Raw genomic sequence first — 54813 nt, forward strand, 5'->3', positions numbered from 1 at the left:
AGGATGGCCGCCATATGTTCGGCGGTCCCGCCCCCCGGGAAGTGATGTCGGCAGCGTCGAACATGGCTGTTTGAAGCGAATGAGGCCGTGCTTGAAAGGTCGGACGATTGAACAAGGCGAGCAATCCCCGGTCCCGCGTGATCGCCCTTATTCCATCCTGAACTTGGCGTGGCAGGTCGTGCAGGTCTGGAGCATCAGGTGGAACGCGTGTTCCGCCGGCATTGCCGACAGCTCCTGCTCGTTGCGGACGTGGGTGCCGAGCGGCCCCCCGCCCATCATCTCTCCAGGCTTCATGCGCATGCTGGCGGGCATCTGTCCGGGGTTTTTCTCCGCGGCGGCATCCAACGCGACCGCGTAGTCGCGCAGATCGTTCGCAAGGCGGTCGAACCGGTCGCGTTCTTCGAGGATGCTCGGCCTCGCCTTCGACTGCCGACTGTCGGCCTCGGAGGCGAAATGTGCGGAGAGAACGCCCCCGGACCTGTCGCGGATGGTGTCGGCCGCCCATTTGAACTCGCTGGCCTTGTAGGTTGTAGGATCTTTGAACATGCCGGAAATCGTCTTCGCCGCTACGGCCATGGCTTTCATGTCCGCCTGTCGACGGGAGACGAGGTCCTCCGCGGCTGGCGACGGAACCCCCACCATCAGGACTGCTCCCACGATGGAGAGCGGTCCAACCTTCTTCATGTAAGCGGTCTGTTTCATAAACACTGCGTTCCAAACCGGGACATGCCAGTTGCTCCGGATATCCGTTCTCATCTGGGCAGGAAGAGGGCGGACGCAGACCGCCCTACCCGATCACGCCGCCATCTTGCGGCAGCTATCGGCGCAACGGCGGCAGGCGTCGACGCAGCTCTGCATACCGCCCACCCGCTCACAGTCTTCAGCGCACTGGCCGCAGATTTCGGCGCATTCCCGGCAGACATGCTTGTGGTGCTCCGAGCCGATCAGCATAAAGTGCGCAGAGGTCCGGCAGATCTCCGCGCAGGCCATCATCAGCTTGAAGTGCGGAGGCTTGGTATGTTCGCCGCCCAGTTCCAGGCAATGACCCATGGCCATTGACAGGCATTCGCTGTAGCAGGCGAGGCAGTTGTCGATGCAGGCTTTCATTTCAGTCGACATGTGATGCATGGCTCAATCTCCTACTTGGCTTCCTTATCCACCCACTTGGACATCTCTTCGATCTCCTTTTTCTGGGCTTCAATGATCTTTTGGGCCATCTGCTTGGCCTCTGCATTGTCGCCATACTTCAGTTCGACCTCCGACATGCTGATCGCGCCCATGTGGTGGGCGATCATGCCGCAAACGAAGGAGACGTCGGCGTCCTTCTGCATCATCCCCTGCATCATGTTCATGTGCATACCCTTCATGCCGTCCATCGACGCCTTCTGGTAGTCGGTCATCTCGCCCATCGGCATGCCGCCCGAAGGCATGTCCGCCTTCGACATGTCCATGCCTTGGGACTTGCATTTCTCCGGATAGGCCATCGTCGACTGGGCGGAAGTCACCGACGGCAGGATTGCGTAGGAAGCGGCGACTGCCGTGCACAAGGCAAGCTTGGTAAATGTCTTCATGTTTCGATCTCCGAAAACTGGTTGATTGCTTCCGTCTCAGCCCGCCTGAAATCGGGGCGGCGGATCGATCGCACGGATCAGCAGGAGCGGCCTGTCGACGGACTGCGTCCGTTCATGCCTCCCCGGTTCGAAGCGCGGAGCCGCGACCTTGGCAGGTTCCGGAAGGATCGGACAGCAGTGCATCGCCGAACAGCACCCGGCCTGCGTGCCGTAGGCATGCCCCACATGGTGATCACGCTCCCCCACGACGGCACAGTGCTGGCTTTGAAGGGTGCTCGGCGCCGCGGCCATGCCGAAAGGATTCGCCGCCATCAGGAGAGCGACGACCAAAAGCTGAGCGTACCGGAAGATGCTTCCAAGTCTCATTCGGCTGGGTTCCCTTCCGGAGCCGAACTGCCCGGCAGCCGCAATGTTCCACATTACCAGTGATCTGTGGCAGCCTTGCTTTTTGGCAACGGCCGATGAGGAAGCATTAACCGTCGCCGGCTAGTCTGCGCCTCTCGCTCGGAAAAATTCGATGAAACCTGGCTATTCGCTAGCCCAGATAGGACTTCACTGGCTGGTCGCCCTCCTGGTGCCGGTCCAGTATCTGACGGGCGGCAGCATCGAGAGAACCCACCACGCCGTCCACATGGGCATGACGCCGGCGTACTGGGACGTCGTCCAGCACCATCTCCACAACTACGCGGGAATGGCGACCGGCCTGCTGATGGGCCTGCGGCTGGTTCTTCGTCTTCTTCAGCCCTCCGAAACCAGCGCACCCAGCACATGGAGTGGGCGAGCAGCCGCGGCGCTTCACCACGCCTTCTACGCCGCGATCATTGGCCAGGCCTGCATGGGCCTCGTCGCGAGCTACTTCTGGTTCGGGATTGCGCCGTACCACGTCGTCGGATCGAGGATCATCCTGGCGATGGTGGCGCTGCATCTCGCGGCGGCGATTTGGCACACGGTCGTCGCCCGTGATGAGACGGTCGACCGGATGGTGTTCCCGCGCCGGAAGCGGTCAGCCGACGATCTGTAAGGTAACCAGCGTCAGCACGACGTAGCGGCCGGTCTTAGCTGAGAATACCAGGATCTGAACGGGACGAGCGGTTCCGTGCCACATAAAGGACGCGAACATCGACGACAGATGAGTCGCAATTGAAATCGAACTGCATTGCCTGTAGTTCGTGGAGCATGGGCAAGATGTACCGAATCGCAATGAGCAGGCTGCTCGTGATGATGCGGCTGGTGATGATCGTATCACTGGCGGGGTACTCGCTGTCTAACGCCAGCGCCGCCATGCATGGCTCCTCCTTCCCCGAGGCGGCAGCGGTACTGTCCGAGTCCGAGGCAATGCAGCACCACGATAGCCATGACATGACGAAGATGGCTGTCCATGACCACTCCCAAGGCGACGTCAGTGATGACGCAGATGGCCTATCGAAGCCTGTCAAGCAAGAATGCTGCAAGGATTTCTGTGGCGGGCTCGGCATCATTTGTGAAGGCCAGGATGACGGCGGACCCGTCGTAACCTCGATCCGGCAGTTCATCGACGACCGAACAACCCTTGGCGAGCTGCCGCCCCTACACCGTCCCCCGAATATCTGAATAGAGACCTACCCGTTTGATCGGGTCTAGTCGGACGCTTGCCTGCTTCGGGGCGAGCGCCCCGTAGGCTATCTCCCATTCGGAAATTTCATAATGAAACCCTCGCTTTTCGTGGTGGGGCTGCCGCTTATCGTCGGCGGCTGCGCATCCACACTTCCTCCCGACGTGGTGGCGTTTCCCGCCGCGGTCGACCAGCCGTCCGTACCTCCGGCGGCATACCGGTCGCCGATCGCAGGCTACGTCGCCCGCCAGCCGGTCGATCCCAAACCCTGGCGCAGACAGAACGATCTGCAGTCTCCCATGAATGGAGATGGCTCATGATCGGCACCAGAAAACTGATCTTGGCGCTGGCATTCCCGCTCGCCTTGAGCGGCTGCGTGACAGGCGCCGAGTATTCCCGCAAGGAGGCCGGCTTCATCTCCGTTGCCAACAAGACCGCCACCGTCACGGCGAAAGAGACCGTCTGGATCCAGAATCGGAACCAGGCCCGATCGGCCGCCGCACAGGTCACAAGCCTCCTCGCTCGAACAAAGACCATCGACGCCGAGACGGCCGTCCAGATCGCGCTGCTCAACAACAAGGGCCTTCAAGCCGCCTATGCCGATCTTGGCGACAGCGCCGCCGACGCTTGGCAGTCGACGATGTTCCTCAACCCGACTGTAGCCGTTGGCTTGACAGGCATCGGGACGCCCGGGTTAGAGGCCTTCAAGACAGTCGAAGGGGCAGTCGTCACCAACATCCTGGCGCTTGCCACGAAGAAGCGTGACATCGAAATCGCTGACACGCGGTTCCGGCAAGCGCAGTTGAACGCTGCTGTGCGTACGCTTCAGCTTGCCGCCGACACCCGTCGCGCCTGGATCAACGCCGTTGCTGCCTGGGAGAACGTGGGCCAGTTACAACGCGCCCAGGCGACTGCCGATGCAGCCTCCGAGCTAGCACAGAAGCTGGGCGAGACCGGAGCGATGACCAAAGGCGCTCAAGCTCGCGAGCATGTGTTTGTAGCCGAGCTTGCGGGCGAAACCGCAAAGGCACGTCTGGCGGCCCGGCTGACAAAGGAAGAGCTTACGCGCCTTATGGGGCTTTGGGGCTCAGACCTCGACTATCAAGTCCCGAACAGCCTGCCGTCCCTGCCAAGGGCTGTCGTCAAGCGCGATACCATCGAGGCGGAGGCACTTCGCAACCGTATCGATCTGCAAGTTGCCAAACTTGAGTTGGAGGCAACCGCTCGCTCCTATGGGCTGACAGATGCAACTCGGTATGTGACCGATCTGGAAATCCTGACGGGGCTTGAAACGGAACGCGAAATCGAGGACGGCGACAAGAAGGTCGACACGACGGGATTTGCCGAGCTGGAATTCGCGATCCCAATCTTCGACACCGGCAAGGCCCGGATGCGCAAAGCCGAGCTTGGCTACATGCGTGCCGCCAATGAGTTGGCCGAGAAAGCCGTCAACGTCCGTTCGGAAGCACGCTCCGCCTACGAGGCCTACCGCTCGAACTACGACATCGCGCGGCACTACCGCAACAGCGTCGTGCCGCTGCGAACGAAGGTCGAGGAGCAATCCCTGCTGACCTACAACGGCATGATCTCGAACACCTTCGAGCTGCTGACAGACACCCGCGACAAGATCAACTCCATCCTGCTCTCCGTCAACGCGAAGCGAGATTTCTGGCTGGCCGAAGCCGATCTGGCTCCCGCGATCTACGGCGGCGGCGCGACGCAGGCGTCGGCAGCGACCGAGGTCGCCGCTGCTTCCGAAAGCAGCGCTGGCGGCGGTCATTGAGAAAGGACACACCATGTTCAACAGACGACAACTTTTTGGAGCCAGCGCCGCTCTGCTCACCACAGCCGCCTGGACGAAGACGGCGGCGATGGGCCTGCCCGACGCACCGACTATGGAATCGGCGGACATGCAGCCGCCCATCCACCCTGCCTCGGGTCCGGACTATCAGCCCGTGGTCACCCTCAACGGCTGGACCCTGCCGCATAGGATGAACAATGGCGTCAAGGAGTTCCACCTGGTCGCCGAACCGGTCGAACGCGAGATGGCAGACGGTATGACCGCCTATCTGTGGGGCTACAACGGACAGTCACCGGGACCGACGATCGAGGCGGTCGAAGGAGATCGCGTCCGCATCTTCGTCACCAACAAGCTGCCGGAGCACACGACGATCCACTGGCACGGCATGCTCGTACCATCGGGCATGGACGGCGTCGGCGGCCTGACGCAACCGCATATTCCAGTCGGCAAGACCTATGTGTACGAGTTCGACCTCGTGAAATCCGGCACCTTCATGTACCACCCGCATTCCGACGAGATGGTGCAAATGGCCATGGGCATGATGGGCTTCTTCGTGATCCATCCGAAAGATCCCAAGTTCATGCGCGTCGACCGAGACTTCGTCTTCCTGCTCAACGCCTACGACATCGACCCCGGCTCCTACGTGCCGCGGATTATGGAGATGACCGACTTCAACATGTGGTGCTGGAACAGCCGCGTGTTCCCGGACATCAGCCCTCTCGTCGTGTCGAAGAACGACAGGGTGCGCGTCCGCGTCGGCAACCTGACGATGACCAACCATCCGGTCCACATGCATGGCTACGATTTCGAGGTGACCTGCACCGACGGCGGCTGGGTGCGGCCGGAAGCGCGGTGGCCGGAGGTGAGCATCGACATCCCTGTCGGCGCGATGCGTGCCTACGAGTTCGACGCCAAGTATCTCGGCGACTGGGCGATCCACTGCCACAAGTCGCACCACACGATGAACGCCATGGGTCACGATATCCCGACCTTCATCGGTGCGGACAAATCGAAGGTTGCCGAGAAGATCAGGAAGCTGCAGCCGGAATACATGCCCATGGGCACCAAGGGCATGGCCGACATGGGCGAAATGGAAATGCCAATCCCCGAGAACACCGTTCCGATGATGACCGGTTGGGGGCCGCATGGCCCGATCGAAATGGGCGGCATGTTCTCGGTCGTGAAAGTCCGCGAGGGGATCTCGGCAGACGATTACTCCGATCCGGGTTGGTACGAAAACCCACCCGGGACCCAGGCTTGGGAATGGACTGGCGAATTGCCGGACGCGACCAAGGCCAAAGACGCGAAAACGCAAATCACGCCGAAACCGAAAAACGGCTGAGGCTCAACCTCCCACATCCAAAAAAGGATTTACGCATGAAGAATTATGTATTGGCACTGGCGCTGGTCGCCCTCGCATCGCCTGCCCTCGCCTCCGGCAATCACGCTGGCGGTCACGGTGAAAAAATGGCCATTGGCGAACCTGGCGATAAAGCCAAAGCAACGCAGACGATCCGCGTCACGATGAAGGAAACCGACGACGGGAAAATGCTGTTCACCCCCGCTGTGTTCAACGTCCGCAAGGGGCAGACTGTCAAGATCGCGATCAAGAATGCCGGAACCGTCGACCACGAATTTGTGCTCGATCAGGAAGACAAGATTCTGGAGCACAAGAAGGTCATGGAGAAGTTCCCTGAGATGGAACATGCCGACGCCAATTCCATCCGCCTTCCGGCTGGTCAATCCGGCGAGATCGTCTGGAAGTTCACCACCGACGGCGAATTCAAGTTCGCTTGCCTGATCCCCGGCCATTACGAAGCCGGCATGCACGGCGACGTCACCGTCGCTGGGAAATAATCCGCAAAAAGGAGCTACGAACATGAAAACTGCCATGATCAAAATCAGCGTGGCCGCCCTACTCTGCGCCAGTGTGGCCTTCGGTGCGTTCGCCCAGGAATTCACCAAGGGTGTCGTCAACAAGATCGACGCCAAAGCGAACAAGGTGACCATCAAGCATGAGGATCTGAAGAACCTCGACATGCCTGCGATGACGATGGTTTTCCGGGTCGAAGACCCGGCTCTGCTCGAAAGACTGAAGGAAGGCTCGAACATCGAGTTCGTCGCCAAACGCGTGAATGGCAAGCTGACTGTCACTGAAGTAAAATAGTGGGCTCCTGCCGCCCGGCCCCGATCCGGGCGGCAGGACATCAAGGAGTGGAGACGATGCACCGGAGAAGCTTTATTACAATGGCGGCATCCGCCCTGGCGTTCCTTGGCGGAGGGACACGCGCCGCCGCGCCGGCGAAGATGACGGTCTACAAGGACCCCAACTGCGGCTGCTGTCATGAATGGTCGCAGGCGATGGCGGCAGCAGGATTTTCCCTCGACGCTCGCAACACCGACGACCTTGCAACGGTCAAGGCGCGGTTGGGCGTGCCGGCCGACGTGCAGGGATGCCACACCGCCGTCGTCGAGGAATACTACATCGAGGGACACGTGCCGCTCGAGGCCGTCCAGCGCCTGTTGCAGGAGCGGCTGCCGGTCCGAGGGCTGGCCGTGCCGGGCATGCCGTCCGGCTCGTTGGGGATGGGCGACGACCCGCAGGCGTCCTATGACGTGTATGCGATCCCCTCGGGAACCGGCGCGCCATATGTATTCCTGGAAGTCCGTCCCCGGAGGGGCTGACGTTGCGATCGATCAGGAAACCGGAGCAGGCCCCCTCCGCCGGAATGAGACTGATCGACCGGGATGGCGTCGTGCGCTGGTGTTTCACGGAAGTCGAGGAGGTCCCGCCTTGCGGAACAAAACTCTCATGTCGATGTTGTCATTGTGATGGCATGGCCATGGGAGGTACTCATGCGGAAATCTCTTCAGTTCATACTGGTCGGCTTGGCGGCCATGACCGGGTTGACGATCTCGCCGACGATCGCGGCCGCCCAGGATATGGAGTTGCGGATCGGCCCCGGTGGAGTCGGCGTTTACGAACGTGATCGATATGAAAGATATGATCGGCGCGGACCACGCGGCTGCGATCCGGACGATGCTCTCGACATCGCACGCAGCGAAGGACTTCGCAGGGCACAGATCGTCCGCATGTCCCCGCGCAGCATCGTCGTCCATGGGATGACGCGCCGCGGACCGGAACGAATGGTCTTTGCGAACCGGCGCGGCTGCCCGGAAATCTGACCGCGGTGTGAGCTGGCGGACGCCCGGGCATCGAGATCGCGAACGAATGCGGCCGTGGGCTTATTTCGACCCGGTGCGGAACCTTTTGGCACTCTGGGAATTGCTGGCAGGTAGCCCGGTGCCCGGCCGTGGGCTTGCATGCATCCGACGGCATAATTCCTTGGATAAGAGTTAATTCAAGGAAGAAATTACACAGAAAATTCAAATCATTACAGCGTCTTTTTTACGTCTTGAAAGACACGCGGCGCTGTAAACACACCATGGGAGGATTTATGATGATGAGCGGTCCAATGAAGGCGCTTCTCGCCGTTCTTGCCGTTGCCGGTTACCAGAATAGAGACAAGATCGGGGAACTGTTGCGCGGCATCCAGAACCCCCAGCAGGCCGGCGCGGGAAACCAGCAGCCAGGCGGGCTTGGGGGCCTTCTCGGTGGATTGGCCGGTTCGGGCGGTCTTGGCGGCCTTCTCGGTGGCCTGACGTCCGGCGGCATCGTCAGCGGCGGTCTCGGCGATCTGCTGAAGACGTTTCAGCAGAATGGTCACGGTGACAAGGCGGAGTCGTGGGTACAGCCCGGTCCGAATGCCGACATCGATGACGGCCAGCTCGCGGAAGCACTCGGTCCGGACGTTCTTGACGAGATCGCTGCCAATACCGGCCTTTCGCATCAAGAGATTCTGGGGCGACTGAAGCGCGATCTTCCCAAAGCGGTCGACGACCTGACACCGAACGGAAAACTGCCCACCGCCGAAGAGGATTTCTTGTCTTCCGCGAGCCAATTCACCACCTCCGCGCGGCCCGGCACCATCTAATCTCGGGCCGTCTTTGAGGCGCGCCGGCGTCACTCCGGAAGGCCAGCCTTGCGGTAGCCGTCGACGAAATGCTCAAGCGTCCGAGCGTCGCGGAATGGCTCGGTCGTCGCCCAGTGGCGGGTTGAAAAATGCGGGTTGGCGACGAGGAACAGTTCGGCCTCGGCGCGCGCCTCGTCGAGCCGGCCGAGCTGGGCAAGGCTTGCCGCCAGGAAACGGCGTGAGCTTGTCCGATAGGTCTCGTCTCTCCGCAGCGTCTTGACGGCGGCTTCGTATTGGCCGGCGGCATATTGCGCCTGGCCGAGCGTCAGATAGTACCAGCTTGCCGGAAATGGGTTCAGCCGGAAGGCCTTGGCAATATGCTCAAGGCCCTCCTCGACCCGCCCGGCGAGGACCACGATGTCGGATAGCGCCGCAAAGGTGTCGGCCTCGTTCGGGTCGAGTTCGATCGCCTTCGCGAATTCCGCATCCGCCTCGGCAAAGCTGCGCTCATAGGCAAGCAAGTAAGCCAGGATCCAACGACAACCGGCGTCATTGGGATCGATCACTACCGCTTTGCGCGCCAGCTCCAAAGCAAGGCTACGGGTGGGTTGCGTTGGTCCGCCGGAATGCACCTCTCCCATCCAGTGGTTCATGGCAAGCCAGCGATAGGCCTCGGCATAATCAGGGTCGAGGGAAATCGCGCGCGTCAGCATCAGATGCGCTTCCCGCGCAGTCTGCGGCGTATCATCCATCAGCCTGCGCGCCCGCACGCAGAGATCGTAAGCTTCGAGATTTTTGGGCCGATTGCGCGGAGGTAATGTGCGTAGCCGGCCGAGCAGCGCTTCGACGATCTTGCCAGTCACCTCGTCCTGAACGGCAAAGATATCTTCGAGGCTGCGATCGAAGCGTTCGGCCCATAGATGATCGCCACTTGCCGCATCGACCAGTTGGGCGTTGATGCGCACCTGTCCCGCTACGCGTCTTGCGCTGCCCTGTAGCAGGTAGCGCACGCCGAGCTCCTCGGCGATCTCGCGCACATCCCTCGACTTGCCCTTGTAGGCGAAGGCCGAGTTGCGGGCGATGACGAACAGGCCCGGCATCCTGGAGAGGTCGGTGATCAGGTCTTCTGTCAGCCCGTCTGCGAAGGATTCCTGCTCGAGATCATTGCTGATATTCACGAATGGAAGCACTGCTATCGATGGTTTGTCAGGCAGCGGCAGAGGTTTTCGCCTCACGCCGCCAAGCTGATTGATGGCCCCTGTGAAGCGGTAGCCGACCCGCGGCACCGTGGAGATCCATTCACCGCCGTCGGCCGCCGGACCGAGCAGCTTGCGCAGCTGGGCGATCTGAACGGTCAGGTTGCCCTCCTCGACTGATATGCCCGGCCACGCCGCGTCCATCAACTCGGCTTTGCCGAGAATTTCGCCGGGTCGTTCGACGAGTGCTGCAAGCAGCTTGACCCCGCGGTGGCCAATGGCAACGGGATCATCGTTCCGAAGGAGCGTTCCAGCCCCCGGATCAAGCACGAACGGACCAAAGGCAAAACGCGATCCCTGCATGGGGCGCATCTATAATCGGTTTGGACGTTTTTGAGAACTTTTTGGGAAAGCTTAAGTACGACGCTCACCCTGTCCTGCAGAATTCGTCCTCTTTCAGGTGAAAGGCCTCCGGCCCTTCAAACCCTATGGAGGTTGATTGTGAACGATATTTCCTGCGTGGAGCCGGCGGACGTGTCGGATCGACACTTGCACGGCACGACATCGCCGCGAGCGGATCGGATCTCATGGGCCGCGATGGCGGGCATCATCGCGACCGTCACGGTATTTGCCGTGGCGCAGGGGCTGACCTATCCGCTGCTCAGCTTCATCCTGGAGCGGCAAGGGACGACATCAGGCCTGATCGGCTTGTCGGCGGCGATGACGCCGCTCGGTTTCATTCTATCGGCGGCCTTCATTCCGGCTCTTTCGCGGCGCGTGGGTGGGGCGCGGTTGGCGATCCTATGTTCGATCCTGGCCGCGCTCACCCTAATGACGATTGCCTGGGCGCAGGACGTCTGGGCCTGGATGCCGCTGCGCTTCCTGCTCGGCGTCTTCGCCAATCCGCTTTACGTGATCAGCGAAACCTGGCTGATCTCGATCACGCCGGCGCCACGCCGGGGCCGGATCATGGGACTCTATTCGTCGATCGTTTCGGGCGGCTTCGCCATCGGCCCGCTGTCGCTCTCGCTCACCGGCACTGATGGTTGGCCGCCCTTCGCGATCGGCATTGCGGCCTTCCTCCTCTGCGGCCTGATCGTGCTTGCGGTCGTCCCACGCCTGCCCGACATGCCTGGTGAAGGCGAGGCAACAACAGTGGGCCGCTTCTTCGCGCTGGCACCGCTGCTGTTATTTGCAGTTTTCACCGCTGCCGCCTTCGAGCAGACTCTGCTTTCCCTCTTCGCGGTCTATGGCGCAGCACTCGGCAGCGCCGAAGAGCGCATTGCGTCGCTCATCACCTGTTTCATCGCCGGCAATGCCGTGCTGCAGATTTTGCTCGGGCGCTTGGCCGAACGGTTCGGCTCGACGCGGATGATGCTCTTCTGCGTCCTGGCTTGCGTCGCCAGCTGTCTGCTGCTGCCGTCGGCCTTCAATTCGTGGCTTATCTGGCCGCTCGTTTTCGTCTGGGGCGGGGTCTCGTTCGGGATCTACACCCTGTCGCTGATCCAGCTCGGCGAGCGTTTCACCGGTCAGGCCCTGATCGCCGGAAATGCGACCTTCGCCTTGGTATGGGGCATCGGCGGCATCGTCGGCTCGCCCGCGACAGGACTGGCGATGCAACTGATCGGACATCAGGGTCTGCCATCGTCCCTTGGCCTGCTCAGCTGTGTGCTGGCGGTGTTGCTGATGGTCAGGGGATGGCGGGGCTGATCGAGGCACCTGCTCGTGCCGCTCTGCCCCGGCTTCACCTGCCGGCCCTTTGCGCAGAAGAATTGCCATTTAATGCATAACATGTTATATAACTTCCCATACAAATGGAGATCGGCATGGTCGAGGATGTGGTCCGAACGCTCGGGTTTCTCTGCATGGGCAGCCGGCTGCGGCGCATCGGAGAAAGGCTGCAGGCCGATACGCAGCAGGTCATCGACGAGGCCGGTCTCAGCATTCAGGCGGGCCAATATCCATTCCTTGCAGCGATCGATCGGTCTGGGCCGCTGACGATCGGCGAGCTCGCCCAGGCGGTGGGCATTACCCAGCCCGGCGCAACCCGCACCATCGGCCAGCTTCTCGAACTCGGTTACGTCGACATGCAGCCGGCCCCGGACGATCAGCGCCGCAGACTGGTCTCGCTGACCGACAAGGGACAGGACCTCGTCGGTCAGTCGAAAAAGGTGATCTGGCCGCGCATCGCCGCCGCCGTTGCGGATCTCTGCGGCGATCTCGACGGGCCGATCCTCGAACAGCTGGCAGCCATCGAGGACGGGCTTGCAGCGGTGCCGCTTGCGCGCCGCAACGCCGCCAAGGAGGAACGATAATGCCCCATATCCTCGACCGACCGATCTGGAGCGCGCTGGAGACCGCCCATGCCGATCTTGCCGAAGGCGGCAAGTCCGCGCGGCGATACCCACCCTCTATCGTTCCTTTCGCGGCGTCCGCCGACGATGCGCCGGAGAGCCTCGACGCACTGGAGGACCTGCCTTCGCGGGAGGAGAGCATGATTCTCGTCGAATCCGGGCCGATCGCCATTCCACCGGGTCTTGCCGTCGCAACGGAGGCATCGGTGGTCCAGATGATTGCCGAGCGGCCCCACGAGCGGATTTCCGATCCTCGCATCCAGCCGCTGACGGAGTCCGATGCCGCCGACATGCTTGATTTGGCGACACTGACCAAACCCGGGCCGTTCACGTTGCGAGCCCAGAGCCTCGGCAGCTTCTGGGGGGTCAGGAGCGAAGGTCGCCTGGTGGCGATGGCCGGGCAACGGATGCGGCAGACAGGCTTCATCGAGCTCAGTGGGCTTTGCACCCATCCCGATTTCCAGGGACGCGGCCTCGGCACCCTGCTCTTCCGCTTCGTTGCCGGCGAAATCGCATCGAGCGGCGACACCGCCTACCTGCACGCCTATGCGGCGAACACATCGGCCATTTCGCTCTACAAGACACATGGCTTTTCGCTTCGCGCGGAGATGAACATGCGCGTGGTCAAACGCCGTTCCTGAACAGTGCCCACGACCTATCGCACAGCCGGCGGCAGCGCTTCAAATTTCCAGAATTTTTCCGGGCTGAAATAGGTCGCGGCAAACGTGCGGATATCTGCGGCGGCGACCTTGTCGTAGCCGCTGAGATTGTCGCGTATCCGGTCTAAGCCACGCGAATCCGTCTGAGCGCCGCGCAGATATTCAATCCAATATTCGTTACCCTGCTGCTGCTGCTTCAGTGTCTCGATAATGGGTTTCCGGGCGCGCGTGAGTTCATCCGGGGAGACATCATGCGACCGCAGATCCTTAGCAATGTCGTCGACGAGTGCGTAGAAGCGTGCGACCTTTGCCGGTTCTGTCTCAACGTAGAAATATGCATAGCCGTAGCCAGGGACTTCACTTGACAGGTCAGCATCGCCCTCCAGCACATAGCTTGCTCCTTCTGCGATGCGAAACTGATCGACCAGCCTGTTCTGGAAAATCTGGGTGGCGAGATTGGCGGTGAAAGATCGCGGCAGGTCGGAAAGCAAATCGCCAATTGGAGCCCCTACCGCGGCGGCGACGTTATCCGCCCTGCCCTTATGGGTCTCCACAACGGGCTTCTCGTTCGCCACCGGAAAACGCACGTCGTTGCGATCGTCGCTCGACATCGTCTCCGGCCGCGGCGGCAAGGCGCCAAAGGTTTCGGCTGTCAGCTGGATCGCGTCGTCCACCGTCACGTCGCCGACGATGGTGATATCGATCGGGCCGTTGGAGACCATAGGCCGGAACAGCGCCTCGAAATCGTCTGGATGAGCGGCCGACAACTGCGCGCGATCGGGGAAGGTCCAGCGCGGGTCGTCCGAATGCACGAGGCCTGGGAAATCGCGGCTGACAATGCCGCCGGGCGTCGCCTCATACTGATCGAGACCGCTCAAATAGGCCTGCTGCACACGTTTGAACGCCTCGGGGCGGTAGGCGGGATCGGAGGTGTACGCGGCCATGAGCTGTAATTGCGTCGCAAGATCTTCAGTCCTTGTACGACCGTCGAACCTGAAGGAGCTGTCGCTGACCGAGAAATCGATGCTGACGATGTTGGCCGTCAGCGCTTTCTGGATATCCTGGTAATCCATGGCCTTCACGCCGGACAGCACGACGGCTGGAGATGCCCAGATCGGGGCGGAACGGTCGTGCGGCAGGTCCAGCCGACCGCCGCCGATATCTTCGCGCACCAGCACTTCGTTGGCACGCAGCTTGGTTGGCTTGACGGTAAGCCGCACGCCGTTGGAAAAGCGCACCATCGTCAAGCCGAGATCGTCGACGGCGCGGCGTTCGACCACAGCGCCCGGCGCGCCGAAATGGGCGTAGGGCCAGGCGACGTCGGCTGCACTGGATAGTGCCGAGACGGCAACGGTATTTGACGCATCGTAGACTTGCCGAACCGCGTCGGCTCCGCCCTCAGGTGATTGGGCCGTCTGTAGCACGACCTGCGGACCGTTGCCGGAGAAGGCACGCTGCAGGGGCCGATTGACCTCGGCCGCCGTGACGCCGTTCGTCATCGTCTCGAACAGCGAGAGGTCTTCGCTAGGCGAGGTGAAGACTTGATCGTCATCGACGCTGCTCGCCAGCATGGAAACGACGTCGGTGGTCGTGCGCGTCGCAGCTCCGGCCGCAGCAGCCTGCAGGGCTAAGCGATAGTCGAGGATTTCGCGATCGATCTCCGCCTGCGTAGCGCCGAACTCCTGGATACGACGCTGTTCCTGGTCAATGGCCGTGAGCGCCGCCTGCCATTTGTCCGGCTCGGAGTTCGCCGCAATCAGCACGACATGAGCGGAATCGACGATATCCTGAGAGCCGACGCCCGCACTGATGAATGGGGCATCCGCCTTGCCGGCGATGGTGCTCAGCCGGCGATTGAGAACCATGAGACCGAGATTTTCAATTAGCTCAGCGCGGCGCTTGGCGAAGGTGTCAGGCGCCGCGTCATAGAGACGCGTCCAGGCGACCTGTACGCTCGTCATGCCACCGGCAACAACGATGAGGTCGGCGCTTTCGCCTTTCGTCACCAGCGTGCCGAGATCCGGTTTCGTCGGCGCCGGATCGACGGCCTTCCAGTCGCCGAAGCGCTGCCGGATTTCCGTTTCCATGGCGGCGGCGTCGATATCGCCCACCACCATCAGCGTTGCCCGATCAGGTCGGTAGTTGGCCCGGTAATAATCACGGACGAGGGCAACGGGCGCATTGCTGATGATGTCGGCTTTACCGATCGGCACCCGCATGGTCGCGCGCTTGCCGGCGAGCAACGAATTCATGATTTCGAGCGCCGCGCGATACTGCGGCGTGTCGCGCAGCCGCTCTTCCGACAGGATGACGCCGCGTTCGCGATCGAAGGCGCCGGCGTCGAGGGTCAGCTCGCTCGCCGTTTCTCGCATCAGCATCAGGCCCGTCGAAACCGTGTCTGCATCGACCTCGGGCAGATCGAGTGCATAGACAGTCTCGTCATAAGAGGTATGGGCGTTGGTGTCCGGCCCGAAGGCCAAACCCTTGCGCTGCAAGATACGGATCATCTCCCCTTCGGCGACATGTTTCGAACCCTTGAAGGCCATGTGCTCGAGAACATGCGCCAGACCCTGCTGGTTGTCGTTTTCGTCGAGCGAACCGGAGCCAATGCGAAAGCGGATCGCTGCCTGTCCAGGCGGCGTGATATTGCGCATGATCGCAAATCGCATGCCGTTGGCGAGCATGCCGAAACGCACATGGGGGTCGGCTTGGATGTCGCTTTGCGTTTGTGGCCAGGGCACGGACGGGCTGTCCGCACAGGCTGGAGACGTGAAGATTGCGACGAGGGAGACCGTCGCGAGAAACCACCACATCGTGGAGCATTCCATTTCTTTGTGAGACATTCTTGTCCAGGTGATGAGAATGAAGAGGGTAGATGGCGCCAACCTGACTATTCCACAGGTTGCATTTCCCATCAACTTCCATGTGAGTAATGAATAAGAAGTAGATAACTCTGCCGAGACCAGGATGATTTTAGGCCGGGTCGGGCTACAATCTGAATCCTATTCTAAATTAAAGAGTTAGAGCATGAATGTCGTCCGAAACCCGCTCACACTTTTCGGCATCATGCTCGAGTGTCAGACCAATGTCATCGAACCCGCCTAAGGGATTGCGCCTTGATGCAGTCACCAGGAGGCGTTTTCGATGGCGACATTGGAGCAGGTCGCGTTCCGGGCAGGATGCTCGCTGGCGACCGCAAGCAGGGTTCTCAACCGCAACGGACCGGCCAGCGACCTGATGGTGCGCAAGGTGCGCCGTGCGGCGGCCGAACTCGGCTATCGCCCGGCCGGCCTGTCTGCCGGGCGGCTCGGACGCAGGCCTGTGGTCGGCGTGCTGATCCCGAGCATCACCAATCCGGTCTTTGCCTCATCGCTGTCGAGCATCCAGAACCGAATGCTGGTGGCCGGCCATGGCGTCTTGATCGCCCAGTCGAACTACGATCCGGCGCGCGAGGCAGATGCCGTCGCCGCACTCTTGAACGACCGGCCGACCGGGCTGATCCTCACCGTCTGTGACCCTTCGACCAGCAAGGCGCTGCTTGCGAAGCTCCCGCCGACCGTGCTGCTCAACAACCTACCGACGGCGCAGTTTCCGGCGGCCGTCACCGCCGACAATCGCGGCGCCGGCCGCGAGATCGCGACATTCCTGATCGGCATGGGCCATCGCCGCATTCTGTTTCTCTCCGGCAATTTTGCTGCCTCCGACCGCGCCCACCTTCGCTACCGCGGTTATCTAGACGCCATGGCCGAGAACGGGCTGACACCACTCGATGCCGTGCAGATCCCGTTCGTCAGCGGCTATGACCAGCTCGATCTTGGTGTCGCGATGACTTCACTTGCTCCGACGGCGATCATCGCCTCCAACGATCTCCTGGCGCTCGGCGTTATCGGCGCGCTGAAGCGCGAGGGGCTTTCCGTGCCTGGGGATGTTTCGGTCGCCGGCTTCGATGGCATTGCCATCGGCCGGCTGATCGATCCACCGCTGACGACCATCGAAATGCCGGATGCCAGCATGGGGGCGACGGCCGCCTCGCTGCTTCTCGACATGGCGGAGAATGCCGCCCCTGCCCGCCATCTCGATGTCGCCTATACGCTTCGCCGCGGCGGCACCGTGCGCGCCATCACCCCTGCCCTGGAATAGAAAGGCCACCACGTCTCCGCGGCGGCCCAATTCCTGACGAAGACGACGATCAGCTGCGCGGCAGCATGCCCTCGACATCGGCGGCTGCGTCATCGAGCGCTTCCTTCGGCTCGGCCGACTGGTCGACGATGCGCGAGAGATTGTCGACAATCGTCTGCGTGACCTTGACGCCGTTCGAGCCTGGGAAGGCATACCAGGGGATCATGACCGGCATCTGGCTGAGGCCTGCCTGGAACAGCGGGTTCTGCTTGTAGAAATCGCCGAGATAATCGGCCGACTTCGCGGCGAGCTCGTTGTTCGGGACATAACCGGTGCCGGGCACGACGACGGAAGCGCCATAAGGGCCGGCGGCGAATTTGGCGAACTTCCAGGCGGCATCCTGCTTGACGGCGTCATGCGTCAGGATGACGACGGCGTTGCCGCCGGTCGGCAGGCGGCCGTTCACCGAATCGATCAGGGGGATCTTGGCGGTGCGCAGATCGAACTTGTTGCCGACATTCTTGATCGTGTTGCGCAGCGCGCCTGTGGTCTGGAACTCGAAACCGACCTTGCCGGCTGCGAAAGCCTGTTCGCCGGCGGCCTTGGTGAACACAGGCATGCCGCCTTCGGTGACCAGGCGATGCAGGACCTCGACGGCCTTCTGACCTTCCGGGCCGTTGAAGGCAACCTTGCTTTCGTCATCGCTCAGCATCTTGCCGCCGGCGCCGAAGAGCAGTGCCGAAAACATCCAGTCGTCGCCCTGCCAGCGGTAGTCGATGCCGTCGACGCCATTGCCGAGCGCCTTGATCTTGCCGCCGAGTGCAATGACCTCATCCCAGGTCTTCGGCGGATTTTCAGGATCGCCGCCGGCCGCCTTCACGAGATCGGCGTTGTAATACATGATCGGGTTGGAGGTCGCGAAAGCCAGGCCCACCTGCTTGCCCTTGACCTGGGCGAGCTTGAGGATCGTGTCGGAGAAGCCCTGCTCGGCCATGTTGCCGTCCTTCTGGACGAGCGGGCCGAGGTCAACGGCGACGTCGCGTTCGTCGAGCATGCGCAAGCGGTTGAGGCCGATGAAAGTGATATCGGGCATTTCGCTGGTGCCGACCTGGCGAAGGATCGTCTGGATGCCTTCTTCATAGGTCGCCGACGGGCTGGCGAACTGGATCTTGATATCGGGGTTTTCTTCCGTGAACTTCTTCGAGATCGTGTCCATCACGTCCTTGAAGAAGCCCGGCATCGGGTAGTGAACCGTCAGCGTCGTCTCAGCATGCGCGGGAAGCGCGATTACCATCGATACGGCCGCTGCGGCGAGAAGCTGGGTGATATGTTTCATCGCTCGTTCTCCTGGGTTGAAACCGGTCAGCCTTTGAGACCGGTCATGGTGATGCCCTCGACGAAGCGCTTCTGCGCAAGCAGGAAGGCGATGACGAGGGGAAGGGTAATGGTGAGGGTCGCCGCCATCAGCGCGCCGTAGTCGTCGCCGGCCTCGGCAGCACGGAAATACATCAGGCCAAGCGGCGGCGTGGCATAGTCCTGCTTGCTGATGACGATCAGCGGCCAGTAGAGATCGTTCCAATGGGCGACGACCGAGAAGATGGCGAAGGCGGTGACGGCCGGCCAGGCATTCGGCACGATGACACGGGCGACGATACCGAGTTCCGACATGCCGTCGAGACGCGCTGCATGGATGAGGTCATCAGGCATGGCGCGGAAGAACTGCAGGAACATGAAGATCGCGAAGACCGAAATGGTGAAGGGCGCGACTAGGGCGGCATAGCTGTTGAGCAGCGAGGCGCGGTCGAAAGCGACATAGAGCGGCAGCGCGGTCGCATGGATCGGCACCAGCAGGCCGAGCATGACAAGCACCATCATGGCGCGGGCGGCGCCGAAGCGCAGCTTTGCCATGGCGTAGGCGCAGGGGATTGCCACCAGCACCTGGAAGAAGAAGATTAGCCCGCAGACGACGACGCCGTTCCACAATAGCTGCGCCATCGGTACCCGGCTCAAGGCTTTGGCGAAATTCTCGGCATAGGTGAAGTGCGCCGGGATCAGCGACAGCGACGAGGTGAAGATGTCGCTTTGGGCCTTGCCTGCCGTCGAGATCATGAAGGCGTAGGGCGACAGGAAGATGATCGCGCCGAGCGAAAGCAGCGTCAGGCGGATGATCCTGCCGAGGGAAAAAGCATTCGTCATCATGTGTAATGCACCCGGCGATCGAGAACGCGGTACTGCAGGAACATCAGCACCACCAGGATCAGCAGAAAGACCACCGTCATTGCCGAGGCATAACCGACGCGCAGGTAGACGAAGCCCTCCTGGTAGATCGTGAAGAGCAGCACCTCCGACGCCTTGTTCGGGCCGCCCTCGGTCAGCGTCTTCACTGTCTCGAAGACCTTGACTGAATTGGTGATGCTGATGGTGATGACGAAGAGCGTTGTCGGACCGAGCATCGGCCAGGTGACGAGCAGGAAACGGTCGAGGGAGGATTTGGCGCCGTCCACCTCGGCGGCCGCATAAAGCTCGCGCGGGATTGCCGTCAGCCCGGCGAGGAACAGCACCATGTTGAATCCGGCCGATTGCCAGACGCCGATGATCGAGAGGCTGTAAAGCACCGTGCCGGAGCTGCCGAGCCAGTTCGGGCCGGGAAGCCCGACGAGGGCGAGCAGCGCGTTGAGCGGGCCGATTGTGGGGTGGAACATATACTGCCAGACGGTCGCCATGGCGACGATCAGCGAGGCGACCGGCAGGAAATAGGCAGTGCGGAAGAAGCTGCGCGCCTTCGTCTCGCTCTCGATCAGCATGGCGATGCCGAGGCCGAGAAGGATCGAGATGGGTGCGACGATCGCGGTATAGACCGTCGTATTCCACAGCGACTTGCGAAACGTGCGGTCGGTGACCAGATGTGCGTAATTCTCGAAGCCGACGAAACGGAACTTGCCGTAGCCAAGTTCGAAATCGGTGAAGCCGAGCACGACGACTGATGCAACCGGCAAAAGCACGAAGAGGAACAGCAGGATCATCGCCGGCATCACCAGCATCCAGGCGATGCGGGCCTCGCTGCGCCGATGCGCAATGGCGGCATCCTGCGGCACGGCCATGGAAACGATGCTAGCCATGCGCCCTCTCCCGCTGGGCATCGCTATTGGCGAGCCCGGCATCGCTTGTAGCGGGTCCGGCATCGGCAGCGCCGAGCCCGGCATCAGCCGTTGCAACGCCGCCGGCCAGCCGGCTGCCGTCCTCGGCAAAGATCAGCGTGCGGCCGGGCGAAAGCCGCAGCCCGACCGGATCGCCGGCCACAAGGCCGGAGGCTTCGGCCGGTTGAACCTTGGCGACGATAGTCTCGCCGATCGCCTCGAGCCGGCAATGGAGGATGACTTCGGAGCCCAGGAACTCGACGCGTTCGATACTAGCGGCAAGGCCGTCATGCCGGCTCTTGGAGACAAAGACGAATTCCGGGCGAATGGCGAGCGTGACCGGCATCTTGCCGCCGGGCGCATTTTCAAGCGCCAGGCGCAGGCCGCCGCAGAGAATGACGCCGCCTTCGGCAAAGGCCGGCAGCAGATTGATGCGCGGCTGGCCGATGAAGCGGGCGACCTCGATATGGGCGGGATCGTCGTAGATGACCTCGGGGCTGGCGATCTGCAGCAACTTTCCGCCCATCATCACGGCGACACGGTCGGCCATGGAAAGCGCTTCCGCCTGGTCGTGGGTGACATAGAGCGTCGGCACGCCGGCGCGGCGATGCAGGTCGACGATCTCGCCTCGGGCGTGAACGCGCAGATTGGCATCGAGATTGGAGAGCGGTTCGTCCATCAGGAAGATGCTCGGCTGGCGCACCATAGCGCGGGCCAGCGCCACGCGCTGACGCTGGCCGCCCGACATCTGGCCGGGCTTGCGGTCGAGCAGGTGGTCGATCTTCAGCGACGTCGCCATATCCCTGACGTCGCGGGCGATCGCCCTACGGGTGGCGCGCTGGCCCGGCATCAACGACCCGATGAAGGGCAGTCGCTGCATCCTCGACAGCCGGCGCATCGCCAAAGGCACGGCGATATTCTCAGAGGCCGTCAGGTGCGGATAAAGCGCGTAGGACTGAAAGACCATGGCAATGTTGCGGTCGGCGGCCGCAACGCCGGACATGTCCTGCCCGTCGATCAGGATCTCGCCTTGGTCGGCATGGTCGAGGCCGGCAAGGACGCGCAGCAGCGTGCTCTTGCCGCAGCCGGAAGGGCCGACCAGCGCGATGAATTCACCGGCGGCGACATCCAGGCTGACGCCATCGAGAATCTGGTTGCCGCCGAACGCCTTGGTGATGCCGCGAAGCGAGAGCGCGCTCATTCGACGGGTTCCCGCTGCTTGACCGCCTGGGGGTAGACTTCGTGCACGACATGGTCGAGCACATGCGCGGTCATGCCGGGAACGGCGACGATCGTGCTTTCGACAGCAGTATCGAATTCGTGGACGACGGCGCCGATCAGGCGTTCGCCCGGCATCTCGCGCTCCATCTTGTCGATGATGAAGGCGGCCGACGGACCCCATGTCAGTTGGGTATTGTCGAAGCGACCCTGCCAGGCCCAGTGAAGGTGGCCGCTCGCAAACAGCGCCACGTCATGGGCCGCGATCAGATCATAGAGCCGCCGGCGCTGAGCCGGGCGAACGCTCCAATATCCGGTATCGCCTTCCTCGGGTGCATCGACGAATAGCGGCTTGTGCGCGAACAGCGCCACCCGCCGCCCTGCCCTGTCGGACAGTACCTGGTCGAGCCATTCGAACTGAGCTTCTTCCTCGTCATCCTCATGACCGAAAAGCAGCGCGTTCAATCCGATGAAGCGCCAGCCGGCTGCATCCTCCAACCAGCGGTCGTCGCCGGCAAGGCTGCGCCAGCGGGACAGCCGCTCGGCATTGACGGGCTGGTCCGATCCCTTGAGGTGACCGACATCGTGATTGCCGGGGACGATCAGCATCGGGATCGACACCTGACGCATCAGGTCCATGGAAAAGGTGATGTCGTCGTCCTTGTCGGCGCCGTCGACGGTGAGATCGCCGGTATGGACGATCAGGTCGGCGCCGCTCGCTTCGATCCAGCTCAGAAGCGGCGCCCAGTTGCCGTTGAAATGCGGCTTGTCGGGGCTGAAATGGGTGTCGGTGATCTGAATGATTTTCATGGGGCGCGTCTCCGAGACGTCGGCAGCGCGTCACGGGCGCTCCCTTCTCGTGCCCTCTCTAGAAGGCTCCCATGTCAATCACACAGCTGAGGTTTTCAGCTGTTTCTCAGTTTTGACATCAATCTGTCATGCAGGCCAAGGCCGCCCGCCGGAACCGGGGCAGCCTTAGCCTGTATTTGGAATTAAGAACACGCGGGCGTTTGCAACATTGCGTTGCAATCAGTGCCGTGGTGCGTTGGCGGGAATGGATGATACCGTTGCCGAGACAGGGTCGCTTGCAGGAAAGCTGTCTTCGAGGCCTTCATCGAGTTCCTCTTCCAGCGTTTGCCTGTCGCCGGCCGAACGCGCACTCGGCTGGCCGATCAAGCCCTTGCTGCCTTCGTCGAAATTGCCGTTGCTCAAGGCATCGTAGCGGTTGATGCTGCCGTCTGCTTCGCTGCCGGCAAAGGCGGTCAGCTGAACCATCATGACCTTGGCGTGGTCGACCGCCGTCGTCTCGTCGAGTTCGCCATGGGAGTTGTCGATTTTGACGGAAATCGATTCCCCTCCCTCGCCCAGGAATTCGACGGTGAAGATGTCGCCGGCCTGTGTTACCCGAGTGTCGATCAGTTGCATGGAAACCTCCTGTGTTCATGCACCTCAACGGCCATCGAGGTCCGGAGTTCCACGGCAACGCCACTGAAGGCTGCAGGTCATCGAGCAATGAGCAGCTCGGAACAAAAAACGCCTATGCGAGTTCACACGCAGTTCAACAGGTCGCATCCATGCCGAAATTGCCGCTGTCGCCTTTCGAGAAACGTTCGTTCTCCACTATTCCCGCAGACCAGAAACTCGCTTTGATATCGAGCTATTCGGAGGCGCTGCGTAAGCTCGCCAGATCGACCGAGGCGGTCGGACGGGCCGATATGCTGCCGAAGCTGATCCAGGTGGCCGACGGACTGGACAGTATGGCAACCGCGATTGCCGAGACGGAGGCGGGTACCGAGGTGATGGCGCGCACGGCGCGGCTGATCCAGGCGACCGAGCGGATGCTGGCGTCGATGTCCTCGTCACCACTCACCCACTAAGTGTCACCCTTGCGAGACTGACGGCATCGAGGTGCGGCGACGCTCCTTGCTCTTAAACCCTATGGTTAATTTATTAATAATTCGGGGTTTATAAACGGAACCAGACGACCTTTCCAAGTGTTGATGCTGCGCCGTGGAGGAACCCTTGATGATCCTGAAAATCCTTGCACCCAAGATCGACGCCGATTGCCATGACACCGGCACCTGGCCCGATGGGATTTTCGCCGAAAACCGCATCGATCTTTCCGCTCGCCGCGACGGCCGCCGTCGCTCGCCGCATGAACGCGACTACGGCAATGACAGGAAAGTGGAAAATCTGCCACTCGGCTTTGCCTGACCGTTCCGCATGCGTCACAGCTTACGAAAGACCAGAACGCCTGATGCCGGCAACACGGCATTCAGCGCTCCCGCCGTTGCTCTGATTCTTCCCTCGCCATTACCGACGTTCCAGCCGCCATATTTGTGAGCATCGCTATTAAAGATCTCCTCCCGGAGATCATCCCCCAGACGTTCGCTGTGCAGCCGATAGCTGTGTTCGAAAGGAGTGTCGTTCAGCGACCCCACGGCAAAGAAACCCTCGCCGCCATCCCATCGATGAAACGCGATCACCCGATTTTCGTCGTGAACCAGAGGAATGGCGATATTGCGCGACCGAATGGCATTCTGACGGATGCTGAGTGCGATCAGATCGCGATAACAGCTGACCATCCCCGCGGCGCAACCTTCCGCTTCGCCGACCAGACCGAAAAGCGGATGCCGTCGGCACTGTTGCGCCTCTCAACCCGGTTCGTCCATAGGTCTGGAATGCCCGGCCGATCCAGTTCGATTCCCCAGCGAAAATGCGTGCCGTTTTCGCCATCGTGAATGGGCACGCGGGCGACAAAAACATCATAGCCATCCTCGTCACGAGAGCGCTGCATCGGATGAGACGTCCATCCGTTCGAGGGACGGCCTTGCTCGTCCCAACTGCCGCGGAGACGGACATTGTCGAAGGCCATTAATGGCAAACCGCAGCGAAACCGAAATTGAACGTTGACGGTCATCGGATCCTCCAAGCCGTGTCGGATTTCGCGGGACCCCGCTCATGCGGCCGTCTCACTCGGCATGATCGGCCGGCTGAATGCAAAAATGCAAGCATAGATTTGGCATTCAATGCGATCCGGAACGGGCCACATTCAGGACAATATATCATGGTTAACCGGCAACACTGCGTAGCCCTCCTCCTGTATTAAATCGAATCGGCATCAGAAATGGGGGTAATTCCCATCGCCAATCCCCTCATGAACTGGGAGAGAAAATTTTGACTCAAGCCGTTAGAATAAACGATATTATTCGTTCCTTTGGAATTGATACGCATATCGACTACACCGACGGAAAATATTCCAATGTCGGAGAAGTTGTTAAGGCTCTTGACTATCTTGGCCTTGATACGGTTCGCGATCACGCCCCCAACTCCGCTTCCGACCCTAACGGCCAAACGCATCTCGGCGATGCCGCTGAAGCCGGCGTGCAATTCGTCTTCAGCGGCCAGCGGGAAGTCGACCCCGCGACTGTCGCCCAGCGGCTGCATGACTTCGTGCAGGCCCATCCCGGATCGGTCGTCGGCATCGAAGGTCCGAACGAAGTCAACAACTGGCCGGTCAGCTATCATGGCCTGAGCGGCCAGGCCGCAGCGGTCGCCTATCAGAAGGACCTGTCTGCCGCCGTCAACGCCGATCCCTTGCTGAAGAATATCCCCGTTCTCGGCTTTACCGGATATACGGTCGCGTCCGCCTCCGACTATACGACGATCCACACCTATGCGAAGGATGGCGACCAGCCATTCACGTGGCTTTCCCGAGAATCCGCCGTTCAGCGCGCTGCCGATCCGGGCAAGCCACTGGCGATCACCGAAACCGGTTACCACACCTCGCTCACCGCCGACACCAATGGCGGCTGGGAAGGTGTCAGCGAAGCGACGCAAGCAAAGCTCCTGCTCAACACGCTGATGGACGGCGCGGCCCTCGGCTCGAAAAACACATTCATTTACGAACTACTGGACGCCTATTCCGATCCGCAGGGCACCAATCAGGAAAAGCATTTCGGCCTTTTTCATCTCGATTATTCGGCCAAGCCGGCCGCGACGGCGATCCACAACCTCACCGAAATCCTTGCGGACGATGGCGCCACAAAATCGAGTTTCAGCGCGGGGAACCTCAATTATTCGATCGACGGCCTGCCGTCCTCGGCCCGCAGCTTGCTCACCGAAAAATCGGACGGAAGCTACCAGATCATCCTCTGGAACGAGCCCGATATCTGGAACCAGTCCTCGGACACGGCCATCCAGGCCGCGGCAACACCCGTCAAGGTCAATCTCGGCGCCTCATTCGGCTCTGTGAAGGTCTTCGACCCGGTGACCGGGACGACGGCGATCAAAAGCCTCAGCAACGTCTCGTCGCTGACACTCGATGTCGTCGATCATCCCTTGATCATCGAGGTAGCAGGCAGCGGCGCCAGCACGCCGCCGCCGGCCACCAACCATCTCTATGGCGGCACCGGCAACGACACCTTCACCGTGACCAATGCGAACCAGATCGTCGACGAAAGCCGGGGTGGCGGTACGGACACCGTCAAGGCTTCGATCAGCTTCAGCCTGGCCGATCAGAAGCATACGGTTGGAATGATCGAAAACCTTACCTTGACCGGGACGGCCAATCTCAGCGCGACAGGCAACAATACGGCCAACATTCTCACGGGCAACGACGGAAACAATTCCCTCAACGGCGGGAAAGGGAACGACCGATTGATCGGCGGGCTCGGCAATGACAAGCTGATCGGCAAGACCGGTTCTGACGTTCTCACCGGCGGAGGCGGAGCCGATTCCTTTGTCTTCGATGTGAAGTCCAGCAATACCAGCGTTGACAAGATCGTGGATTTCTCTTCAGCCGCAGGCGATAAGCTGGTGTTCGACGACTTCACCGGGCTCAAGCCATCGAGCTTTTCGGCCGAGAATTTCGTTCTGGGAACAAAAGCGCTCGAGGCTGATGACAAGCTGATCTACGATCAGGCTAGCGGCATTTTATCCTATGATGCGGATGGAAGCGCAGCGGGCGGGGCAATCCATGTCGCCGATCTCGACAATTCCGCCGCACTTCACTTCAAAGATCTCCTGCTTGTCTGAGCCGGTCGGCCCGCCTCCTTTCGGAGCGGGCCCACAGCATCACGGGCACTCCTGCCTCCTCCTCTTGCCGGAGCCGGAATCCCGGCCACATTCTCCGTTGACGCCACTCATGCCGCAACGGAGAAGCCTTTGCCCTGGATCGCCTATATCGTCCATTTCATCGCCGCGGCATTTCTGACCAATGGCATACCGCATTTCGTCGCCGGGGTCAGCGGCCGGCGCTTCCGCATCCCCTTCGCGCAAGGGGCAAAGCTCGGCTCGCCGACAGCCAATGTCGTCTGGGGCTGGGCGAATTTCCTCATCGCCTTCCTGCTGTTTGCCAATATCGGGCCGCTCTATATCGGCACGCCGGGTGACACGATCTTCGTGGCAGCGGGCATGCTCTTTGCCGGCATCCTGCTCGCCCGGATTTTCGAGGGCGACGCTTGATATAACTAACTTGCATGATGATAGTCACTGCTGTAGTGACATCAGCCATGCAGCGAACGAGTTTCAGCGATTTCAAATGCCCGGCGGCGCGCGCGCTCGACAGCGTCGGCGACTGGTGGAGCATGCTGATCCTGCGCGATGCCTTTCAGGGGCTTTCGCGCTTCGACGAATTCCAGAAAAGCCTCGGCGTGGCGCCGAACATCCTGACGCGGCGGTTGAAACATCTGACGGAAAAGGGGCTGTTCGAACGGCGGCTCTACCATCAGCGCCCAGCCCGCTACGAATATCGGCTGACGGGCAAGGGCCGTGACTTCTTTCCTGTTCTGATGACTCTGTTTTCCTGGGGAGGCCGGCACATCCCGGAAGAGGACCTCGCCTTTCTCTTGGGCGATGCCGCTTCCGGCAGAGAGCGCGAGACGATGCTGGTCGATGCGCGGACCGGCGAAGAAGTGACACCCGAGAACACCAGCCTGCTTGCAGGCCCCGCCGCCGACGACGAGGTGCATGAGCGGATCGCCCGCATGCGCGCCTGGTATCTCGGCATCGACGCATAGAAAGGACAAAAGAATGGATCGCATCGTTGTCACCGGCATAGGACTTGTCTCGCCACTCGGCACCGGCGTCGAACCTGCCTGGAAGCGCCTTCTCGATGGCGGTTCGGGGCTGAGGGTGCTGGCGGAGGATATCGTCGGCGAACTCTCGGCCAAGGTCGGCGGCATCGTTCCCGGTATCGCGGAAGATGCTGAGGCCGGTTTCGATCCCGACCGTTACATCCCGCCGAAGGACCAGAAGAAGATGGACCGTTTCATCCATTTTGCCATGGCGGCAACGGAGGAAGCGGTGAGGCAGGCCGGCTGGATGCCGACCGACGAAGGCGAGCGCGAGCGCACGGCAACGATCATCGCATCGGGCGTCGGCGGCTTCCCGGCGATCGCCGAAGCGGTGCGGATCGGCGAAACGCGCGGCGTGCGGCGGCTGTCGCCTTTCACCGTGCCCTCCTTCCTCGTCAACCTCGCCGCCGGCCAGGTCAGCATCCGCTACGGCTTCAAGGGGCCGCTGGGTGCTCCGGTGACGGCGTGTGCGGCCAGCGTCCAGGCAATCGGCGACGCGGCGCGGCTGATCCGCTCCGGCGAAGCGGATGTGGCGATCTGCGGCGGTGCCGAGGCCTGCATCGACAAGGTGAGCCTCGGTGGCTTTGCCGCTGCACGTGCCCTTTCCACCGGTTTCAACGAGACGCCGGAGCTGGCGTCACGGCCCTTCGACACGGCCCGCGACGGTTTCGTCATGGGCGAAGGCGCAGGCATCCTGGTGATCGAGACGCTGGAGCACGCGCTTGCCCGCGGTGCGACGCCGCTCGCCGAACTCGTCGGCTATGGCACGGCTGCGGACGCCTACCACATGACCTCGGGCCCCGAAGACGGCGATGGCGCGCGCCGGGCGATGGAGGCAGCACTCAGGCAGGCGAAGATCCCGGCTTCGGAGGTCAGGCATCTCAACGCGCATGCGACCTCGACACCGGTCGGTGACAGAGGCGAGATCGCGGCGATCGGCACGGTTTTCGGCCGCAATGGCGGCATAACCGTCAGCGCGACGAAATCGGCGACCGGCCACCTGCTTGGCGCCGCCGGCGGCCTGGAGGCGATCTTCACCATCCTTGCGCTGCGCGACCAGATTGCACCGCCGACCCGCAACCTCGATGAGGTCGATCCAGCCGCCGACGGCATCGATATCGTCGGCAAGACGGCGCGGACGCTGGCGATGGACTACGCCATTACCAACGGTTTCGGCTTCGGCGGGGTGAATGCCAGCGCCCTGTTCCGCCGCTGGCCGTAAAGTCCACTTTCCTTGCGCTGAAAATCGCCTACACTTCTGCTCTATCGGCGATCCTTTCCCCGATAGAGCCGGAGATACACCATGCGCGCCTTCTTCGCAGTTCTTATTCTGTGTGCCGCGTCCTTCCTCTCCCCTGTCTCGGCCCGCGCCGAAGATCCGATCGACACGACGCGGACGATGATTGAGGAACAGATCAAGGCCTTCCTCAAGGACGATGCCGAGACCGCCTATTCCTTCGCCGCTCCCGGCATCCGGGCGCTGTATCCCGACAAGAACCTGTTCTTCGCCATGGTGAAGAAGAGCTACGAGCCGGTCTATCACCCCGGCAATTACGCCTTCGGGCGCAGCCGCTCGATCGACAACGGCGCGCTGATCTATCACGAGGTGCTGATTTCAGGCCGCGACGGCAAGGACTGGACAGCGATCTACCAGATCACCCGTCAGCCGGACAGCAGCTACAGGATCAACGGCGTGCAGATCATGCCGGACGCGGACAGCAAGGGCATTTGACGCGCTGTTTCCACTCTTCGGTGGAAACCCCACCGATTACACGGCTCCGTTGCAATAACGATTTCGAAATCCTCCTGGAGTAACAAAGTGCCAATGGAGGGTTGTTGCATTGGACGCTGGCAAACAATTTTTTACAGCTCTTGAGGCGTTGCGAGGAATAGCGGCTATCATGGTCATGTTCCTCCACACAGGTGGTACGCTGGGTCCGATCCCGGCGAATATCAGTTACCTTGCCGTTGACCTCTTCTTTCTGTTGAGCGGCGTCGTTCTTGCAAACTCATATGAGAATCGACTGACAGCGGGGCAGATTTCACCCACCGGGCTTCTGCTACAGCGTATCATTCGGCTCTATCCTCTTTATCTTCTTTCGCTTCCGATTGGTCTTTTCAGCTATGCGCTTAAAAACGCGTTGGACTATTCCACCCTGACGGACCTTCTGCTGAGGGCAATCCTGTTCATTCCAAGCGCAAGCCAGGAAGGTATCTTTCCCTTCAACGGGCCTAGCTGGTCGCTCTTCTTCGAGCTCTGGGCCGGAGTGCTGTTCTCCGTGCTGCTGATACGACTGTCATTCAGAAGCTTGCTGGCCATCGCCCTGGGGGCGGCGGGCATCACCATGTATGGGGCATTGCTCGCAGGTAACTTCGATATTGGTCCAGAGGCGGTCGACTTCAGATTTGGCTTTTCAAGAGTGCTGTTCTCGTTCTCGCTCGGAATCTGCCTTTACAGGTTATATGAGGTCCAGAAACCGACTACAGTCAATAACGGCAACATTAGCGGCCTTCTTCTCTGTGGTTGTTTGATCTTCATCACCAACATACCAGCCCGCATATTCTTCGGTTTCCCGTTTTTTGATTTCTTAATATGCCTCGTGGTCTTCCCGGCCATAGTCTGGCTTGCGATGCGCACGAGACAGACCGGCCTGGTCGAGCTGATATTCCGTTGGCTGGGGAGGCTTTCCTATCCGCTTTATATCCTGCATGGCCCAATCTTCAGTCTGCTGCAGTCACTGCGGCAAAAGGGCTTTGACCTTCCTGCCTCTCCGGCAGCCGGTATGGTCGTCGTAGTCGGAATTTTCATTGCGGCCGGTATCGCCGCCGTTCACTTCGACGAGCCAGTGCGCAAGAAACTTAGAATAATGGTTGCGCCAAACCCTGCATCCGCAGTCCCCGCGGTAAGCAACGCGGGGACGGAGTAGCCCTACACCGGCTCGAGATCGCCCCTCGCCCATTCCTCCTGCGTTTCCGCCATGAAATCAGCGAAGCGGCCTTCGGCGATCGCCTTGCGGATGCCCTGCATCAGTTCCTGGTAATAAGCGAGATTGTGCCAGGAGAGCAGCATGCCGCCGAGCGCCTCGTTGGAGCGGACGAGGTGGTGCAGATAGGCACGCGAATAGTCGCGCGAGGCAGGGCAGTTAGACTGTTCGTCGAGCGGGCGCATATCCTCGGCATGGCGGGCATTGCGGATGTTGACCTTGCCACGGCGGGTGAAGGCAAGGCCATGGCGGCCAGAACGGGTCGGCATAACGCAGTCAAACATGTCGATGCCGCGGGCGACCGATTTCAGGATATCATCAGGCGTGCCGACACCCATGAGGTAACGCGGCTTTTCCAGCGGAAGCACGGGCAACGTCGTTTCCAGCATCTGCAGCATGACATCCTGCGGCTCGCCGACGGCAAGGCCGCCGATCGCATAACCCTTGAGATCGAGCTGGGCCAGCGCCTCAGCCGAGCGGATGCGCAGCGCCGGGATATCGCCGCCCTGGACGATGCCGAACATCGCCTTGCCTGGCTGCTCGCCAAAGGCGACCCTGCAGCGCTCAGCCCAGCGCAGCGACATTTCCATGGCGCGCTCGATCTCCTTCGGTTCAGCCGGCAGCGCCACGCATTCATCGAGCTGCATCTGGATATCGGAGCCGAGCAGCCCCTGGATTTCGATGGAGCGCTCCGGCGACATATGGTGCAGGCTGCCGTCGACATGCGACTTGAAGGTGACGCCCTGCTCATCGAGCTTGCGCAGACCAGACAGCGACATGACCTGGAAGCCGCCCGAATCGGTCAGGATCGGGTGCTCCCAGCGAATGAGCTTATGCAGGCCGCCGAGACGGGCGACGCGCTCTGCCGTCGGGCGTAGCATCAGGTGATAGGTATTGCCGAGGATGATGTCGGCGCCGGTCTCGCGCACCTGGTCGAGATACATGGCCTTGACCGTGCCGACGGTGCCGACCGGCATGAAGGCCGGTGTGCGAATCTCGCCGCGAGGCATGGAGATTTGACCTAGACGGGCGCCGGCATCGGTCTTTTTCAGCGTGAATTGGAAGTTGTCTGTCATCTGTCTTTCCGGAAAAGAAGGCTCGCGTCGCCGTAAGAGTAGAAGCGGTAGCCCGTCGAAATGGCGTGTTTATAAGCCGCGTGCATGGTCTCGAAGCCGGCAAAGGCCGCGACCAGCATGAACAGCGTCGAGCGCGGCAGGTGGAAATTGGTCATCAGCATATCGACCGCCTTGAAGCGGTAACCGGGCGTGATGAAGATGCCGGTAGCGCCGGCCCAGGGCATGATCTCGCCGCTTTCCGCGGCTGCACTCTCGATGAGCCGCAACGAGGTCGTGCCGACACAGACGATGCGCCCGCCTCTTTCCCGCACGGCATTCAGCCGGGCGGCGATCTCGGCGCTGACATAGCCGCTTTCCAGATGCATCTTGTGATCGGCGGTATCGTCGGCCTTGACCGGCAGGAAAGTGCCGGCACCGACATGCAGGGTGACGAAATGGCGTTCAATGCCGGCCCTATCGAGCGCTTCGAACAGATCAGGTGTGAAGTGCAGGCCGGCGGTGGGGGCGGCGACGGCGCCCTCCTCGCGAGCATAGATCGTCTGGTAGTCGGCGCGGTCGCGTTCGTCCTCGGGACGTTTGGCGGCTATATAGGGCGGCAGCGGGATATGGCCGACGGCGGCGATCGCCTCGTCAAGCGCCGGGCCTGAGAGATCGAACAGCAGCGTCACCTCGCCGGCCTCGCCCTTTTCCTCGACGGTAGCGTCCAGCGAGCCGAGAAAACAGCTTTCGCCGGAATGGCCGAAGGAGATGCGGTCGCCCTGCTTGATACGCTTGCCCGGCTTGGCGAAGGCCTTCCAGCGGCTGGGGCCGGTGCGCATGTGCAGCGTTGCCGACACCTGCTGGCCGCCGGCGCCGTCGCGATGACGGATGCCCTCGAGCTGGGCGGGAATGACCTTGGTGTCGTTGAAGACCAGCGCGTCGCCAGGCCGCAGGAAGGACGTGAGATCGCCGACGCGATGGTCCGACATGTGGCTTTCCGTATTCGGATCGACGACGAGCAGACGCGCGCTGTCGCGCGGCTCGGCGGGCCGCAACGCTATGCGTTCGTCGGGCAGATCGAAATCGAAAAGGTCTACGCGCATCAGGGCACTTTCAGGCAAAGCGAAACCCGCCCCGCGCAGCTATGCGCAAGAGCGGGTTTCAGCAGAAATCACAATCAGACGTCGGCGGCAACCCGCATGGAGACGATCGAGTCCGGATCGGAAACCGGCTCGCCGCGCTTGATCTTGTCGACGTTGTCCATGCCTTCGATGACCTGGCCCCAGACGGAATACTGCTTGTTCAGCCAGGGCGCGTCGGTGAAGCAGATGAAGAACTGCGAATTGGCCGAGTTCGGGTTCTGCGAACGGGCCATCGAGCAGGTGCCGCGCGTATGCGTGGTCGCAGAGAATTCAGCCTTCAGATCGGGCTTCGAGGAGCCGCCCATGCCGGCGCGGCTGGGATTGAAGGTTTCCGAGCCCTTCTTGCCGAATTCGACGTCGCCCGTCTGGGCCATGAAATCCTGGATGACGCGGTGGAAGACGACGCCGTCATAGGCCTTCTCGCGGGCGAGTTCCTTGATGCGGGCGACATGCTCGGGGGCAACCTGCGGCAAAAGCTGAATGACAACCTTGCCCTTGGTGGTTTCCAGAATGACGGTGTTTTCGGGATCCTTGATCTCGGCCATTATCTTCTCCTCTAGTTTTCTCTCTTAACTTACTTCTTGCCCAGGGTGACCTTGATCATCCGGTCCGGGCTTTTAACTTCGCCGTTCTGGCCTTCACCCTTCTTGATCTTGTCGACGTTCTCCATGCCGGAAACGACCTTGCCGACGACGGTGTACTGGCCGTTCAGGAAGGAGCCGTCGGCGAACATGATGAAGAACTGCGAATTGGCGGAATTCGGATCCTGCGAGCGGGCCATGCCGACCGTACCGCGCACGAACGGCGTCTTGGAGAATTCAGCCGGGATGTCAGACATATCCGAGGAGCCGGTGCCGGCAAGGCTCGCGTCGAAGCCCTTTTCCATGTTGCCGTATTTAACGTCGCCGGTCTGAGCCATGAAGCCATCGATGACGCGATGGAAGGCGACGTTGTCGTATTCGCCCTTCTTGGCCAGCGCCTCGATCTGGGCGACATGCTTCGGCGCCATCTCAGGCATGAGCTGGATGACAACAGGGCCATCCTTCAGCTGGATGGTGAGATAATGATCGGCCGACTGGGCGAAGGCATCCCCCGCGAAGGAGGCGAGATACAACACGCCGGCAAATGCGAGATAAAAGAGTTTCATATGAGCTCCATTGCGGCGGGTTCCGCCTAGTCTTTGCGCTTGCTAGTTTGGGCGCTTGGATGTGAGGGCTTGCAAGACGGCGGCCGGCACGAAAGCGCTGACATCGCCGCCCATGGCGGCGATCTGGCGGACCAATGTGGCGGTAATGGGCCGCGAGGCCGTGCCCGCCGGCAAAAAGATGGTCTGGATATCGGGCGCCATCGTCCTGTTCATGCCGGCCATCTGCATTTCGTAATCAAGGTCGGTGCCGTCGCGAAGACCGCGGATCAACAGCGTGGCACCATGGGTGCGGGCGGCATCGACGACCAGATTGTCGAAGGCGACGACGGCGATGTCGCCGGTCTTGCCGGGCAGCGCTTCAGCCAGAGAACGGCGAATCAGCTCGGCTCTCTCTTCGAAGGAGAAGAGCGGCGCCTTGCCGGGATGGATGCCGATCGCGACGATCACCTTTTCGGCGACGTTGAGCGCCTGGACCAGAACATCCACATGCCCATTGGTGATCGGGTCGAAGGACCCCGGATAGAAAGCTGTCGTCATGTGGCCCGACCGTTGGTTTGACGCCTTTTGTCACGGATGACGCCTTCTCGCAAGTGATTTGCCCACCTCCGGCTAGAGCCTTTCCGGGTTAGATTGAAGCATTCTGTTGGCTCAAACGGAGTCGGATGGTCGACCGGCCGGCGCGCGTCGTAGCCCAACTCTACGGCCAAGCCGGCCGGCCCGTTTCAGCCAACCTTCCCGCAGATTTGCCTGGCAAATTTGCAAGACTCAGAATCGCCGGGCGCACCTATCGCTTCGCCATGGCGAAGCGGTGCGGCCGGTGGGCCGGGCATCTTTCCGCCAGGGCAGAGGCGATCGGCTCGGACGTACCAAGGGTATGCCCTTCGCCAATCGCCTCTGCCCTGACGAATACCTGCTCCGGCAGAATGCTTCAATCTAACCCGGAAAGGCTCTACAGCGCCGCGCGTCTTTTCAGACGCGGAAAGGACGTTATGCGCCGGGCGGTTAAACGGCGGATGAATGGCCCGTTCAAGACCGTTTCAGACAGGTTCTGCTTAACTCCGATCATCAAAGCAGCCGATGCCATTCCGGCATCCGGCGCTCCCCGAAAGACCAGGTCCATGCTGATCGTGCTCGTTGCACTTGCCGTCGTTTCCTCCCTCGCCGCCGAGATGGCTTATGGCTATTTCGCCGATCGATACGAGATGAGCTGGGTGCGGCCGGAGCTTGCCGAGCATGCGGCGATCGTGCGCGCTCAGGGCCGGCTGCGTGAAAAAAAGAGCTTCGAATCTGAATGCCAGATGAACGAGACATTCAAGGTCGCTTCAGATCGGCATTGGTAAACACCCGATCAACATCCGGCGGAACCATTTACAGACGGATGCGTTCATTCAACCGATACATAGATGCGGCGCGGAAGGAATAAAAATGCCCGGCAAGATTACGATGATTAACGTGCTCTGGATGGTAATGGTCACGGGCATGCTGACCGCAACTGTCGCTCTCTATGATCAGAAGGTCGATACGTCCAAGGTTTATGGTCCCTATGCTTCGGCCCGGACGGCCGTGCTGGGCCAGTACTGAGGGGCGAGAACGCAACTCCCCAGGAAAGGAATGCCTATGTTCACGATCTTGACAATGCTCACCGCCCTCATCAGCGTCATGTTCATCGTGTCTGTGGCCTCGACGATTTCAGCGCTCCGGCGCGAAGACGAAGAGGTGAAGGCTCTGAACGAAAAACATAGAGCGTTCTGACGTTCCTTTCTCTCCTCTTCCCACCCTTGAGCGGCACCCTTCCGTCGCCAGGGCCATTCAAAGCCGGATGCACCCAGCGTCCGGCTTTTTCTTTGGATGCAGTCCTCAACCATCATCCGGTTTGAAAAGAAGAAGGGCGGCTTGAAAAGAAAAGGGCGGCATGAAGCCGCCCCGTTCATTTGATCATTCCTCGGCAGGCCCGGCCGGATCGCCATCGGCAATCGGCGCGTCGTCACCGGTACCTTCGCCGGCAGCACCCTCGTCGGTAGCGGGGGCGTCTTCGGCGACCTCGACAGCCTCTTCCGTCTCATCCTCCTCCGGCTCGCTGATGCGCTCGACCGAGACGACCTTCTCGTCCTTGGCCGTCGAGAAGATGGTGACGCCCTTGGTGGCGCGGCTGGCAATACGGATGCCGCCGACCGGCACGCGGATCAGCTGACCGCCATCGGAGACCAGCATGATCTGGTCGCCGTCATCGACCGGGAAGGCCGCGACCAACTCGCCGATCTCGCCGGTCTTCGACGTGTCGGTGGCGCGGATGCCCTTGCCGCCGCGACCGGAGATACGGAAGTCATAGGAGGAAGAACGCTTGCCGAAGCCCTTTTGGGAGACGGTGAGCACGAATTGTTCGCGTGCTCTCAACTCGTCATAGCGCTCGTCGGAGAGCTGTCCCTCCTCGGTGACTTCTTCACCGACCAGCGCAATATCCTCTTCGTCCACGCCCGTCGCCCGGCGTTCGGTGGCGGAACGCTTGAGATAGGCAGCACGCTCCCACGGCTCGGCATCGACATGACCAACGATCGTCATGGAGATGATGCGGTCGCTATCGCCGAGATTGATGCCGCGCACGCCGATCGAGTTGCGGCCGGCAAAGACCCGGACGTCGTCGACGGAGAAGCGGATGCACTGGCCGAGCGCCGTCGTGAGCAACACGTCGTCATTCTCAGTGCAGGTCTCGACGGAGAGGATCTCATCGCCCTCCTCTTCGAGCTTCATGGCGATTTTGCCGTTGCGATTGACCTGGACGAAGTCCGACAGCTTGTTGCGGCGAACCGTGCCGCGCGTCGTCGAGAACATGACGTCGAGATTGTCCCAGCTCGTCTCGTCCTCGGGCAAGGGCAGGATGGTGGTGATGCGCTCGCCGGGCGCGAGTGGCAGCATGTTGATCAGCGCCTTGCCGCGCGAGGTTGGCGTGCCGATCGGCAGGCGCCAGACCTTCTCCTTGTAGACGATGCCACGCGAGGAGAAGAACAGCACCGGCGTATGGGTGTTGACGACGAATAGCCGGCTAACAAAATCCTCGTCGCGGGTGGTCATGCCGGAGCGACCTTTGCCGCCACGCCGCTGGGCGCGGTAAGTGGTGAGCGGCACGCGCTTGATATAACCGAGATGCGAGACGGTGACGACCATGTCCTCGCGGGCGATCAGATCCTCGTCATCCATTTCGAGACCGCCATCGACGATCTCGGTGCGGCGCGGCGTGCCGAACTCGTCGCGGACGGCGATGAGTTCATCCTTGACGATGGTCTGGATGCGGACGCGCGAGGAGAGAATATCGAGATAATCCTTGATTTCCTCGCCGATCTTGTTGAGTTCGTCGCCGATTTCGTCGCGGCCAAGCGCCGTCAGACGGGCAAGGCGCAGTTCGAGGATGGCGCGCGCCTGCTCTTCCGACAGATTGTAGGTGAGATCGTCATTGATGCGATGGCGCGGATCGTCGATCAGACGGATCAGGCTTTCGACATCTTCCGCCGGCCAGCGGCGGGTCATCAGCTCTTCGCGGGCCGACTGCGGATCGGGCGCCTGACGGATGACGCGGATGACCTCGTCGATATTGGCGACGGCAATGGCGAGACCGACCAACACATGGGCCCGGTCACGCGCCTTGCGCAGCAGGAATTTCGTTCTCCGGCTAACGACTTCTTCGCGGAAGGAGACGAAAGCGCGCAGCATGTCGAGCAGCGTCAGCTGTTCGGGCTTGCCGCCGTTCAGCGCCACCATGTTGCAGCCGAAGGAGGTCTGCAGCGGCGTATAGCGATAGAGCTGGTTGAGGATGACCTCGGCATTGGCATCGCGCTTCAGCTCGACGACGACGCGATAACCCTGGCGGTCGGATTCGTCGCGCAGATCGGAGATGCCTTCGATGCGCTTGTCGCGCACCAGCTCGGCCATCTTCTCGATCATCGTCGCCTTGTTCACCTGGTAGGGAATCTCGGTGATGATGATCTGCTCGCGGTCACCGCGCATCGGCTCGATGGCAGCGACACCGCGCATGATGACGGAGCCGCGGCCGGTCTCGTAGGCCGAGCGGATGCCGGCACGGCCGAGGATCTTCGCACCCGTCGGGAAATCGGGACCGGGAATGATCTGCATGAGTTCCGGCAGCTCGATTGCCGGATCGTCGATCAGCGCGATGCAGCCGTCGATCACTTCGGAGAGATTGTGCGGCGGTATGTTGGTCGCCATGCCGACAGCGATGCCGCCGGCGCCGTTGACGAGCAGGTTCGGGAATTTGGCGGGCACCACGACCGGCTCGGAAAGCGTGCCGTCGTAGTTGTCGCGGAAATCGACGGTTTCCTTGTCGAGATCGTCGAGCAGCGAGTGGGCCGCCTTTTCGAGGCGGCATTCGGTGTAACGTTCGGCCGCCGGCGGATCGCCATCGACCGAGCCGAAATTGCCCTGACCATCGATCAGCGGCAGACGCAGCGACCATGGTTGCGCCATGCGGGCGAGCGCATCATAGATCGCGGAATTGCCGTGCGGATGGAATTTACCCATCACGTCACCGGTGACGCGGGCGCATTTGACGTATTTCTTGTTCCAGTCGATGCCGAGCTCGGACATGCCGTAGAGGATGCGCCGGTGCACGGGCTTGAGGCCGTCGCGCACGTCGGGCAGCGCGCGGCTGACGATGACGCTCATGGCGTAATCGAGATACGACCGCTGCATTTCCTCCATGATGGAGATGGGCTCGATGCCTGGCGGGAGCTTCCCGCCGCCGGGGGGTGTTTGCTCAGTCAAAACAGATCACGATCTCTTCTAGAATCACTTGAAGATTTATAGCGGAAAGCCTGTTGCCGCGCCAATTTCACAGCGCGTTTTGAACAGGCTTTTGCGGCTTAAAAGGGTAAAACATGCAAGTTGCGCGGCCGGACCGGACAAATCCGCCGCGGCCCGCCGCGGGATATTTGCCAAATCGAAATCCCCGCTTCACAATCATAAAAACCACGCACCCATATGGGGTTCCGGAGAGCCGATGGCAAGCGCCGACCAATTGATCAACGCCTTCACGACGCTGCTCGTCACCATCGACCCACCGGGGCTTGCGCCGATCTTTCTGGGCCTGACGACAGGCATGAGCCGAACCGAGCGCAAGCAGGTGGCGCTGCGTGGCTCGGTCATCGCCTTCATCATCCTTGCCGTCTTCGCGCTGTTCGGCGCAGGCGTTCTCGGCGTGCTCGGGATTTCGATCGGCGCCTTCCGCATCGCCGGCGGGCTGCTGCTGTTCTGGATCGCCTTCGAGATGGTGTTCGAGAGGCGGCAGCAGCGCAAGGAGAAGGCGACCGAGGCGGCGATCACCAAGGATCATATCGAGAATATCGCCGTCTTCCCGCTCGCCTTGCCGCTGATTGCCGGCCCGGGCGCGATCTCGGCGACGATCCTGCTGGCCGGCACGCTGGCCACCTCGATCGGGAAAGCCCAGCTGATCGGCGTCATTGCCGCCAATCTGCTGCTGACCTTCGTCATGCTGCTCATCGCCGAAAGGCTGGACCGTTTCCTCGGCGTCACCGGCCGGGCGATCCTGACACGGCTCCTCGGCGTCATCCTCGCCGCCCTTGCCGCACAATTCGTCGTCGATGGCGCGAAGTCGGCGTTCAATCTGATCAGCGCGACGCCGCATTGAAAATGCGGTCGCCTACCCGGGCTTGAATCATCTGCCGCGAAATCAAAGAAAAAGAGCATGACGCCATCCAAGGCATCATGCTCTCTCACGTCTTTCACAAAACCAGGAAAGGCTACCGATCAGAACGGGATGTCGTCATCGAGATCCCGCGAGAAGTTGCCGCCGCCACCGCCGCGGCTCGGCGATGAGGCGGGAGCCGGGGCGCCGTAATCGTCGCCATAATCGTTGCCGCCACCGGCACTGCCACGGCCGCCGCTCGCACCGCCGCCTTCACCGCGGCCGTCGAGCATCGTCAGCGTCGAACCGAAACCCTGCAGCACCACTTCCGTGCTATAGCGGTCCTGGCCCTGCTGGTCCTGCCACTTACGGGTCTGCAGTTGGCCTTCGATATAGAGCTTGGCGCCCTTCTTCACATATTGCTCGACGACCTTGCAGAGGCCCTCGTTGAAGACGACGACGGTGTGCCATTCGGTTTTCTCACGGCGTTCGCCGGAATTGCGGTCGCGCCAGGTCTCCGAGGTCGCGATACGAAGATTGGCGATCGGCCGGCCATCCTGAGTGCGGCGGATTTCGGGGTCTGCACCGACGTTTCCAATCAGAATTACCTTATTCACACTACCAGCCATGCTTCTCACCCTACCTTCCGCCCTGCCCGGCGGCGTTTAATCGATCGGCGCACCTTAAACCATCACGGACCGCCGATGCGCATGGGCGACATTTAATCCACATGTTTATCCATCAGAAAGCCGCATGCATCCATCAGGAATTTTGTTCTTTATTTGTTCTAGTTTATCCGTATGATCCTGTCAACAGAATCGAAAACCTTGAGCCCTTGCGGATATTCAGCCTCGACTCGCCCGTCGGCATCACTAAATAAGGGCTGTCATCCAGAAAACCAAAGCAGAGACGATGAGCGAACTGAAGACGATCTCCATCCGCGGCGCGCGCGAGCATAATCTCAAGAGCATCGATCTCGATCTGCCGCGTAACAAGCTGATCGTCATGACCGGGCTTTCGGGTTCCGGCAAATCCTCGCTCGCCTTCGACACGATCTATGCCGAGGGCCAGCGGCGCTATGTCGAGAGCCTGTCGGCCTATGCCCGGCAGTTTCTCGAGATGATGCAGAAGCCCGACGTCGACCAGATCGACGGGCTGTCGCCGGCAATCTCGATCGAGCAGAAGACCACCTCGCGCAATCCGCGCTCGACGGTCGGCACCGTCACCGAGATCTACGACTATATGCGCCTGCTCTTTGCCCGCGTCGGCGTTCCCTATTCGCCGGCGACCGGCCTGCCGATCGAAAGCCAGACCGTCAGCCAGATGGTCGACCGAATCCTCGATTTCGGCGAGGGCACCCGTCTCTATATCCTCGCGCCGCTCGTGCGCGGGCGCAAGGGCGAATACAAGAAGGAACTGGCGGAGCTGATGAAAAAAGGCTTCCAGCGCGTCAAGGTCGACGGGCAGTTCTACGAGATCGCCGAGGCGCCGGTGCTCGACAAGAAATACAAGCACGACATCGACGTGGTGGTCGACCGCATCGTCGTGCGCTCGGATGTCTCGGCGCGCCTGGCCGACAGCCTGGAGACCTGCCTGAAGCTTGCCGACGGGCTGGCGGTCGCCGAATTCGCCGACAAACCGCTGCCGCCGGAAGAGACGTCGGCGGGTGGCTCGGCCAACAAATCGCTGAACGAGACGCATGAACGCGTGCTGTTTTCGGAGAAATTCGCCTGCCCTGTCTCGGGCTTCACCATTCCCGAGATCGAGCCCAGGTTGTTCTCCTTCAACAATCCCTTCGGCGCCTGCCCGACCTGCGACGGCCTCGGCGCCCAGCAGAAGATCGATCCGGATCTGATCGTGCCTGAGCCCGAGCGGACGTTGCGCGACGGGGCGATCGCGCCCTGGGCCAAGTCGACCTCACCCTATTACAACCAGACGCTGGAAGCGCTCGGCAAACATTACGGCTTCAAGCTCGGCACCCGTTGGAACGATCTTTCCGACGAGGCCAAGGACGTCATCCTCAACGGCACCAGCGACAAGATCGAATTCCATTATGCCGACGGCGCCCGCTCCTACACGACGCAGAAGAATTTCGAGGGCATCATCACCAATCTCGAGCGCCGCTGGAAGGAGACCGATTCCGCCTGGGCGCGCGAGGATATCGAGCGCTTCATGTCGGCCGCCCCCTGCCCTTCCTGCAACGGCTTCCGCCTGAAGCCCGAGGCCTTAGCGGTGAAGATCGACACGCTGCATATCGGCGAAGTGACCGGTATGTCGATCCGCATCGCCCGCGACTGGTTCGAGACGCTGCCGGCAAGCTTCAATGCCAAGCAGAACGAGATCGCCGTGCGCATCCTCAAGGAAATCCGCGACCGGCTGCGCTTCCTCAACGATGTCGGCCTGGAATATCTCAGCCTGTCGCGCAATTCCGGCACGCTGTCGGGCGGTGAAAGCCAGCGCATCCGGCTCGCCTCGCAGATCGGTTCGGGACTGACGGGCGTGCTTTACGTGCTCGACGAACCGTCGATCGGCCTGCATCAGCGCGACAATGCCCGGCTGCTCGACACGCTGAAGCACCTGCGCGACATCGGCAACACCGTCATTGTCGTCGAACATGACGAGGATGCGATCCTGTCGGCCGACGACGTGGTCGATATCGGCCCGGCCGCCGGCATTCACGGGGGCGAGGTCATCGCACACGGCACGCCGCAGGATATCATGGATAATCCGAAGTCGCTGACCGGCAAATATCTCTCCGGCGAACTCGGCGTTCCCGTTCCCGACGAGCGCCGCAAGCCGAAGAAGGGCCGCGAGATCAAGGTGGTCGGCGCGCGCGGCAACAATCTGAAGAATGTCACGGCGTCGATCCCGCTCGGCGTGTTCACGGCGGTGACCGGCGTTTCCGGCGGCGGCAAATCCACCTTCCTGATCGAAACGCTGTATAAATCGGCAGCAAGGCGCGTCATGGGCGCGCGTGAAAACCCGGCCGATCACGACCGCATCGACGGCTTCGAGCACATCGACAAGGTGATCGACATCGACCAATCGCCGATCGGCCGCACGCCGCGCTCGAACCCAGCGACCTATACCGGCGCCTTCACGCCGATCCGCGACTGGTTCGCCGGCCTGCCGGAGGCCAAGGCACGCGGCTACCAGCCGGGCCGTTTCTCCTTCAACGTCAAGGGCGGGCGCTGCGAGGCCTGCCAGGGCGACGGCGTCATCAAGATCGAGATGCACTTCCTGCCCGATGTCTACGTCACCTGCGACGTCTGCCACGGCAAGCGCTACAATCGCGAGACACTCAACGTCACCTTCAAACAGAGGTCGATCGCCGACGTGCTCGATATGACGGTGGAGGAAGGCGTCGATTTCTTCGCGGCGGTGCCTGCGGTGCGCGACAAGCTGCAAGCGCTGAAGGATGTCGGTCTCGGCTATATCAAGGTCGGCCAGCAGGCAAATACGCTTTCCGGCGGCGAGGCACAGCGCGTCAAGCTTGCCAAGGAGCTGTCGAAACGCTCGACGGGGCGCACGCTCTACATTCTCGATGAACCGACGACCGGCCTGCATTTCCACGACGTCGCCAAGCTGCTCGAAATGCTGCACGAACTGGTCAACCAGGGCAATTCGGTGGTGGTGATCGAGCACAATCTCGAAGTCATCAAGACGGCCGACTGGGTGCTCGATTTCGGCCCCGAAGGCGGCGACGGCGGCGGCGAGATCGTCGCGACCGGCACGCCCGAAGCGATCGTCAAGGAAAAGCGGTCCTATACCGGACAGTTCCTGAAGGAATTGCTGGAACGGCGGCCGGCGAAGAAGGCGGTTGCGGCGGAATGACGATGAGGCCAGCGTCGCCCGATGATCTGGAAACGATCGCGACGCTGACGTCAGCCGCTTATCGGCCCTATAGCGAACTCTTCGGCGCTCCGCCGATGCCGGTGACGGAGGATTACGCGCCGCGGATCGAACGCGGCGAGGTCTGGCTGCGCGAGATCGGCGGGCAAACGGCCGGCCTGGTGGTCGTCGAGCAGCACTCCGATCACCTCATGCTGTTCAGCATCGCGGTCTCGCCGGCGTTTCAGGGTGCCGGGCATGGACTGGCGATGCTGCGCTGGCTGGAAGGCAAGGCACGGGAATGGGCCGTGCCGGAGATCCGGCTCTACACGAATGCGCGGATGGAGCGGAATATCGCGCTCTACAGCACCTTCGGATTTCAGGAAACGGGTCGCCGGCCGAACCCTTATCGGCCAGGATGGACGCTCGTCGATATGACGAAAGAGATCGATGCGGCCTGAGCGGCTGCGAATGGGGAGGACGACATGACGAAATCCGGCACTATCCGCACCGGCATCGGCGGCTGGACCTTCGAGCCTTGGCGCGGCCATTTCTTTCCCGAGAGCCTGAAGCAGAAGGACGAGCTGAATTATGCCAGCCGCCAGCTGAAGGTCATCGAGGTCAACGGCACCTATTACAGCACGCAGAAGCCTGCGGTTTTTGCCAAATGGGCGGCTGACGTGCCCGACGGCTTCATCTTCTCGCTGAAGGCGACACGTTTCGTCACCAATCGGCGGGTGCTTGCCGAAGCCGGTGAATCGATGGAGCGGTTTCTGTCATCGGGCATCAGCGAACTCGGCGATCATCTCGGGCCGCTGCTGTGGCAGTTCGCGCCGACGAAGAGGTTCGATGCACACGATTTCGAGGCCTTCCTGAAGCTGCTGCCGGCAAAACAGGATGGGCTGGCGCTCCGCCACGTGGTCGAGGTGCGGCACGATTCCTTCAAGGTGCCGGAGTTCGTGGCGCTGCTTTCGAAATACGGCGTGGCTCCTGTTTGCGCTGAACATTTCGAATATCCGATGATCGCCGACGTGACGGCCGATTTCGTCTATGCGCGGCTGCAGAAGGGCTCGGACGATATTCCGACCTGCTACCCGGAAAAGGACCTGAAGGCCTGGGCAGGCCGGCTGGAGACCTGGGCCGAGGGCAAGGTTCCTGATGACCTGCCGCTGATCGATGGAGATCGCAAGGTGAAGACCGAGCCACGCGACGTCTTCGCCTTCATGATCCATGAGGGCAAGGTCAATGCGCCGCACGGGGCGATCGCCCTGCAGCAGGCGCTGGCGAAATAGGCTTGGCTTGCCCGCCGATACCGGCAAGCGTCATTTCTTCCCGTTCGCCAGCGCCTCTTTCCGGCGGCGCGGCAGGAGCGATTTGAGGTACCGCCATAGTGGCGAAACGGCGTAGCCTGCGACCGGAATTGCGATCAAGCCGGCGACGATCCCGACGATGCCCGCTCCCGCGGCCTCGACGATCCAGCTAAGCACCGATGCCAGAGCGGGAATGGCATGCGCCGTCGCCTCGCCGGCATCATGGATCAGATGCGCAAGGCCACTGACGCCATAGGCTTCGAGGCCATGAACGATGATGCCGCCGCCGACCCAGATCATGGCGGCTGTTCCGACAATGCCGAGTACTTTCAGAAAATAGGGCATGCCCGTGACAAGCCCTTTCCCTATCGAACGCATGAAGGCGCCCATCGGAGATGCCGCCTGCACACGCGCCAGCATCAGACCCAGATCGTCGGCCTTCACGATAAGCGCCACACCGCCATAGACCAAGACCGTGATGCCCAACCCAACGACGGCAAGGATGACGGCCTGCGTGAACATGCTGCCTGACGGCACTGCGGCGAGCGTAATCGCCATGATCTCGGCCGACAGAATGAAATCCGTCTTGATTGCGCCGGCAACCTTCTCGTCTTCTATCGATTTGGCATCGAGGCTTGTCGTCTCGAGTGCCGATTCATGGGCATGGGCTGCATGCGGCATCACCAGTTCGTAGACTTTTTCCACACCCTCGTAGCAGAGATAAAGCCCGCCAATCATCAGCAGCGGCGTGATCGCCTGCGGTGCGACAAGGCTCAGGATCAGTGCTGCCGGAAGCAGGATCAGAAGCTTGTTCTTCAGCGAGCCGAGCGCGATCTTGCCGATGATCGGCAATTCGCGTGCTGCCGAAAATCCGGTGACATAACGGGGTGTGACGGCCGCATCGTCAATGACGACGCCAGCCGCTTTCGCGCCTGCCTTGGCCGCCTGGCCGGCAATATCGTCGAGCGACGCCGCAGCCACCTTGGCCAATGCCGCGATATCATCAAGAAGGGCGATCAGGCCAACACTCATTCGAGCCTCCGTTGGGAAGACAAACTTACGCAGTAAAAAACGGAAAGCCCGTCGATGAGACGCGGAATCCTCCGCCGGGAAGATGCCACGCAAGGATCGGGACGACAATGGCCGTTATTCAACTGGTCTAGCGGAGGACAGAGCTGCCGTTCCCGTTTCTGCGAAGCCCACGACAAATCGCTCTGCCGGTTCACGGATTTCGCCCCTCGTCGATGCGGATCAGCGTCTCCGCCCGTTCGACGGGGCAGAGAAGCGCCAGGATTGAAAGAGTTAGAGCGTCCTTTGCGCATCCCAAAGGACGCACGGGACGCTAAAGCGGCAGTACCTCGGCTGCAAGCTGCTCCGCCGTCAGCCCCTTGCCGGCGCGTTGGCCGGCCTCGCCGTGCAACCAGACGCCGGCAGCTGCGGCCTCGAAGGCCGGTAGGCCCTGGGCGAGCAAGCCGCCGATGATGCCGGCAAGCACGTCGCCGGAACCGGCAGTGGCAAGCCAGACGGGAGCGTTGGTATTGATGAGCGCACGTCCGTCGGGTGCTGCGATGACGGTATCGGCGCCTTTGTAAATGATCGCGGCATTGGCGCGACGGGCGGCGGCCACAGCCTTATCCACCTTGCCGAGCGCATCATCGCTGCCGATATCGGGAAAGAGCCGCGCGAATTCGCCCTCGTGCGGCGTCAGCACCAGACGCGGCTCACCCCGGAAAAGATCAAACAGCTGTTGCGGATCGTCCTTGAACGAGGAAATGCCGTCGGCATCGAGCACCAGATGACGATCGGCAAGGGCCGAGACGAAGCCGCGCGCCCTGGCGCCGATGCCGAAACCGGGGCCGAGGACGAAGGTCTGCAGCCGCGTGTCGGAGAGCCAGTCGCCGAGGTCGGCCTCGTCGTCGATGGCATGCAGCATGACGGCGGTGAGATGCGCGGCATTGGCTGCCATCGCCGCGCGGGGGGCGGCGATCGTCACCAGGCCGGCGCCGGCCCTCAGGCCCGAGATCGCCGACATGCGCGCGGCACCGGTCTTGTCGGCCTCGCCTGAGAAGACGACCAGATGACCGCGCTTGTATTTGTGGGTTTCCAGGTGCTCGGCCGGCCGCGCACTCTTCCAGGCATCCGGCGTGTTCTCGGCGATGACACCGCCCGCCTCGGCCTTGATGATGCGGGCGGGAATGCCGATGTCGAAGACCTCCAATTCACCGCAAAGCTCCCTGCCCGGCATCAGGAGATGGCCGGGCTTGCGGGTCATGAAGGTGATGGTATTGCAGGCCCGGAAGGCCGCACCCAGCACCTTGCCGGTGCGACCATCGAGGCCGGAGGGCAGATCGATGGCGAGCACGGGAATACCGGCCTCGGTGACGCGCTCGATCAGCGCGTGCACATCGGCCGGCACCGCGCGGCCAAGCCCCGCCCCGAACAGGCCATCGATGACGACGTCGCCGGTTTCCGGCCGATAGAGGTCGAGTTCCTGTCCCTTGAGCGCGCAGCTCATGCGGGCGCGGGCGGCATCGCCCTTCAACCTCAGCGGATCGCCGAGGTGGAAAAGCGCCACCCTCGCCCCGCTCTCATGCAGATGGCGGGCTGCTACATAGGCGTCGCCACCATTGTTGCCGGGTCCGCAGAGTATGACGAAACGCAACGCTCCGGGATAAAGGCGCAGAGCAGCAGCTGCGACCGCGGCACCTGCCCTCTCCATCAAGCCGAAGGAGTCGATGCCGGATGCGGCAGCGGCCGCATCGATGGCGGCCATTTCGGCAGGCGTGAGAAGAAGGTCGGACAGATGTTTGCTCATCATCCTATTCAATCAAAAAACGCCTAAAAAACAACCGCCTGAAACATCAAAGAGAAGGACTCAATTTAGGCATTTGCCTATATTTTCACCTCAGCGTGACGTGTATTCGCAGTTGCGAAAATACATGACTTTTTCCGTTTCGGATGTGATTTTGATCGGAGACAATGTTTTTCTACCTGTTCTACCACCAAAACCACATAGAATTCCCCGCAAACGCGCCGGTTTTGACAGAATCGACGTGTTTTTTCGAGAAGATGGATTTCAAACTGGCACGATATCTGCATCATATCCCGCGAGCGGGAAAATTCCTGCCATAACAAGAGAAGCGGAGAGACATTTTCTCATGAAAAAGATCGAAGCGATCATTAAGCCTTTCAAGCTGGACGAAGTGAAGGAAGCCCTTCAGGAAGTTGGCCTGCAGGGTATCACGGTCACGGAAGCCAAGGGTTTCGGCCGTCAGAAGGGCCACACGGAACTCTACCGCGGAGCTGAATACGTCGTCGATTTCCTGCCGAAGGTCAAAGTCGAGGTCGTATTGGCCGACGAGAACGCGGAGGCCGTTATCGATGCGATCCGCAAGGCGGCGCAGACCGGCCGCATCGGCGACGGAAAGATCTTCGTCTCCAACGTCGAAGAGGTTATCCGCATCCGCACCGGCGAGACCGGCATCGATGCCATCTGACCACTTTGCCAATCGCGCAAAGTCCGTTACCGTCACCGCCGACCTACACCGTCATCGCAAATCGGAGGAAACTCATTAATGGCGACCGCAAGCGAAATTCTGAAGCAGATCAAGGAGAACGACATAAAGTTCGTCGATCTGCGTTTCACCGACCCGAAGGGCAAGCTGCAGCATGTGACGATGGACGTTGTCTGCGTCGATGAGGACATGTTCGCCGACGGCGTGATGTTCGACGGTTCCTCGATCGGCGGCTGGAAGGCCATCAACGAGTCCGACATGGTGCTGATGCCCGACCCTGAAACGGTGCATATGGACCCATTCTTCGCTCAGTCGACCATGGTCATCGTCTGCGACATCCTCGATCCGGTCTCCGGCGAGGCCTATAACCGCGATCCGCGCGGCACCGCCAAGAAGGCCGAAGCCTACCTCAAGGCATCCGGCATCGGCGATACGGTCTTCGTCGGCCCTGAAGCCGAGTTTTTCGTCTTCGACGACGTCAAGTACAAGGCCGATCCCTACAATACCGGCTTCAAGCTCGATTCGACCGAACTGCCGTCGAACGACGATACCGATTACGAGACCGGCAATCTCGGCCATCGCCCGCGCGTCAAGGGCGGCTACTTCCCGGTTCCCCCCGTCGACAGCGCCCAGGACATGCGTTCGGAAATGCTGACGGTGCTCTCCGAAATGGGCGTCGTCGTCGAAAAGCATCACCATGAAGTCGCTGCCGCCCAGCACGAACTCGGAATCAAGTTCGATACGCTGGTGCGCAACGCCGACAAGATGCAGATCTACAAATATGTCGTGCACCAGGTGGCCAACGCCTACGGCAAGACGGCGACCTTCATGCCGAAGCCGATCTTCGGTGACAACGGCTCGGGCATGCATGTGCACCAGTCGATCTGGAAGGGCGGCAAGCCGACCTTTGCCGGCGACGAATATGCCGGCCTTTCCGAGAGCTGCCTGTTCTATATCGGCGGCATCATCAAGCATGCCAAGGCGATCAACGCTTTCACCAATCCGTCGACGAACTCCTACAAGCGTCTCGTCCCGGGTTACGAAGCCCCTGTGCTGCTGGCCTATTCGGCTCGCAACCGCTCGGCTTCCTGCCGCATTCCGTTCGGCTCCAACCCGAAAGCCAAGCGCGTCGAAGTCCGCTTCCCGGATCCGACCGCCAACCCCTATCTCGCATTTGCCGCCATGCTGATGGCCGGCCTCGACGGCATCAAGAACAAGATCCATCCCGGCAAGGCCATGGACAAGGATCTCTACGACCTGCCGCCGAAGGAATTGAAGAAGATCCCGACCGTCTGCGGCTCGTTGCGCGAAGCGCTCGAAAGCCTCGACAAGGACCGCAAGTTCCTGACGGCCGGCGGCGTCTTCGACGACGACCAGATCGATGCCTTCATCGAGCTGAAGATGGCTGAGGTGATGCGTTTCGAAATGACGCCGCATCCGGTCGAATACGACATGTACTATTCGGCCTGATCGGGCCTGAACACAGAAAGTCCCGGTCCGCCGGGGCTTTCGCCTCCCAGGTCATGAACGGCAAATGGCGAGGATATGACGTTCATGTGACGAACCCGCGCAAAAATCTTGATTTGCGCGCACCAATCACCAAATTTGGTGATGAAAGGAAGTCGTACCATGAAAGAAAGAGTAGCAAAGTTCAGTATCGGCGAAGTGGTTCGGCACAAGGTGTTTCCGTTTCGCGGCGTCATCTTCGACGTTGATCCGGAGTTCGCGAATACGGAGGAATGGTGGAATTCCATTCCCGCCGAGGTGCGCCCGAGCAGGGATCAGCCCTTCTATCACCTGCTCGCCGAGAATGACGAAAGCGAATATGTCGCTTATGTCTCCGAGCAAAACCTGATGAACGACGAAAGCGGCACGCCGCTTCGCAACCCGCAGATCTACCAGATTTTCGATCAGGCCCCGTCAGGGCAGTTCAAACCCAAGATGAGCTTCGCCCACTAGCTCCCTCGTGCCGATCGTTGAATCAAGGCCTCGCTTCTCCCGGCGAGGCCTTTTCTTTGCGCAACAAAAAACCCGGCGCGAAGCCGGGTTTCTGTTTCAAAGAAAGCAGCAGGATTACTGCGCCTTGGCTGCCTTCTGGGCGTCTTCCAGCTTCTTGCGGGCTTCTTCGGCCTTCTTCTGCATGCCTTCCTGGAGGCTGCGCTGGCTTTCGGCGAGCTTGGATTCGGAAACCGGTTCGCCGTCATAAGCGCCGGTGAAGCCTTCAAGCGAGATCTTGATCGGGTTCGGGGCCCGGCGGAAGTTGATCGAGGTGAAGATCACGTCGCTGCCCTTCTTGAGGCTGGCGATCATCGCGTCGGTCAGCGGAATTTCGGCGGTGCACTTGTCCGGCAGGCAGACAGCGTAGTCGAGCTTCTGGCCCTTGCCGCCATCGATCTGCATCATGACGCCGGGAGGAACCAGGCGTGCCGTGGGAACCGAGACCTGCAGGAGCTTGCGGTTGATCTTGCCGGAAACCGAGATCAGGCCGACGGCCGTGACGAGTTGGCCGCCATTGGCGAGGATCAGGTTCTGGACAACACAGATGTCGTTGTCTTCCTGCTTGCTGCAGGTCTTGTACCAGCCGAGCTTCGGCGCTCCTGCGGCCTGTGCCGGCGCATCGGCCGGAGCCGGTGCCGCCGCATCCTGCGCGAAGGAGGAGACCGGAGCCGAAGCGCCGAACACCACTGCCAGAACGGACAGTGCTGCCCGCATTTTCTTTTCAGACTTGAACATCATAACGAATTCCGTCTCCTGATATCCGTTCGGGGCAGCGGTTTGCCACCCCAACCATCGGGTCGTTCGGCACTCCACCTCTTAAAAAAATAAGGCAAATGCATGACCCCGAAACTTCGGGTTCACCTGTTACATCGCAGCGTTCAAGATATCCAGCTTTTCTTTGGCAATTTGAGGTGCATTTCGTCGCGATGCCAAAGAAATCGCCGCTCTGTGTTGGAATCAGTCGACCCCATGATAATCTTGACGTGAATCATGCCCCGTTTTCACGGACAAGGATTGCCGAATGCTCCGGATTGTCGTCCCCCTCTTCCTCTCGCTGCTGTGCGGTACTGTCGCTGCCGAGCCGCTGCATGGCATCGCGATGCACGGCGAGCCGGCTTTGCCGCCGGACTACAAGCACTTCCCTTACGTCAATCCCGACGTGAAAAAGGGCGGCAAGATCACCTATGGCGTCGTCGGCACCTTCGATAACCTCAACCCGTTCATCCTGAAGAGCATGCGCACGACGGCGCGCGGCATGTGGGATCCGGATTATGGCAATCTCGTCTACGAATCGCTGATGCAGCGCTCCAGGGACGAGCCCTTCACCCTCTACGGCCTGCTGGCCGAAACGGTCGAATGGGACGACGACAGGAGCTTCATCCAGTTCAACCTCAATCCGAAGGCGAAATGGGCCGATGGCCAGCCGGTGACGCCCGAGGATGTGATGTTCACCTTCGAGCTGATGCGCGACAAGGGTCGCGTGCCCTTCGCCAACCGCCTCAACGTCGTCGCCAAGATGGAGAAGGTCGGCGAGCGCGGCGTGCGATTCACCTTCAACGACAAGGCCGACCGCGAGACGCCTTTGATTTTCGGCCTGTTCCCGGTGCTGCCGAAACATGCGATCGATCCGGCAACCTTCGACCGTTCCTCGCTGACGCCCCCGGTCGGCTCCGGTCCCTACAAGGTGAAGACGGTGAAGCCCGGCGAGAGCATCACCTATGAGCGCGATCCGAATTACTGGGGCAAGGACATTCCCGCCAAGGTCGGCACCGACAATTACGACCAGATCACCGTCCAGTATTTCCTGCAGGACACGACGCTGTTCGAGGCCTTCAAGAAGGGCGATGTCGACATCTATCCCGACGGCAATCCCGGTCATTGGGCCAATGCCTATAATTTCCCCGCCGTCACCTCGGGGGCTGTGGTCAAGGACGTGTTCACGCCGAAACTGCCGAGCGGCATGCTCGGCTTCGTGTTCAATACGCGCCGGCCGATCTTTGCCGATCCAAAGGTGCGCGAAGGCCTGTCGCTGGTGTTCGATTTCGAATGGGCGAACAAGAACCTTTATTCCGGAGCCTATAAACGCACGCAGAGCTTCTGGCAGAATTCCGAGCTGTCGAGTTTCGGCGTTCCCGCCAATGCAGCCGAGCTTGCCCTGCTCGGGCCGATCAAGGACAAGATCGCGCCGGAGATTCTCGACGGCACCTACAAGCTGCCGGTCACCGACGGTTCCGGCCGTGACCGCAATGTGCTGAAACAGGCCGTCGAGCAGTTGAAACAGGGCGGCTATACGATCCAGGGCGGCAAGATGCTCAATGCGTCCGGCCGCCAGCTCGCCTTCGAGATCATGACGCAGAATGCCGACCAGGAGAAGCTCGCCGTCGCCTATCAACGCTCGCTGCAGGCGATCGGCATTGCCGCTTCGATCCGCACGGTCGACGATTCGCAATACCAGAGCCGGACGAACAGCTTCGACTACGACATGATCATGAAGTCCTACACGTCCTCGCTATCGCCTGGAAACGAACAGCTCGGCCGCTGGTCTTCGGCCGCCAAGACCCGCGAGGGCAGCGACAGTTTCGCGGGCGCTGCCGACCCCGATCTCGATACGTTGATCGATCACCTGCTCCGGGCGCGGTCGGCGGAGGATTTCACCGCGGCGGTGCGCTCCTACGACCGGCTGCTGCTGTCCAGCCATTACGTGCTGCCGCTCTATCATATGGGTCAGCAATGGGTGGCGCGCAGCAAACGCATCGGCCATCCCGACACGGTGCCGCTCTATGGCTATCAGCTGCCGCTATGGTGGGATACGAGCGCCCAATAAGAAGCAGCCGAACCACCCCGGCTTGAATGTCTCCCTTGGAGACGCGCAGAATAAGGAAAATCATCATGGAGCGTATCACCATCGACGTCGTCTCGGATGTCGTCTGCCCCTGGTGCTATCTCGGCAAGGCGCGGCTGGAACTCGCCATCGCCGAGGTGCAGGACCAAATCGGCGTCGACATCAACTGGCGGCCGTACCAGCTCAATCCCGACTACCCCAAGGAAGGCGTCGATCAGAAGAAGGCGCTGGCGGAGAAGCTCGGCGGCGAGGAGCGCGTGGCGCAGGCACACAAGATGCTCACCGATTACGGCCGCGAAGTCGGCATCGCCTTCGATTTCGAGGCGATCAAGATCGGCCCGAACACGCTCGATGCGCATCGGCTGATCCACTGGGCGATGATCGAAGGACGCGAGAAGCAGGACAAGGTCGTTGCCGCGCTGTTCAAGGCGAATTTCGAAGAAGGCCGCAATATCGGCGACCATGCTGTGCTGCTCGATATCGCCGAAAAATCAGGCCTCAACCGCTCGGTCATCGCCTCGCTGCTTGCCTCCGATGCCGATCGCGATCTGATCGTCGCCGAGATCAAGGCGGCCCAGGAGATGGGCGTCAACGGCGTGCCGTTCTTCATCTTCGATCAGCAATATGCCGTCAGCGGCGCACAGACGCCTGACGTATTGGCGAACGCGCTGCGCGACATCGCCAAGGCGAAAACCGAGGCGCGGTCGGGGCTGAACTGACGTCGCCGGCCATGCCGATCGAGATTGAACAACTGCGGTAGAGCTGTCCACGAGAGCCAGCCATAGGGTTTATATTTTCAAGCACGACTTGGCGCGAACATGAGTGGCGCCAAAGCGAAGCGTCAAGAGATTTACATAGTTGGTTCCAGCGGGGACTATAACTGGGAATTTTCAAACTGGGACAGGCTGCAATCAAATGGACGTGGGCTCGGCCTCAATTATGGGGGAGCTCCGTGGCCCGATAGTATGCTTGATTTGCCGCGCGGCCCATGGCGGATCCCTGATTACATCGAAACACCAAAACTGATCGTTGATCAAAAGCGAAAGATGAAAGACCTCTATTCGGTCGAGTATTTTCTTTTCGTCTCCGAAAAAATGAGGGGTTACTCGATCAATTCGCTGCAAAGTCCTGCGAATATATGTTGTGCGATACCGAGTTTGCTGACGGAAAACCCGGCCCGGCAATCTGTGCAGCGTTGTCGATTCATACCGGAACGCCGTAGACTTGGAGAAATCTGAAATTCGCGTCAGCAAATGGGGCACGTATTTGATATCCGGCGGAGCTAATTGGCAATTTTTGCCTGCGATCCTCAATGGTGCGCACCTATTCCGCTTGGTCGAGTGTGCGGACTTAACCCTTTGCGATCAAACATTTAAGGACATTTGTAAAAGCCAGGATATCAAAGGTGTTTCTTTCCGACAAGTTGGCTTTTTGCAGAAATAGTAAGGGCCAAGTGGCGCATCCGAACTTCGCTGTAGAGCAAAGCTACAGGAATTTCGGTTTGGCAACAACCCAAGCTTCAGCCCAGAACCGGAACGCAGCGCACCTCGGTTTTCACCGAATTAGCGATGAAACATTCCTCATGGGCGCGATGGTGCAGCGCTTCCAGCTCGCTGAGCGAAGGCTGCTTTTCGCCGCT

At 61.0% G+C, this 54813-nt stretch carries 62 protein-coding genes (2 of these 62 only partly in view); 38 read left to right on the forward strand and 24 right to left on the reverse strand.

Annotated elements, in window-relative coordinates:
- A protein-coding gene (locus tag OLZ32_RS03065; protein WP_017988354.1) for a peroxiredoxin-like family protein crosses the window boundary here: on the forward strand, positions 1–74 show its final stretch. It extends 607 nt beyond the left edge of the window; the window shows 74 of its 681 coding nt (coding positions 608–681); its start codon lies off the left edge, out of view; the stop codon is at positions 72–74.
- Positions 75–147: 73 nt separating this feature from the next.
- Here OLZ32_RS03065 and OLZ32_RS03070 read toward each other — a convergent pair whose 3' ends face one another.
- From OLZ32_RS03070 to copM, 3 genes are all read right to left on the reverse strand, one after another.
- Entirely contained in the window at positions 148–702 is a 555-nt protein-coding gene (locus OLZ32_RS03070) for a cytochrome c (protein ID WP_003539710.1), read from the reverse strand.
- 93 nt (positions 703–795) lie between these two features.
- Positions 796–1128: a four-helix bundle copper-binding protein gene (locus tag OLZ32_RS03075; RefSeq protein WP_264395518.1), complete on the reverse strand. Its 333-nt coding sequence runs from the start codon at positions 1126–1128 to the stop codon at positions 796–798.
- A gap of 11 nt (positions 1129–1139) precedes the next feature.
- On the reverse strand, positions 1140–1571 hold the full coding sequence (copM, locus tag OLZ32_RS03080) for a CopM family metallochaperone (protein ID WP_264395519.1): 432 nt from the start codon (positions 1569–1571) through the stop codon (positions 1140–1142).
- Between the two features lie 225 nt (positions 1572–1796).
- Between copM and OLZ32_RS03085 the strand changes: the two genes are divergently transcribed.
- From OLZ32_RS03085 to OLZ32_RS03135, 11 genes are all read left to right on the forward strand, one after another.
- Positions 1797–2000: a hypothetical protein gene (locus OLZ32_RS03085; RefSeq protein ID WP_264395520.1), complete on the forward strand. Its 204-nt coding sequence runs from the start codon at positions 1797–1799 to the stop codon at positions 1998–2000.
- 88 nt (positions 2001–2088) lie between these two features.
- Entirely contained in the window at positions 2089–2592 is a 504-nt protein-coding gene (locus OLZ32_RS03090) for a cytochrome b (RefSeq protein WP_264395521.1), read from the forward strand.
- Positions 2593–2747: 155 nt separating this feature from the next.
- Positions 2748–3161 (forward strand): hypothetical protein, encoded by a 414-nt coding sequence (locus OLZ32_RS03095; RefSeq protein ID WP_172643628.1) that lies wholly within the window; start codon positions 2748–2750, stop codon positions 3159–3161.
- 93 nt (positions 3162–3254) lie between these two features.
- On the forward strand, positions 3255–3482 hold the full coding sequence (locus OLZ32_RS03100; protein ID WP_264395522.1) for a hypothetical protein: 228 nt from the start codon (positions 3255–3257) through the stop codon (positions 3480–3482).
- Positions 3479–4945, forward strand: a complete 1467-nt coding sequence (locus OLZ32_RS03105) for a TolC family protein (RefSeq protein WP_017988351.1) — start codon at positions 3479–3481, stop codon at positions 4943–4945. Before OLZ32_RS03100 ends, OLZ32_RS03105 begins: the two co-directional genes overlap by 4 nt.
- A 13-nt stretch (positions 4946–4958) precedes the next feature.
- The gene (locus OLZ32_RS03110; protein ID WP_017988350.1) at positions 4959–6305 is read left to right on the forward strand and encodes a multicopper oxidase family protein; all 1347 of its coding nucleotides are present in this window, start codon (positions 4959–4961) and stop codon (positions 6303–6305) included.
- A gap of 35 nt (positions 6306–6340) precedes the next feature.
- Positions 6341–6820 (forward strand): cupredoxin domain-containing protein, encoded by a 480-nt coding sequence (locus OLZ32_RS03115; protein WP_003539697.1) that lies wholly within the window; start codon positions 6341–6343, stop codon positions 6818–6820.
- Between the two features lie 22 nt (positions 6821–6842).
- The gene (locus OLZ32_RS03120; protein ID WP_264395523.1) at positions 6843–7130 is read left to right on the forward strand and encodes a copper-binding protein; all 288 of its coding nucleotides are present in this window, start codon (positions 6843–6845) and stop codon (positions 7128–7130) included.
- Between the two features lie 56 nt (positions 7131–7186).
- A complete protein-coding gene (locus tag OLZ32_RS03125) occupies positions 7187–7648 on the forward strand; it encodes a DUF411 domain-containing protein (protein ID WP_017988349.1) in 462 nt (153 codons plus the stop codon).
- Positions 7649–7819: 171 nt separating this feature from the next.
- A complete protein-coding gene (locus OLZ32_RS03130) occupies positions 7820–8149 on the forward strand; it encodes a hypothetical protein (RefSeq protein ID WP_011651998.1) in 330 nt (109 codons plus the stop codon).
- A 275-nt stretch (positions 8150–8424) separates the two neighbouring features.
- The gene (locus OLZ32_RS03135) at positions 8425–8958 is read left to right on the forward strand and encodes a YidB family protein (protein ID WP_026159889.1); all 534 of its coding nucleotides are present in this window, start codon (positions 8425–8427) and stop codon (positions 8956–8958) included.
- A gap of 29 nt (positions 8959–8987) precedes the next feature.
- Here OLZ32_RS03135 and OLZ32_RS03140 read toward each other — a convergent pair whose 3' ends face one another.
- A complete protein-coding gene (locus OLZ32_RS03140) occupies positions 8988–10496 on the reverse strand; it encodes a winged helix-turn-helix domain-containing tetratricopeptide repeat protein (RefSeq protein ID WP_017988347.1) in 1509 nt (502 codons plus the stop codon).
- Between the two features lie 138 nt (positions 10497–10634).
- Between OLZ32_RS03140 and OLZ32_RS03145 the strand changes: the two genes are divergently transcribed.
- The 3 genes from OLZ32_RS03145 to OLZ32_RS03155 all read left to right on the forward strand — a co-directional run bounded on the left by OLZ32_RS03145 (position 10635) and on the right by OLZ32_RS03155 (position 13128).
- Complete coding sequence (locus tag OLZ32_RS03145; protein ID WP_264395525.1) at positions 10635–11843, forward strand: MFS transporter; 1209 nt, start codon at positions 10635–10637, stop codon at positions 11841–11843.
- A 116-nt stretch (positions 11844–11959) separates the two neighbouring features.
- A complete protein-coding gene (locus OLZ32_RS03150; RefSeq protein ID WP_264395526.1) occupies positions 11960–12448 on the forward strand; it encodes a MarR family winged helix-turn-helix transcriptional regulator in 489 nt (162 codons plus the stop codon).
- Positions 12448–13128 (forward strand): GNAT family N-acetyltransferase, encoded by a 681-nt coding sequence (locus tag OLZ32_RS03155; RefSeq protein WP_017988343.1) that lies wholly within the window; start codon positions 12448–12450, stop codon positions 13126–13128. The genes OLZ32_RS03150 and OLZ32_RS03155 overlap by 1 nt, the downstream gene beginning before the upstream one ends.
- A 14-nt stretch (positions 13129–13142) precedes the next feature.
- On the opposite strand, the gene OLZ32_RS03160 is transcribed toward OLZ32_RS03155, so the two are convergent.
- Positions 13143–16061, reverse strand: a complete 2919-nt coding sequence (locus OLZ32_RS03160; RefSeq protein ID WP_264419546.1) for a M16 family metallopeptidase — start codon at positions 16059–16061, stop codon at positions 13143–13145.
- Between the two features lie 229 nt (positions 16062–16290).
- On the opposite strand from OLZ32_RS03160, the gene OLZ32_RS03165 reads away from it, so the two are divergent.
- Positions 16291–17286 (forward strand): substrate-binding domain-containing protein, encoded by a 996-nt coding sequence (locus tag OLZ32_RS03165; protein ID WP_264395528.1) that lies wholly within the window; start codon positions 16291–16293, stop codon positions 17284–17286.
- Between the two features lie 49 nt (positions 17287–17335).
- Here OLZ32_RS03165 and OLZ32_RS03170 read toward each other — a convergent pair whose 3' ends face one another.
- The 6 genes from OLZ32_RS03170 to OLZ32_RS03195 all read right to left on the reverse strand — a co-directional run bounded on the left by OLZ32_RS03170 (position 17336) and on the right by OLZ32_RS03195 (position 23045).
- Positions 17336–18601, reverse strand: coding sequence for an ABC transporter substrate-binding protein (locus OLZ32_RS03170; protein ID WP_264395529.1), 1266 nt, complete (start codon positions 18599–18601; stop codon positions 17336–17338).
- Positions 18602–18627: 26 nt separating this feature from the next.
- The gene (locus OLZ32_RS03175) at positions 18628–19464 is read right to left on the reverse strand and encodes a carbohydrate ABC transporter permease (protein ID WP_264395530.1); all 837 of its coding nucleotides are present in this window, start codon (positions 19462–19464) and stop codon (positions 18628–18630) included.
- Positions 19461–20384, reverse strand: coding sequence for a carbohydrate ABC transporter permease (locus OLZ32_RS03180; protein WP_264395531.1), 924 nt, complete (start codon positions 20382–20384; stop codon positions 19461–19463). Before OLZ32_RS03180 ends, OLZ32_RS03175 begins: the two co-directional genes overlap by 4 nt.
- Entirely contained in the window at positions 20377–21603 is a 1227-nt protein-coding gene (locus OLZ32_RS03185) for an ABC transporter ATP-binding protein (protein ID WP_264395532.1), read from the reverse strand. Before OLZ32_RS03185 ends, OLZ32_RS03180 begins: the two co-directional genes overlap by 8 nt.
- Positions 21600–22430: a metallophosphoesterase family protein gene (locus tag OLZ32_RS03190; RefSeq protein ID WP_264395533.1), complete on the reverse strand. Its 831-nt coding sequence runs from the start codon at positions 22428–22430 to the stop codon at positions 21600–21602. The genes OLZ32_RS03185 and OLZ32_RS03190 overlap by 4 nt, the downstream gene beginning before the upstream one ends.
- A gap of 219 nt (positions 22431–22649) precedes the next feature.
- Positions 22650–23045, reverse strand: coding sequence for a hypothetical protein (locus OLZ32_RS03195; RefSeq protein ID WP_003539674.1), 396 nt, complete (start codon positions 23043–23045; stop codon positions 22650–22652).
- Positions 23046–23194: 149 nt separating this feature from the next.
- Between OLZ32_RS03195 and OLZ32_RS03200 the strand changes: the two genes are divergently transcribed.
- Together OLZ32_RS03200 and OLZ32_RS03205 are read left to right on the forward strand one after the other, a co-directional pair.
- Positions 23195–23497, forward strand: a complete 303-nt coding sequence (locus OLZ32_RS03200) for a hypothetical protein (protein WP_264395534.1) — start codon at positions 23195–23197, stop codon at positions 23495–23497.
- Between the two features lie 148 nt (positions 23498–23645).
- Positions 23646–23834: a hypothetical protein gene (locus OLZ32_RS03205; protein ID WP_003539671.1), complete on the forward strand. Its 189-nt coding sequence runs from the start codon at positions 23646–23648 to the stop codon at positions 23832–23834.
- A 14-nt stretch (positions 23835–23848) separates the two neighbouring features.
- Here OLZ32_RS03205 and OLZ32_RS03210 read toward each other — a convergent pair whose 3' ends face one another.
- Together OLZ32_RS03210 and OLZ32_RS03215 are read right to left on the reverse strand one after the other, a co-directional pair.
- A complete protein-coding gene (locus OLZ32_RS03210; protein ID WP_264395535.1) occupies positions 23849–24205 on the reverse strand; it encodes an alpha amylase C-terminal domain-containing protein in 357 nt (118 codons plus the stop codon).
- Positions 24181–24540 (reverse strand): hypothetical protein, encoded by a 360-nt coding sequence (locus OLZ32_RS03215; RefSeq protein ID WP_032987250.1) that lies wholly within the window; start codon positions 24538–24540, stop codon positions 24181–24183. The genes OLZ32_RS03210 and OLZ32_RS03215 overlap by 25 nt, the downstream gene beginning before the upstream one ends.
- Before the next feature lie 257 nt (positions 24541–24797).
- On the opposite strand from OLZ32_RS03215, the gene OLZ32_RS03220 reads away from it, so the two are divergent.
- The 6 genes from OLZ32_RS03220 (at position 24798) to OLZ32_RS03245 (ending at position 30624) form a co-directional block, all read left to right on the forward strand.
- Complete coding sequence (locus tag OLZ32_RS03220) at positions 24798–26657, forward strand: calcium-binding protein (RefSeq protein ID WP_264419550.1); 1860 nt, start codon at positions 24798–24800, stop codon at positions 26655–26657.
- A gap of 129 nt (positions 26658–26786) precedes the next feature.
- Positions 26787–27086: a hypothetical protein gene (locus OLZ32_RS03225; RefSeq protein WP_003539669.1), complete on the forward strand. Its 300-nt coding sequence runs from the start codon at positions 26787–26789 to the stop codon at positions 27084–27086.
- Between the two features lie 47 nt (positions 27087–27133).
- Positions 27134–27640 carry a winged helix-turn-helix transcriptional regulator gene (locus tag OLZ32_RS03230; RefSeq protein ID WP_264419552.1) on the forward strand — a complete coding sequence of 169 codons (507 nt, stop codon included), beginning with the start codon at positions 27134–27136 and terminating at the stop codon, positions 27638–27640.
- Between the two features lie 13 nt (positions 27641–27653).
- Complete coding sequence (gene fabF / locus OLZ32_RS03235; protein WP_264395539.1) at positions 27654–28919, forward strand: beta-ketoacyl-ACP synthase II; 1266 nt, start codon at positions 27654–27656, stop codon at positions 28917–28919.
- 81 nt (positions 28920–29000) lie between these two features.
- The gene (locus OLZ32_RS03240) at positions 29001–29429 is read left to right on the forward strand and encodes a DUF4864 domain-containing protein (protein WP_264395540.1); all 429 of its coding nucleotides are present in this window, start codon (positions 29001–29003) and stop codon (positions 29427–29429) included.
- A gap of 109 nt (positions 29430–29538) precedes the next feature.
- Complete coding sequence (locus tag OLZ32_RS03245) at positions 29539–30624, forward strand: acyltransferase family protein (protein WP_032987249.1); 1086 nt, start codon at positions 29539–29541, stop codon at positions 30622–30624.
- A gap of 2 nt (positions 30625–30626) precedes the next feature.
- On the opposite strand, the gene tgt is transcribed toward OLZ32_RS03245, so the two are convergent.
- The 5 genes from tgt to coaD form a co-directional block, all read right to left on the reverse strand.
- Complete coding sequence (gene tgt, locus OLZ32_RS03250) at positions 30627–31757, reverse strand: tRNA guanosine(34) transglycosylase Tgt (protein WP_017988329.1); 1131 nt, start codon at positions 31755–31757, stop codon at positions 30627–30629.
- The gene (gene queA / locus OLZ32_RS03255) at positions 31754–32839 is read right to left on the reverse strand and encodes a tRNA preQ1(34) S-adenosylmethionine ribosyltransferase-isomerase QueA (protein ID WP_264395541.1); all 1086 of its coding nucleotides are present in this window, start codon (positions 32837–32839) and stop codon (positions 31754–31756) included. Before queA ends, tgt begins: the two co-directional genes overlap by 4 nt.
- A 74-nt stretch (positions 32840–32913) precedes the next feature.
- On the reverse strand, positions 32914–33423 hold the full coding sequence (locus tag OLZ32_RS03260) for a peptidylprolyl isomerase (RefSeq protein ID WP_003539661.1): 510 nt from the start codon (positions 33421–33423) through the stop codon (positions 32914–32916).
- A gap of 29 nt (positions 33424–33452) precedes the next feature.
- Complete coding sequence (locus OLZ32_RS03265) at positions 33453–34025, reverse strand: peptidylprolyl isomerase (RefSeq protein WP_264395542.1); 573 nt, start codon at positions 34023–34025, stop codon at positions 33453–33455.
- A 42-nt stretch (positions 34026–34067) separates the two neighbouring features.
- Positions 34068–34562: a pantetheine-phosphate adenylyltransferase gene (coaD, locus tag OLZ32_RS03270; protein WP_130762253.1), complete on the reverse strand. Its 495-nt coding sequence runs from the start codon at positions 34560–34562 to the stop codon at positions 34068–34070.
- Between the two features lie 125 nt (positions 34563–34687).
- Between coaD and OLZ32_RS39315 the strand changes: the two genes are divergently transcribed.
- The 3 genes from OLZ32_RS39315 to OLZ32_RS03285 all read left to right on the forward strand — a co-directional run bounded on the left by OLZ32_RS39315 (position 34688) and on the right by OLZ32_RS03285 (position 35777).
- On the forward strand, positions 34688–35365 hold the full coding sequence (locus tag OLZ32_RS39315) for a hypothetical protein (RefSeq protein WP_264419554.1): 678 nt from the start codon (positions 34688–34690) through the stop codon (positions 35363–35365).
- Between the two features lie 85 nt (positions 35366–35450).
- Positions 35451–35606 carry a hypothetical protein gene (locus tag OLZ32_RS03280; RefSeq protein WP_003539654.1) on the forward strand — a complete coding sequence of 52 codons (156 nt, stop codon included), beginning with the start codon at positions 35451–35453 and terminating at the stop codon, positions 35604–35606.
- A 36-nt stretch (positions 35607–35642) separates the two neighbouring features.
- On the forward strand, positions 35643–35777 hold the full coding sequence (locus OLZ32_RS03285; RefSeq protein ID WP_003539648.1) for a hypothetical protein: 135 nt from the start codon (positions 35643–35645) through the stop codon (positions 35775–35777).
- Between the two features lie 183 nt (positions 35778–35960).
- Here OLZ32_RS03285 and gyrA read toward each other — a convergent pair whose 3' ends face one another.
- Positions 35961–38798 (reverse strand): DNA gyrase subunit A, encoded by a 2838-nt coding sequence (gene gyrA / locus OLZ32_RS03290; protein WP_264419555.1) that lies wholly within the window; start codon positions 38796–38798, stop codon positions 35961–35963.
- A gap of 235 nt (positions 38799–39033) precedes the next feature.
- Between gyrA and OLZ32_RS03295 the strand changes: the two genes are divergently transcribed.
- Positions 39034–39681 (forward strand): MarC family protein, encoded by a 648-nt coding sequence (locus tag OLZ32_RS03295; RefSeq protein WP_003539645.1) that lies wholly within the window; start codon positions 39034–39036, stop codon positions 39679–39681.
- Between the two features lie 119 nt (positions 39682–39800).
- Here OLZ32_RS03295 and OLZ32_RS03300 read toward each other — a convergent pair whose 3' ends face one another.
- Complete coding sequence (locus OLZ32_RS03300) at positions 39801–40307, reverse strand: single-stranded DNA-binding protein (protein WP_003539632.1); 507 nt, start codon at positions 40305–40307, stop codon at positions 39801–39803.
- Positions 40308–40590: 283 nt separating this feature from the next.
- On the opposite strand from OLZ32_RS03300, the gene uvrA reads away from it, so the two are divergent.
- The 3 genes from uvrA to OLZ32_RS03315 are packed head-to-tail and all read left to right on the forward strand — an operon-like array spanning position 40591 to position 44801.
- Positions 40591–43512 (forward strand): excinuclease ABC subunit UvrA, encoded by a 2922-nt coding sequence (uvrA, locus tag OLZ32_RS03305; protein ID WP_264419557.1) that lies wholly within the window; start codon positions 40591–40593, stop codon positions 43510–43512.
- A complete protein-coding gene (locus OLZ32_RS03310; RefSeq protein ID WP_264419558.1) occupies positions 43509–43970 on the forward strand; it encodes a GNAT family N-acetyltransferase in 462 nt (153 codons plus the stop codon). The genes uvrA and OLZ32_RS03310 overlap by 4 nt, the downstream gene beginning before the upstream one ends.
- A gap of 24 nt (positions 43971–43994) precedes the next feature.
- A complete protein-coding gene (locus OLZ32_RS03315; protein WP_264419561.1) occupies positions 43995–44801 on the forward strand; it encodes a DUF72 domain-containing protein in 807 nt (268 codons plus the stop codon).
- A gap of 30 nt (positions 44802–44831) precedes the next feature.
- Here OLZ32_RS03315 and OLZ32_RS03320 read toward each other — a convergent pair whose 3' ends face one another.
- Positions 44832–45851, reverse strand: a complete 1020-nt coding sequence (locus OLZ32_RS03320; RefSeq protein WP_003539628.1) for a DUF808 domain-containing protein — start codon at positions 45849–45851, stop codon at positions 44832–44834.
- Positions 45852–46161: 310 nt separating this feature from the next.
- Positions 46162–47634 (reverse strand): NAD(P)H-hydrate dehydratase, encoded by a 1473-nt coding sequence (locus OLZ32_RS03325; protein ID WP_264395545.1) that lies wholly within the window; start codon positions 47632–47634, stop codon positions 46162–46164.
- Between the two features lie 343 nt (positions 47635–47977).
- Here OLZ32_RS03325 and OLZ32_RS03330 point away from each other — a divergent pair, with 343 nt between their 5' ends.
- The 3 genes from OLZ32_RS03330 (at position 47978) to hspQ (ending at position 50293) form a co-directional block, all read left to right on the forward strand.
- On the forward strand, positions 47978–48316 hold the full coding sequence (locus tag OLZ32_RS03330) for a P-II family nitrogen regulator (RefSeq protein ID WP_003539626.1): 339 nt from the start codon (positions 47978–47980) through the stop codon (positions 48314–48316).
- A gap of 78 nt (positions 48317–48394) precedes the next feature.
- Complete coding sequence (gene glnA / locus OLZ32_RS03335; RefSeq protein WP_264419563.1) at positions 48395–49804, forward strand: type I glutamate--ammonia ligase; 1410 nt, start codon at positions 48395–48397, stop codon at positions 49802–49804.
- Positions 49805–49963: 159 nt separating this feature from the next.
- Positions 49964–50293 carry a heat shock protein HspQ gene (gene hspQ, locus OLZ32_RS03340; RefSeq protein ID WP_003539613.1) on the forward strand — a complete coding sequence of 110 codons (330 nt, stop codon included), beginning with the start codon at positions 49964–49966 and terminating at the stop codon, positions 50291–50293.
- Positions 50294–50407: 114 nt separating this feature from the next.
- Here the strand turns inward: hspQ and OLZ32_RS03345 are convergent, their stop codons facing one another.
- Positions 50408–51070, reverse strand: a complete 663-nt coding sequence (locus tag OLZ32_RS03345; protein ID WP_264395546.1) for an invasion associated locus B family protein — start codon at positions 51068–51070, stop codon at positions 50408–50410.
- 283 nt (positions 51071–51353) lie between these two features.
- Between OLZ32_RS03345 and OLZ32_RS03350 the strand changes: the two genes are divergently transcribed.
- The 4 genes from OLZ32_RS03350 to OLZ32_RS39320 all read left to right on the forward strand — a co-directional run bounded on the left by OLZ32_RS03350 (position 51354) and on the right by OLZ32_RS39320 (position 54617).
- Positions 51354–53156 (forward strand): extracellular solute-binding protein, encoded by a 1803-nt coding sequence (locus OLZ32_RS03350; RefSeq protein WP_264395547.1) that lies wholly within the window; start codon positions 51354–51356, stop codon positions 53154–53156.
- Between the two features lie 65 nt (positions 53157–53221).
- Positions 53222–53893 carry a DsbA family oxidoreductase gene (locus tag OLZ32_RS03355; protein WP_264419565.1) on the forward strand — a complete coding sequence of 224 codons (672 nt, stop codon included), beginning with the start codon at positions 53222–53224 and terminating at the stop codon, positions 53891–53893.
- Positions 53894–53992: 99 nt separating this feature from the next.
- Positions 53993–54412: a hypothetical protein gene (locus OLZ32_RS03360; RefSeq protein ID WP_264395549.1), complete on the forward strand. Its 420-nt coding sequence runs from the start codon at positions 53993–53995 to the stop codon at positions 54410–54412.
- The gene (locus OLZ32_RS39320) at positions 54399–54617 is read left to right on the forward strand and encodes an imm11 family protein (RefSeq protein WP_406646905.1); all 219 of its coding nucleotides are present in this window, start codon (positions 54399–54401) and stop codon (positions 54615–54617) included. The genes OLZ32_RS03360 and OLZ32_RS39320 overlap by 14 nt, the downstream gene beginning before the upstream one ends.
- A 76-nt stretch (positions 54618–54693) precedes the next feature.
- Here OLZ32_RS39320 and OLZ32_RS03365 read toward each other — a convergent pair whose 3' ends face one another.
- Positions 54694–54813 carry the final stretch of an OsmC family protein gene (locus OLZ32_RS03365; RefSeq protein WP_264395550.1) on the reverse strand. 348 nt of this gene lie beyond the right edge of the window, so 120 of the gene's 468 nt are visible here — the last part of the coding sequence; its start codon lies beyond the right edge, outside the window — the gene reads right to left on this strand; it ends in the stop codon at positions 54694–54696.

It is taken from the genome of Rhizobium acaciae (genome assembly GCF_025941625.1).
Taxonomy (GTDB): Bacteria; Pseudomonadota; Alphaproteobacteria; order Rhizobiales; family Rhizobiaceae; genus Rhizobium; species Rhizobium acaciae.

Bases quoted from the DNA above. Each gene is read 5' to 3' on its own strand.
- OLZ32_RS03070 (WP_003539710.1), bottom strand. From the start codon at position 702: ATGAAACAGACCGCTTACATGAAGAAGGTTGGACCGCTCTCCATCGTG.
- OLZ32_RS03075 (WP_264395518.1), bottom strand. From the start codon at position 1,128: ATGCATCACATGTCGACTGAAATGAAAGCCTGCATCGACAACTGCCTC.
- copM (WP_264395519.1), bottom strand. From the start codon at position 1,571: ATGAAGACATTTACCAAGCTTGCCTTGTGCACGGCAGTCGCCGCTTCC.
- OLZ32_RS03085 (WP_264395520.1), top strand. From the start codon at position 1,797: ATGGTGATCACGCTCCCCCACGACGGCACAGTGCTGGCTTTGAAGGGT.
- OLZ32_RS03090 (WP_264395521.1), top strand. From the start codon at position 2,089: ATGAAACCTGGCTATTCGCTAGCCCAGATAGGACTTCACTGGCTGGTC.
- OLZ32_RS03095 (WP_172643628.1), top strand. From the start codon at position 2,748: ATGGGCAAGATGTACCGAATCGCAATGAGCAGGCTGCTCGTGATGATG.
- OLZ32_RS03100 (WP_264395522.1), top strand. From the start codon at position 3,255: ATGAAACCCTCGCTTTTCGTGGTGGGGCTGCCGCTTATCGTCGGCGGC.
- OLZ32_RS03105 (WP_017988351.1), top strand. From the start codon at position 3,479: ATGATCGGCACCAGAAAACTGATCTTGGCGCTGGCATTCCCGCTCGCC.
- OLZ32_RS03110 (WP_017988350.1), top strand. From the start codon at position 4,959: ATGTTCAACAGACGACAACTTTTTGGAGCCAGCGCCGCTCTGCTCACC.
- OLZ32_RS03115 (WP_003539697.1), top strand. From the start codon at position 6,341: ATGAAGAATTATGTATTGGCACTGGCGCTGGTCGCCCTCGCATCGCCT.
- OLZ32_RS03120 (WP_264395523.1), top strand. From the start codon at position 6,843: ATGAAAACTGCCATGATCAAAATCAGCGTGGCCGCCCTACTCTGCGCC.
- OLZ32_RS03125 (WP_017988349.1), top strand. From the start codon at position 7,187: ATGCACCGGAGAAGCTTTATTACAATGGCGGCATCCGCCCTGGCGTTC.
- OLZ32_RS03130 (WP_011651998.1), top strand. From the start codon at position 7,820: ATGCGGAAATCTCTTCAGTTCATACTGGTCGGCTTGGCGGCCATGACC.
- OLZ32_RS03135 (WP_026159889.1), top strand. From the start codon at position 8,425: ATGATGAGCGGTCCAATGAAGGCGCTTCTCGCCGTTCTTGCCGTTGCC.
- OLZ32_RS03140 (WP_017988347.1), bottom strand. From the start codon at position 10,496: ATGCAGGGATCGCGTTTTGCCTTTGGTCCGTTCGTGCTTGATCCGGGG.
- OLZ32_RS03150 (WP_264395526.1), top strand. From the start codon at position 11,960: ATGGTCGAGGATGTGGTCCGAACGCTCGGGTTTCTCTGCATGGGCAGC.
- OLZ32_RS03155 (WP_017988343.1), top strand. From the start codon at position 12,448: ATGCCCCATATCCTCGACCGACCGATCTGGAGCGCGCTGGAGACCGCC.
- OLZ32_RS03160 (WP_264419546.1), bottom strand. From the start codon at position 16,061: ATGGGAAATGCAACCTGTGGAATAGTCAGGTTGGCGCCATCTACCCTC.
- OLZ32_RS03165 (WP_264395528.1), top strand. From the start codon at position 16,291: ATGGCGACATTGGAGCAGGTCGCGTTCCGGGCAGGATGCTCGCTGGCG.
- OLZ32_RS03170 (WP_264395529.1), bottom strand. From the start codon at position 18,601: ATGAAACATATCACCCAGCTTCTCGCCGCAGCGGCCGTATCGATGGTA.
- OLZ32_RS03175 (WP_264395530.1), bottom strand. From the start codon at position 19,464: ATGATGACGAATGCTTTTTCCCTCGGCAGGATCATCCGCCTGACGCTG.
- OLZ32_RS03180 (WP_264395531.1), bottom strand. From the start codon at position 20,384: ATGGCTAGCATCGTTTCCATGGCCGTGCCGCAGGATGCCGCCATTGCG.
- OLZ32_RS03185 (WP_264395532.1), bottom strand. From the start codon at position 21,603: ATGAGCGCGCTCTCGCTTCGCGGCATCACCAAGGCGTTCGGCGGCAAC.
- OLZ32_RS03190 (WP_264395533.1), bottom strand. From the start codon at position 22,430: ATGAAAATCATTCAGATCACCGACACCCATTTCAGCCCCGACAAGCCG.
- OLZ32_RS03195 (WP_003539674.1), bottom strand. From the start codon at position 23,045: ATGCAACTGATCGACACTCGGGTAACACAGGCCGGCGACATCTTCACC.
- OLZ32_RS03200 (WP_264395534.1), top strand. From the start codon at position 23,195: ATGCCGAAATTGCCGCTGTCGCCTTTCGAGAAACGTTCGTTCTCCACT.
- OLZ32_RS03205 (WP_003539671.1), top strand. From the start codon at position 23,646: ATGATCCTGAAAATCCTTGCACCCAAGATCGACGCCGATTGCCATGAC.
- OLZ32_RS03210 (WP_264395535.1), bottom strand. From the start codon at position 24,205: ATGGTCAGCTGTTATCGCGATCTGATCGCACTCAGCATCCGTCAGAAT.
- OLZ32_RS03215 (WP_032987250.1), bottom strand. From the start codon at position 24,540: ATGACCGTCAACGTTCAATTTCGGTTTCGCTGCGGTTTGCCATTAATG.
- OLZ32_RS03230 (WP_264419552.1), top strand. From the start codon at position 27,134: ATGCAGCGAACGAGTTTCAGCGATTTCAAATGCCCGGCGGCGCGCGCG.
- fabF (WP_264395539.1), top strand. From the start codon at position 27,654: ATGGATCGCATCGTTGTCACCGGCATAGGACTTGTCTCGCCACTCGGC.
- OLZ32_RS03240 (WP_264395540.1), top strand. From the start codon at position 29,001: ATGCGCGCCTTCTTCGCAGTTCTTATTCTGTGTGCCGCGTCCTTCCTC.
- tgt (WP_017988329.1), bottom strand. From the start codon at position 31,757: ATGACAGACAACTTCCAATTCACGCTGAAAAAGACCGATGCCGGCGCC.
- queA (WP_264395541.1), bottom strand. From the start codon at position 32,839: ATGCGCGTAGACCTTTTCGATTTCGATCTGCCCGACGAACGCATAGCG.
- OLZ32_RS03260 (WP_003539661.1), bottom strand. From the start codon at position 33,423: ATGGCCGAGATCAAGGATCCCGAAAACACCGTCATTCTGGAAACCACC.
- OLZ32_RS03265 (WP_264395542.1), bottom strand. From the start codon at position 34,025: ATGAAACTCTTTTATCTCGCATTTGCCGGCGTGTTGTATCTCGCCTCC.
- coaD (WP_130762253.1), bottom strand. From the start codon at position 34,562: ATGACGACAGCTTTCTATCCGGGGTCCTTCGACCCGATCACCAATGGG.
- OLZ32_RS39315 (WP_264419554.1), top strand. From the start codon at position 34,688: ATGGTCGACCGGCCGGCGCGCGTCGTAGCCCAACTCTACGGCCAAGCC.
- OLZ32_RS03280 (WP_003539654.1), top strand. From the start codon at position 35,451: ATGCCCGGCAAGATTACGATGATTAACGTGCTCTGGATGGTAATGGTC.
- OLZ32_RS03285 (WP_003539648.1), top strand. From the start codon at position 35,643: ATGTTCACGATCTTGACAATGCTCACCGCCCTCATCAGCGTCATGTTC.
- OLZ32_RS03295 (WP_003539645.1), top strand. From the start codon at position 39,034: ATGGCAAGCGCCGACCAATTGATCAACGCCTTCACGACGCTGCTCGTC.
- OLZ32_RS03300 (WP_003539632.1), bottom strand. From the start codon at position 40,307: ATGGCTGGTAGTGTGAATAAGGTAATTCTGATTGGAAACGTCGGTGCA.
- uvrA (WP_264419557.1), top strand. From the start codon at position 40,591: ATGAGCGAACTGAAGACGATCTCCATCCGCGGCGCGCGCGAGCATAAT.
- OLZ32_RS03310 (WP_264419558.1), top strand. From the start codon at position 43,509: ATGACGATGAGGCCAGCGTCGCCCGATGATCTGGAAACGATCGCGACG.
- OLZ32_RS03315 (WP_264419561.1), top strand. From the start codon at position 43,995: ATGACGAAATCCGGCACTATCCGCACCGGCATCGGCGGCTGGACCTTC.
- OLZ32_RS03320 (WP_003539628.1), bottom strand. From the start codon at position 45,851: ATGAGTGTTGGCCTGATCGCCCTTCTTGATGATATCGCGGCATTGGCC.
- OLZ32_RS03325 (WP_264395545.1), bottom strand. From the start codon at position 47,634: ATGAGCAAACATCTGTCCGACCTTCTTCTCACGCCTGCCGAAATGGCC.
- OLZ32_RS03330 (WP_003539626.1), top strand. From the start codon at position 47,978: ATGAAAAAGATCGAAGCGATCATTAAGCCTTTCAAGCTGGACGAAGTG.
- glnA (WP_264419563.1), top strand. From the start codon at position 48,395: ATGGCGACCGCAAGCGAAATTCTGAAGCAGATCAAGGAGAACGACATA.
- hspQ (WP_003539613.1), top strand. From the start codon at position 49,964: ATGAAAGAAAGAGTAGCAAAGTTCAGTATCGGCGAAGTGGTTCGGCAC.
- OLZ32_RS03345 (WP_264395546.1), bottom strand. From the start codon at position 51,070: ATGATGTTCAAGTCTGAAAAGAAAATGCGGGCAGCACTGTCCGTTCTG.
- OLZ32_RS03350 (WP_264395547.1), top strand. From the start codon at position 51,354: ATGCTCCGGATTGTCGTCCCCCTCTTCCTCTCGCTGCTGTGCGGTACT.
- OLZ32_RS03355 (WP_264419565.1), top strand. From the start codon at position 53,222: ATGGAGCGTATCACCATCGACGTCGTCTCGGATGTCGTCTGCCCCTGG.
- OLZ32_RS03360 (WP_264395549.1), top strand. From the start codon at position 53,993: ATGAGTGGCGCCAAAGCGAAGCGTCAAGAGATTTACATAGTTGGTTCC.